The sequence below is a fragment of the Streptomyces sp. MBT65 genome, assembly GCF_016612545.1.
Taxonomy (GTDB): Bacteria; Actinomycetota; Actinomycetes; order Streptomycetales; family Streptomycetaceae; genus Streptomyces.
The window spans coordinates 1-56,230 of the sequence record NZ_JAENRY010000062.1 but is presented as its reverse complement, the minus strand read 5'-3'; the positions used below and the strand labels follow the sequence as shown (position 1 = coordinate 56,230).

The following is a 56,230-nucleotide window of genomic DNA, read 5'->3' as shown; positions in this document are numbered from 1 at the left end:
ACGGCAAGAAGCCCGGCCTGCGGGACTGGGGGCCAAGGACGTGGGGTTCGACGGTGTGCAGATCCACGCCGCGCACGGCCACCTGGTCAGCCAGTTCCTCACCCCGCACACCAACCGCCGCACCGACGAGTACGGCGGCAGCCTGGACAACCGGATGCGCCTGCCGCGCGAGGTGTTCCGCGCGATCTGCACCCGCGTCGGCGACGACTTCCCCGTCCTGCTCAAGCTGAACGGAACGGACATGCTTCCGCGACCGCGGGGCGGTCCCGCCTTCACGCCCTGCCGGAGCGGGACCGGATCATCCTCTAACAGCGGTTCTTCGGCGGCATGACGCAGGCCGCGATCACCGAGCAGCTCGGCGTCTCGCAGAGATGCACGTCTCCCGTCCGATCGGCCTGTGCTGCGAGCGCCTGCGTGATCAGGTGATGCACGACACGGCCCGACCCCACCTCCTCCCCACCGGTTTCCTCGCGCCTTCTCGGGGCACTTCGATGGCCAGGTCATCGCGAGGCGGCCCTGCGCATGGACGACGTAGCGGAATACCAGATCGGACAGGGCGAGTCGGTCTCGCCGGTGGAGGTGCCGTGTGAACCGGCGTGCAGCGCTTCTCGGCACGGGCGAGGTCCTGGTGTGGTGGGCCGCGCTCGCCCTGCCGTGGCTGGTGTTCATCAGGGCCGTGACCACCCGGGAACTCGTCATGGGCGCGTCCGCCGCGCTGGTCGGCGCGTTCGCCGCGTGGGGTGCGCGGTGGGCGGTGCGGGGGTGGTGAACGGCCGGGCCGTCACCGCGACAGCCACGCTCGCGGCAGCGGTCGGAGCCACGGCCACGACACGCCGTCGTACGTCGAACTCGCCCTGTTTCCGGGCCTGTTGGGGCCGGTCGGCACATGGGCGCGCGAGTCACGCGGAGCGCGAGCCTCAGCGTCGGCGCCTCTGGTCCTCGCTGCACCGGCTGCCCGACGCCCCGCCCCCGAAGAGCTGGTGCGGGGTGAGCCGCTCGCTCCCGTCCTTCGCGTACGGCACCTCGGCGGGCTCGCGCATCTCCTGAACCTCGTGGGTCGGCCCGGACTCCGGCAGCCGGGGCTGCTCCTCGGGGCACGGTGGCGCCGACTCCCGGCGACGGGTCCTGATGCCGAGACGTACGGCCCGGATCAGCGCGACGACGACGATCAGGTCGGCGGCCGACGACAAGAGTGCGACGGCCGCTCCGCTCGACGCGGTCACGTCCATGCTCGGTGCGGTCGTCGTCGCCGGGTGCCCCGCTGCCGCCGAGGCGACCTCGCGCACCCCTGCGTGCCCAACCGCCTTTCCGGGTACCCGATGTCGACAAACGCCCGAGATGTGACCATGCCGTTCAGGGTCCTTGCCTGACGCTTCCGACGGTGCCCTCGGCCGGAGAGCATGTGGCGATGGACTGGCAGGGCTTTACGCAACGGACGGCGTCGATGGCCGTCGACCTGCTGGGGCAGGAGTCGGGCGGCGCGGCACTGCGCCGGATCGTGTCGTCGAGCGTGGAGATCGTCTAGGGCTGTGACGCGACAGGCATCCTGATCCAGGACGACGGCAAGGTGCGGACGCCGGCCTCGACCGACAGGCTCGCGGCGGAGTCCGACCGTCTTCAGGAACAGCTCGGCGAGGGCCCCTGCTTCGACATCACGCGGGATGACCTTCCTGTCGTTCGCCGACGACGAGGAGTTCGGCGCGCTGGACATGTACGCGCGCCAGCCGCGAGCCTTCACCGAGGTGAGCGAGACCGCCGGGGTGCTGCTGACCCCGCACGCCGCTGTCGCGCTCTCCGGTGCGCGCACGGACACGGAGTTACACAGCGCGCTCACCACCCGCCACGTCATCGGGGAGGCGATGGGCATCGTCATGGAGCGCTGTCACCGCGACGGGGGCGGGGCGTTCGCGTTGCTCCGCGATCTTTCGCAGGAGCGCAACATCGCGCTCCGGTCGGTCGCTCAGCGGGTGTGCGACAGCGGCGGCCTCGAAGACTGACGCCGTGCGCGTCGGGGGCGGCTCTTCCGGCACACGGTCCGAGCCGGAAGAGCCTGACCATCGCCTTCCCCCGGGGACACGGCGACGGCTCCCGGCCGAGTGCCCCCACATCCGCGACCTGCCTGTCGCCGCGGCCCTCCACGATCAGTCGCCGCCGAGGTGTCTGATCGGATGATTTCGGGGCACTCGCCGGCCAAGGGGTTCCAAAGCCTCATACGGCTGGGTCCCAAAGCCCCACACGACACACAAAGGGCGACGATGAACCAGCACGAGCATCCGCCGCCCACCCCTCCGTCGCAGGCTCCCGGCGAGAGCGGCGACCCGGAGGCCCGGGAGGAGGCGGAGGAGACGGTGCGTCCCCGCACACCGGACGACGAGGCCCGGAAGCCTTCCGCGTCGGGCAGCACCGAGCGGCGTTCCTCCGGGCAGAGCACGCACGCCACCCCGCCGGATCAATCGAACGAATAGCGCACCCGAACATGCATCCGGCCGGAGGGGGCAGGAGAGGCCTATCCTGCTTTCCATCTGAGGCGGCACCGTGACCCTTTCCGTGAATGCCCGCCGAGCGACCGACGCCGCGAGCGCGGAGACCCCCGAAGCGACGGACGACCTGCCGTGGATCGAGGACGCCGGCAAGGTCGCCCCCAAGGACGCGCGCCTGCTGTCCAAGCTGTTCCTGGACCGGCTCCGGGTTCTGGAGGAGGGCACGCGCGAGTACCAGTACGCGCGCAACACGCTCATCGAGATGAACCTGACGCTGGTGCGGTTCGCCGCCCGCCGCTTCCGCAACCGCGGCAACGGCGACATGGAGGACGTCGTCCAGGTCGGCACCATCGGCCTCATCAAGGCCATCGACCGCTTCGACCTGACCCGCGAGGTCGAGTTCACCTCCTTCGCGATCCCGTACATCGTCGGCGAGATCAAGCGGTTCTTCCGCGACACCACCTGGGCCGTGCATGTTCCGCGCCGCCTTCAGGAGCTGCGCGTCGACCTCTCCAAGAGCAAGGAGACGCTCACCGTCGAGCTGGGCCGTACGCCCACGGTGAAGGAACTCGCCGCCCATCTGAACCTGACCGACGCCGAGGTCATCGACGGACTCGTCGCCGCCAACGGCTATACCGCCGGCTCGATCGACACCCCGGGCGGCGAGGCCGAGACCGACGGCGGCGCACCGAAGTACGCGGACACCATGGGCGACACGGACCCCGCCCTGGAACTGTTCGAGGACCTCCACACGCTCGGCCCGCTGCTGCAACAGCTCGACGACCGGGAACGGGCCATCATCGAGATGCGCTTCGGCCAGGAGCTGACCCAGGCCGAGATCGGCCGTGAGCTGCACGTGTCCCAGATGCATGTCTCCCGCCTGCTCTCCCGCACCCTCACCAAGCTCCGCAGCGGACTGCTGACCGGATGAGCCGGCGCATCTCACGGAGCGCCGGGCGGCGCGTCCGTGCGGCGTACCCCGTCGCCCAGGGCGATGCGGGCGGTGACGCTCTTGCCGGTCGGTTCAAGGCGGACCTGGAACGCCTGGACGACGGCCATGACGATCTCCAGGCCGTGCCGACCGACCCGGCGCGGATCCCCCGGGCGGGCGACGAGCTCGACACGGGCGGTGTCCCGTACGGTCACCTCCACCGCGTCGCCCGTGATGCGCAGTTCCATCCCCAGCGGACCGGGGGCGTGTCGGCGGGCGTTGGTGACCAGTTCGCTGACCACCAGTCGCGCGAGGTCCGCGGCCCGGGCGGAGACGGCCACACCGTGGTCCGTCCCGGCACGGCGGAGAAAGTCCGTCACGAGGTCGCGCGCTTCGCCGATGGAGCTGCCGTCGTCGCTCAGCGCGACCGCGGTGGTCATGGGGCGGGTGCCCGGCTCGTCTTCGTCGTCACCGTCGACAGGCTCCACGCAGTGTCACCTTCGTTCCCGTTGTCCGCCGACGCCTACCCGGCACGGCGTACCTCATGTGCTCCCCACTCGAATTGATCATGGCGGTGACAGACATGCACGAGGCCCGTCCCCACCATCTGACGGTCAGTCACCTCACCGTCGACGGCGTACGGATCGTCGGTGTCGACGCCCTCGTTCCCCGCCACCCCACCGTGCGCCGGCGCTGGAGAAATGGCCTCGGCGCATGTGCCGTAGGCTGCGCCGGTCAGTCCTGACACATACATGTGAATATCGAAGGAGTGCCTGAATGGTGAAGCGGGACAACGCTGTGGACCTGGTGGGACTCCTGTCGGTCGACGGACAGGATCTGGCCGCGTCCTGGGTCGGAGAGGTCACCGGATCACTGGGCGGCCGGATCGGCGCGGCGGAACTCAACCGTGAGCTGCGCGAGTTGTACGAAGCCCTGGTGGAGGCGCTGCGCAAGGGCGCCACGGACGTCCACTCGGAGCACATGTCCGAAGTCCGGGCCCATTTGACGGAGTTGTCGAGGAACCGGGCCCGGCAGGGATTCTCGCCGAGTGAGACCGCCGTCAGTGTTTTCGCGCTGAAGCGTGTTCTCGAACCCGTGCTGGAGAAAGGCACCGCCGACGACATCCGCGCCTTTCTGCGCCTCTCCCGGATCCTGGACAGTCTGGGGCTGTTCACGATCGAGACCTATACGCAGACGCGCGACCAGCTCATCACCGCGCAGGCGGAGCAGTTGCTGGAGCTGTCCACTCCGGTGGTGCGGCTGTGGGACGGGGTCATCGCCGTACCGCTGGTCGGCACGCTGGACTCGGCGCGGACCCAGGTGGTGATGGAGAAGCTGCTGCAGGCGCTCGTGGACACCGGTTCGGAGCAGGCGATCATCGACATCACGGGCGTTCCCGCGGTGGACACCCAGGTCGCCCAGCATCTGCTCAAGACCATCGTCGCCGCCCGGCTGATGGGCGCCGAGTGCACGGTGTCCGGCATCAGTCCGCAGATCGCGCAGACCATCGTCGCGCTGGGGATCGAGTTCGACGGCATCGTGACGAAGGCGAGTCTGGCGGACGCCCTCAAGCTGGCCCTGCGCAGGTCGGGCGTGGACCTGGTCGCGCACACCGGCGCGCTGCGGTGAGCGACCGTATCCCGATCCTGCGGATCGGCGACACCCTGGTGGTGTCCGTCCAGTTCGATCTGGAGGATCAGACCGTCCTCAACCTCCAGGAGGATCTGGCCGACCAGATCGTGGCCAAGTCGGCCCAGGGCGTCATCATCGACATCAGCGCTCTGGAGATCGTCGACTCGTTCGTGGGACGCATGCTGGCGACGGTGGCGTCCATCTCGCGCGTGCTCGACGCCGAGACCGTGGTCGTGGGCATGCGTCCGGCGGTGGCGATCACCCTGGTGGAGCTGGGGCTCTCGCTCGGCGGCGTCAGCACCGCTCTCGATCTGGAGAAGGGGCTGGCGAAACTGGGCCGGTCCACCAGTTCGGGCCCCCGATGACCGCGCCCTGGACAGCCGACGAAGAGCCACAGGTCCATGTCATCGAGCGCAGCGGCGATCTCGTCCACATCCGCCAGGCCATCCGGGCGCTGGCCCAGCGCTGCGGTCTCTCCCTGGTCGACCAGACGAAGATGATCACCGCGGCAAGTGAACTGGCCCGCAACACCCTGACCTACGGCGGCGGAGGCACGGCCCGGGCGGGGCTGGTGGGCGCCGACGGCAGACGGGGCGTGGCCGCCGTATTCGAGGACACCGGCCCGGGAATCGCCGACGTGGAACAGGCGATGACGGACGGCTGGACCTCCGGCGGCGGACTGGGGCTCGGGCTGAGCGGAGCCCGACGGCTCGTCGACGACTTCCGGCTGCGCACGGCGCCCGGAGAGGGCACGACCGTGACGATCATCAAGTGGGCACGGTGAATACCACGACGCTTTTGGAGTCCGAGGACCTGGAGTGGTTCCGGGACGGGCCGTCCCTGCCGGTGGCCGCCCGGGGCGCCGCCACCGCGCTGGCCCGGCGCATCGGGCTCAGCGGCCATCGGGCGGCCGAGGTCGCCCTCGCCGTCACCGAGGCCGCGACGAACGTACAGAAGCACGCGGTGGACGGTGCGCTGCTGCTGCGTGTGGTGCGCTCCGGGGGCGAGGCCGGGGTGGAGTTCCTCACCGTCGACTCGGGGCCCGGGATGTCGGACGTCTCCGCCGCCCTCGCCGACGGGGCGTCCAGCGTGGGCACCCTGGGCATCGGTCTGGGCGCGGTCTCCCGCCTCGCCGACCACTTCGACCTGCACTCCGTACCCGGGCGCGGCACGGTCATGGCGGCCCGCTTCTGGCCGCGCACCGGGGACGGCAGAGCCGTCGTGGCCTCCTCGCCCGGTGGCTCCCCCGCCGCCGGTGTGACGAGGCCCATCAGCGGCGAGCTCGTGTGTGGGGACGCGTGGGCCGTCCGCGCGGTGGCCGGTGACGGCGGTCACCCCGCGCTCCTGGTCATGCTGTGCGACGGTCTGGGCCACGGGCCGCTCGCGGAGCGCGCGAGCCAGGCCGCGGTCAGGGCGTTCCGCGGCACGCACGATCTCAGTCCGGAGGGCGTCCTCGGTGCCGTGCACCGCGCGTTGCGGGGAACCCGGGGCGGGGCGGTCGCCGTGGCACGGATCGAGCCCGCCGCGCGGCGGGTGCTGTACTGCGGTATCGGCAACGTCAGCGGTTTCCTCGTCGACGACCGCGGGCGCCGCGCCCTGTTGTCCGCTCCCGGGATCGTCGGGGCGCACATGCGAAGGCTGCGGACGTTCGAGGAGCCGCTGCCCGAGCACGGGGCCCTGGTCATGCACTCCGACGGGCTGACCGAACGCTGGGATCCGGCGACGTTGCCGGGTCTACTGGGTCACTCATCGCTCGTCATGGCGGGACAGTTGCTGCGCGAGGCGGCCGTGCGCCGGGACGACGCCTCTGTCGTCGTGGTCAAAGGCGCCTGGTGAGCGGTGGGGAGAGGAGTGGGCATGCCGACCGACGCGTTCGAGCCGGGTCCGGGTGACGAGGCGCATCGCGACGACCGCTCGCAGGCCGCCGACGGACGGGTGACGTCGATCGGTCTCACCACACCGCAGGACGTGTTCGGTCTCCGGCGCAGCGCCCAACAGGCCGCGACAGCCGTGGCGTTGGAGCGCCAGGACCAGGTCAGGCTGGCCACCGCGCTGAGCGAGATCGGACGCGACCGGCTGGGGTCCCACGGGCTGGAGGTCACCTTCGGCCTGGACGCCACGGCCCAGCCGATGGCCCTGGTCGTCACGTTCGTCTGGACCGGCGGGCCGGCGCCGGCCAAGGAGACCCTCGACCTGGCGGCGAAGCTCGTCCGCGTCGACCACGAGACCGGTGCGACGGTCAGTCGTATCGTCGTCACCCAGCCGATCACGGCACACGGGGTGACGGCGGCCGAGCTGCGCGCGCGGCTGGCGAAGGCGCTCGCGGGCGTCGCCCGGTCCACCGAGGCGGACGATCTGCGGGCGCAGACCCGCGACCTGGTGGCCACGCTGGAGGAGACGCGCGCCCAGCGGGAGGAACTCCGGCATCTGAACGAGGAGTTGGAGGAGACCAACCGCGGAGTGCTCGCGCTCTACTCGGAGTTGACCCAGGAACTGGAGACCACCAACAGCGGAGTGCTGGCCCTGCACTCCGAACTGGAGGACAAACGCCACCAGTTGCTGGAGGCCAGCGAGGCCAAGACCCGGTTCTGGACCAACATCAGTCACGAGCTGCGCACTCCGGTCAACTCCGTGGTCGCGCTCTCCACCCTGCTGCTGGCGCCCAGTTCGCCGCCGCTCACCGAGGAGCAGCGGGAACAGGTCGACCTGATCGCGTCCTCCGGCCACATCCTGCTCTCCCTCGTGAACGACCTGCTCGACGTGGCCAAGGCCGAGGCCGGTCACCTCGACATCCACCCCCAACCCGTGGACCTGCGGCTGCTGTTCGCCCACCTCGGCAGCCTCCTGCTGAACAGCCCCAACCCCGACCGGGTCACCCTCGTCACCCCCGGTCTCGAACAACAGCCGGCCCTGGTGACCGACGAGACGCTGCTGGTCCGCATTCTGCGCAACCTGCTGTCCAACGCCCTGAAGTTCACCGAGCGGGGCGAGGTACGGCTGGACGTCGCCGTCGACCCCCGACCGGCGCCCCACGCCGTCCTGTTCACCGTCACGGACACCGGAGTCGGGATCCCGCCCGACGAACTCGGCCGGGTCTTCGAGGCGTTCTACCAGGTCCGCGGACCGCACCAGAGCGGACGCCCGGGCACCGGCCTGGGCCTGCCCTACGCCCGCACCCTCACCGAGCTGCTGGGCGGCTCCCTCACCCTCACCAGCACCGTGGGCGTCGGCACCCGGGTGCAGGTACGCCTGCCGGACCTCGGCCAGGACCCCCCGAAGGAACCGGACACCGAAGGGTCGGCCCATGACCGATAGAGTCCAGGATCTTTCACCCGCGACCGTCCTCGTCATCGACGACAACGAGACGAACCGCTACGTCCTCACCAGCTGGCTCCGGCGTGCCGGCCACACGGTCATCGGTGCCGGCACCGGTGCGGAGGGGCTCACACGGCTGAACTCCGCCGAGGACGCGCTCCCGGACCTCGCGATCATCGATGTCCGGCTGCCCGACATGAGCGGCTTCGAGGTCAGCGAGCGGCTCAAGAGCGATCCGCGCACGGCCCATGTGCCCGTCATCCAGATCTCCGCCGCCGCCATCAGCCCCGACGACCACGCCGAGGGACTGAGCCGGGGCGCGGACGCCTATCTCGACCAGCCCATCGACCCCGGCGAACTCCTCGCCACGGTCACCGCCACCCTGCGCTACGCCCGTGCCCGCCAGCGCGCCGAACGGCTCGCCCAACGCCTCATCGCCCTCAACACGGCGACGCTGGACGTCTACAGCGCCGTGGGTTTCCACTCCTTCGCCTCGGCGGCCACCGGTGGTGCGGCCGGCGTCCTGGACAGCCCGGCCAGCGCGGTGTTCCTCTCGCCCCAGGCGCAGGCCGTGCACAGCATGATCGACGACCCGCGGGCCGCCGTCCGCACGCATCCCGCCCACCCCGGACTCCTGGACCAGCTGGCGGCCCACGGGCTGCACCACCACGACACCGGAGTCAGGATCGTCCGCGTCCCGCACAGCCAGTGGCAGGCCCTGCTGCCGGCCGACCACCTGTCCGGCGAGATCGCTCTCGCGGTCGCCCGCACCAAACGCGGCCGTCCCCCGGTCTGTCTGGCCGTCCCCGCGACCGCCCTGGACAGCGCCGACGACGAGCAGCTCTTCCAGCAGGTGGCCAACGCGAGTGCCCTGGCCCTCGAAGCCCTGCGGACCTACAACGAGGAACGCGCCCTGGGCCTGGCCCTGCAACGCTCCTTCCTGCCCAAGGAGTTGCCGACGGTCCCCGGCATCGAGCTGGCCTTCCGCTACCTCCCCGCCTCCGAACACGCCGAGATCGGCGGGGACTTCTACGAAGCGGTACGGACCGTCAACGGTCTGCTGCTCGCCATCGGTGACGTCGTAGGGCACTCGGTGGAGGCCGCGACCGTCATGGGCGAGGTACGCCACGCACTGCGCGCCTACGCCATCGAGGGCCACCCTCCCCACCTCATCCTGGAACGCCTGGAGACCCTGCTCGGGCAGTCGCAGCCCGGGGTCACCGTCACCCTCTGCCTGGTCCTCGTCACCCCGCACGACCGTCGTCTGCACATCGCCAACGCCGGTCATATTCCCCCGCTGTTGATCGACCCGGACCACGGGCCGCGCTTCCACCATCCGCACGGCCCGCTCCTCGGCATGGGGCTCCCGCACCCGCCGCCCACCGTCCTGCCGGCCCCGCCCGGCACCCGACTGCTGCTGGTCACGGACGGCCTCGTGGAGGTGCGTACCGCCCATCTCGACACCACGCTCACGGAGTTCAGCGAGGCGGTCGCCGAAGGCCCGCACGACATCGAGGAGTTGTGCGATCTGCTGCTGGCCCGTTTCGGGCAGAACAAGGACGACGACATCGCGCTGATCGCCGCGCTGTTCACGTAACCGGCCGGCCTCGTGCGCCGGGGCACGCGAGAGCCCCGGGACTCCGCGAGGAGTCCCGGGGCGGTGTTGCGCGAAGTGGACCTCGGGTCAGGCCTGCGGGCCGCCGAACGGGGCGCCGCCGGTGCCGTAGTAGGTACCCAGCTCGTCGCGGTAGCCCGGGTCGCCGAGGTGCTTCTCGCGGTCGAACTCCGGGGAGTCCTTGATCTGTTGCTTGGTGAGGCCGAGGAAGACCTTCTTCTCGCTCGGGTCGATGCTCACGACCGTGCTCGCCGGGAGCAGGACCTCCTTGCCGAAGATCCACACACCGGTGTCGACCACCAGGTAGGCGTCACCGACCTCGTCGGAGTGCTTGTCGACCTTGCCGATACTGCCGTCCGTGGCCTCGACCTTGTATCCAGTGAGGTCGGCGTCCGCGAGACGGCCCGCGGTCGACTTGTAGCTCCACACATTCTCAGTCACGCGAAAACAACTCCTCCGGTAAACGGAGGACGGCAGGAAATCACGCCGGTCCTCCTTTTCCCGTACGTCTTACACAGCGGTTTCTTCGGTGATTTCTTCAGCGGTTTCTTCGACCGCCATGGATTCGAGTGCCCGTCATCCAGGGATGCATGTCCTGTGTTCACGAGCCGGTACGGCGGACACGACGGGACCGGCTCCGTGCGGCCGTCGGGTGACACCCGACTGCTGTCGCCCTACGGCCGGAAGCCGTCGATCGCGAGCTCCATCAGGCGGTCGGCCTGGGCGGCGCCCTCGGAGTTGTCGGGCGTACGCCACAGGCAGCTCAGCAGCATGATCACGTCGGTGGGGTCCAGGCCGGGGCGTACCGCACCGGCTTGTTCGCACGCTTCGAGGAGTCGGCCGACGGCCTCGGTGACGATGACCGACGTCGTGCTGACGACCTCCTGCACGGCGGCCGTGTTCAGCGCGTCGCCCAGGCCGTGCTTGAGGCGGACGTAGGCCGCGAGGGTGGTGAACCACTGGCGTAGCGCGTCCAGCGGGGCGTGGGCGGCGAGGACCTCCGGCACGGAGCCGACGAGACGGTCCACGTCGAGGCGGTAGACCTCCAGGATCAGTGCCTCGCGGGTGGGGAAATGGCGGTAGAGCGTGCCGGCGCCCACCCCCGCGCGCTTGGCGATCGAGTTGAGCGAGACGCCCGGGGACTCGGCGAACGCGTCGTGGGCGACCTGGAGGATCGCCTCCCGGTTCTTCAGCGCGTCGGAGCGCTGCGGCGCGGTGTCGGTCATGGGGCCTCCTGGCGGACGGGGGGAGGGGGGACGAGCGGACGGGTGGACGGGTGGACGGGTGGTCCATCGGTCGGTCGTCCGACGGTCGCCCGATTGCTAAACGGAGAGTTCTCCGTTAGCGTCGCAGGAGTCAAGCGGAGAACTCTCCGGTTGCTCTCGTTCCCCATTGTAGGAGCCCCCTCGTGCGTTACATCAAACTCGGCCGCACCGGCCTCGACGTCTCCCCGGTCGCCATCGGCGCCATGACCTACGGCGAACCCGACCGCGGCCACCCCGTCTGGTCTCTCGACGAGGAGACCAGCCGGCCCCTGATCAAGCACGCCCTCGAAGCCGGCATCAACTTCTTCGACACCGCCAACCTGTACTCCAACGGCTCCAGCGAGGAGATCCTCGGCCGCGCCCTCAAGGACTTCGCCGACCGCGACGACGTGGTGATCGCCACGAAACTGCGCCATCCGATGCGCCCCGGCCCCAACGGCCGCGGGCTGTCGCGCAAGGCGGTCATGACCGAGGTCGACCACTCGCTGCGTCGCCTGGGGACCGACTACATCGACCTCTACCAGGTGCACCGCAACGACCACGCGACACCGCTGGAGGAGACCCTCGAAGCCCTCGACGACCTCGTCAGGGCGGGCAAGGTGCGCTATCTCGGGGCCTCGTCCATGCACGCCTGGGAGTTCGCGAAGGCGCTACACCTCCAGGAACGGCACGGCTGGGCACGGTTCGTGTCGATGCAGGACCACTACAACCTGCTCGCCCGTGAGGAGGAGCGGGAGATGATCCCGCTGTGCCTGGACGAGGGCGTCGGGACGATCGTCTGGAGCCCGATGGCCCGCGGCCGGCTGGCCCGCGCCTGGGACGACGCACGGTCCACGAACCGTTCCGCCACCGACGGCGCCTACGCCGACCTGCTCTACTCGCCGGCCGAGGAGGCATCCAACCACGCGATCGTCGACGCCGTCGGGAAGGTCGCCGAGGCCCACGGCGTGAGCCGCGCGCAGATCGCCCTCGCCTGGCTGCGCCGGCAGCCCGTCGTGACCGCGCCCCTGGTCGGGGCCGGTTCGACCGGGCAGATCGACGACGCGGTGGCCTCCCTGGACGTCGAGCTGACCGACGACGAGGTGCGTGAGCTGGAGGCGCCGTACACGCCTCGCCACGACTGGCAGGGCGTGTCCGACGAGGCCGAGCTCGAGGCGATCCGGGCCCGCATCCCCGGTATGGCGCTGTCGTGACACCGAAGGACGAGTCCCGGCCCGAACGGATACCAAGGAGACATCGATGACACAGACACAGACACGGGTACTGGTGACCGGAGGATCCGGCTTCATCGGGAGCTGGTGCGTGCTCGCACTGCTGCGCGCCGGGCACGACGTCCGCACCACCGTGCGCGACCTGGGGAAGGAGCCGGTGCTCCGCGCGCAGTTGCACGCCGCCGCCGAGTTCGACGACGCCAGGCTGACCGTCGTACGGGCCGATCTGCGCGGTGACGACGGATGGGCGGACGCGGTCGCCGGCTGCGCGTACGTGCTGCACGTCGCCTCGCCGACGCTGCGGAACGCGCCGGAGAGCGAGGAGGCGATGGTCGACGCCGCCCGGGAGGGTGTGCTGCGGGTGCTGCGGGCGGCACGTGCCGCCGGCGTCCGCCGCGTGGTGCTGACCAGCGCGTTCGGCGCCGTCGGCTACGGGCACCCGCCGCACTCGACGCCGTTCACGGAGGACGACTGGACGGACGTCGACGCCGACATCGCGCCGTACCAGAGGTCGAAGACGCTCGCCGAGCGCGCGGCCTGGCGGTTCATCCGGGACGAGGGCGACGGACTCGAACTCGCCGCCGTGCACCCGGTCGGCGTGCTGGGCCCCGTCCTCGGGCCCGACGATCCGCCGTCGCTGCGGCTCATCCGCGGCATGCTCGACGGAGAGATGTCCGTCTGCCCGCCCTTCGGATCGAGCTGGGTCGACGTCCGTGACGTGGCGGACCTTCATCTGCGCGCCATGACCGATCCCTCGGCGGCCGGTGAGCGCTGGCTCGCCTCCGCCGGTCGCAGCCTGCGCGGCGTCGAGGTCGCCCGCATCCTGCGCCGGCGGCTCGGCGACCGCGCCGCGCAAGCCCCCACGCGCGAACTCCCCCTGGCCCTCGCCCGCTTCCTGGGCCGGTTCAACCCACAACTGCGCGCGCTGCGCCCGCAACTCGGCCAGGACTTCGACGCCACCGGCGCGAAGGCGCAGCGGCTCCTGGGCTGGACGCCCCGCCCCATCGCCGACACCATCGCCGACACCGCGGAGAGCCTTCTCGCGCACGGTCTGGCGACGGGGAACTGAGGACCGCGGGTCACGTGCGGACCCGGTCGGCGCCGGTACCCGGTCCCCGTCGGAACGCCGACGCCCGGAAAGCCGATCGGCTCGATCGGCCACATCGGGAACAGCCGCTACGGTCACCACGGTTGCCCCGAGTGAGAGAGGGGCGCGGCACGCCCGCCGCGCCACTCGGACCACGACGTATTCCACAGGAGATCTCTTCCATGACTGACCGGCCCTTGACGCTCATGGCAGTGCACGCCCACCCCGACGACGAGGCCACCACGACCGGAGGGGTCCTCGCGCGGTACGCGGCGGAAGGCATCCGCACGGTTCTCGTGACCTGTACCGACGGCGCCTGCGGTGACGGACCAGGAGGCGTCAAGCCGGGCGACCCCGGGCACGATCCGGCGGCCGTCGCCCTGATGCGCCGTCAGGAACTGGAGGCGAGCTGCGAGGTCCTGAAGATCAGCGATCTGGAGATGCTGGACTACGCCGACTCCGGAATGATGGGCTGGCCGAGCAACGACGCCCCCGGTTCCTTCTGGCAGACCCCCGTGCACGAAGGCGCGGCCCGGCTCGCCGACCTCATGCGGCACTACCGGCCCGACGTGGTCGTCACCTACGACGAGAACGGCTTCTACGGCCACCCCGACCACATCCAGGCCCACCGCATCACCATGGCGGCGCTGGAGCTGACCGGCCTGGCACCGAAGGCGTACTGGACCACGATGCCCCGCTCGGGGATGCGGCGCTTCGGGGAGATCATGCGCGAGTTCCACCCGGACATGCCGGAGCCGGATCCCGCCGAGGCCGCCGCGATGGCCGAGATGGGTCTGCCCGACGACGAGATCACCACCTGGGTGGACACCACCGCCTTCAGCGACCAGAAGTTCGACTCGCTGGCCGCGCACGCCAGCCAGGGCGACAACATCTTCTTCCTGAAGCTGGGCAAGGAGAGGTTCGGCGAGCTGATGGGCACGGAGACCTTCCTCCGCGTCCAGGACTCCACCGGCGCGGCCGTACCCGAGAACGACCTCTTCGCCGGCCTGCGCTGACCCGCCCGCACCGCCTCCGCCACGAGGAGTCGGTCGTCCTCCGGGGTGCCCGGTGGCATCAGGCTGTGGGGTGCGGCCTCGACCACGTGCAGGTCTGCGCGTAGCGCGTCCTTCACCGTGCTACGGCACCCCCGTCTCGAACAGCACATACCCGCCGTACGACCCCGACGCGACGGCCGCGATCCCCAGCAGCAGGCACAGCGTGGGCAGGCCGAGGGTGCGGAGTCTGACGGCCAGGGGGATGAAGAGGGGGAAGCACGGGAGGAGATAGCGGGAGACGTTGCCGAAGATCTGCTGGCTGCCCAGGACCAGGGCGATGGTGAGCACCGTGTGGACGAGCAGCACGGCGGGTGGGCGCAGCCGGATCAGGAGGGGGATCAGGAGTGCGGCCAGCAGGACGGTGGCCACGGCGATGACGTCTTCCAAGGGGGAGGCGAAGAGGTAGTCGAAGCGGCCGACCGCCATGCTGCCGAAGACGTCCACGGTCTGCGTGCCGTAGTCGAAGCTGTGGGCCCAGGCGCCGCTCTGGAGCTTGAAGTAGCCGCTCAGGTCGCCCATTTCGTTGCCGACCCAGAGGAGGTAGCCGACCAGGCCGAGCGGTGCGATCGCCATCGCGACCCAGGGGCCCGCGAGGTTCTCCCGGCGGCGGTGGAGCGTCTGGAGCGCGGCGACGGTGAGGGCGGCGATGAGTGCCACGGCGGTGGGGCGGCCCAGGCCGGCGGCGAAGGTGAGGACGCCCGATGTGAGCCAGCGGTCGGTCATGACGGCGTGGCAGGCCCAGACGGCGAGGGCGATGTACAGGGACTCCGAGTAGGCCGACCACTCCATGCCGGAGCCGGGCCAGACGGCCCAGAGTCCGGCCGCCGCGAGGCCGGCCCGTCTGCCCCCGAATCGGGCGGTGACGGTGTAGATGCCGAGCGCGGCCACGAAGGAGGCGACGACCGAGACCAGCATCCCGGAGCCGTACAGGCCCAGGCCCGTGGCGTCGGAGACGAGCCGCATCGTGGCCGGGTAGAGCGGGAAGAAGGCCGCCGAGTTGCCCTCGACGGTGATCAGTCCGGTCGCACCGGGGATGTGGACGAGCGCGGGGTGGTAGCCGTGTGCGGCGATCTGCTGGTACCACCAGCCGTCCCAGGTGGCCAGTACGTCCCAGACGTGGGCGCCGCCGCCGAAGCGCGGGTTCCGCGTCCGGAAGCCGCCGTCGGAGTCCAACAGGTACATGAAGACGGCGAAGCCGATGAGCTTCAGCACGCCGTACAGCGCGAGCACGGGGCCGTAGTACCGGGCCGTGCGGCGCAGGTACCCGCCGACATGTCCGCCGACTTCCCTGCCGGAGAAGGGAGTTCCGGAGAAGGGAGTCGTGGTCGTGGAGGAGACGGGCGGGGTCAGGGTCGTCGTGTCGCTCATGTCGCGGGCGCCTCCGCCTCGCGGCGGGCGGTGCGGAACACCCAGGCCCGGAAGAGCAGGAAGCGTACGAGCGTCGCCGCCAGGTTGGCGGCGACCAGGACCCCGACTTCCGTACCGCGCGCGGGAGTTGAGGCCGCACGGTGCAGCAGTGCCAGTGCGCCGCTGGTGAGGGCCAGGCCGATCGTGAAGACCAGGAGGCCCTGGGCCTGGTGGCGCAGCGCGCCGGTACGGCCGCGCAGGCCGAAGGTGAGGCGGCGGTTCGCGGCCGTGTTGGCGAGCGCGCAGACCAGCAGGGCCAGCGCGTTGGCGGCCTGCCCTCCCGTCTCGGGGCGCAACGCGACGTACAGCAGGACGTATCCGACGGAACTCACCGCTCCCACGGCGGCGAAGCGCAGCAGTTGACCGGCGAGGCCGCCCGAGGGCGAGCGGTCTCCGGTTCGGCGCAGCCCCGCCGTGGGGAGTGTTCCACGCGCCAACTCCCTTCCTATACGGGCGATTCCGCGCAGGTCGGCCAGGGCCGTGGACACGAGGTCGACCCGGCTGTCGGGGTCGTCCACCCAGTCGACCGGCACTTCGTGGATGCGCAGTCCGGCCCGTTCGGCGATCACGAGGAGTTCGGTGTCGAAGAACCACCCCGCGTCCTTCACCAGGGGCAGCAGCCGTTCGGCGACATCACGTCGTACCGCCTTGAAACCGCACTGCGCGTCGGAGAAGCCGACCGCGAGGGTGGAGCGCAACAGGGCGTTGTAGCAACGGGAGATGGCCTCCCGCTTGGGGCCGCGCACCACCTGGGAGCCGCGGGCCAGGCGGGTGCCGATCGCGAGGTCGGAGTGGCCGGAGATCAGCGGGGCGACCAGCGGGAGGAGCGCGGCCAGGTCGGTCGACAGGTCCACGTCGACGTAGGCGAGCACGGGTGCCCGCGACCTGGACCAGGCCGTGTGCAGCGCCCGGCCCCGGCCCTTCTCGGCGAGCCGCAGCCACGTCAACTCGGGCAGTTCGGCGACCAGTTGGGCCGCGATGCACGGGGTCGCGTCCGTACTGGCGTTGTCCGCGACGGTGATGCGGAACGGGTACGGGAAGGTCTCCGAGAGGTGCGCGTGCAGGCGCCGTACGCTCGGTTCGAGGTCCTTCTCCTCGTTGAACACGGGGACGACCACGTCGAGGACGGGCTCGTGGTGGTGCGCCGACACCGGTGTGCGGAACGGCAGTTCACTCATCTGCATGGTCACGTTGTGTCCCGGTCTGTGGGCTGTCGCAGGGCATGCGGGATCGCCTGGGGGCGCGGTATCGCGTCCAGGGCTTGCGGATGGGGGGTGGCGGGGCGGGTTACCCGGAGCCCGCCGTGCCCACGGTCGCGGACGATTCCGTCGTCGGCGGTGACGTGGTCGGGCTCGTGGAGGTGTGCCGCTCCGTGGACCCGCCGGCCGTCCCCGTGCTCGCGGGCGGCGACGGTGTGTCGGTGGCGGTCGCGGGCGGGTCCGAGGACGTGGTGACCGAACTCCCGCTCCCGGTGGGTGTGTTGGAGTACCCGGTGGTTTCGGTGGGGGTCGGGCTGGCCGTCGTGCTCGGAGGCGTGTCCGGAGTGCGGCTCGGGGTGCCGGTCGGGAGCGTGGGGCTCATGGCGGGGCGGGGCAGCGGGGCCTGCGGCCTGTTGTCGACCCGGTCGTGCGGCAGCAGGAAGAAGCCGAGGCCGATCCCGGCGACCGCCAGGGCCGAACCGACCGCCTTCTGTGCCGTACGGACCCGGCGCCTGGCCCGCACTCCGGACCGGAGACGGGTCCGGTGCCTCGGCTCGAAGGGGGTCGTTTCCTGGGCGTCGCGCATCATCCGCGCGAGCTCCCGCTCGAAGTGGTCCATCAACTCCCCCTATCCCACCGGCTCGATGACATCGCCGAGGATCCGGCGCAGCCGCGCCACGCCCCGTGACGCGTGGGACCGGGCGGTGCCGACCGGACACCCCAGCACTTCGGCGACCTGCTTGTCGGGCAGGTCCTGGTAGTAGCGCAGCACCACGGCGGCCCGCTGCGCCGGCGGCAGTTGGGCCAGCGCCGCCTCCAGCCGTGAGCGCTCGGCCACGGCGGCGGACACGTCGTCCACCTGCGCGAGGTCGGGCAGGTGCTCGACCGGCCGCTCACCCCACCAGCGCCGCCGCGCCGAACGGGCCGCCGCCCGCGCCAGGATGGTGCGCACGTACGGCTCCGGTGCCTCCTCCGCGATCCTCGGCCAGGCGAACCAGAGCTTGACCAAGGCCTCCTGGAGCAGGTCCTCGGCGCGGTGCCGATCGCCTCCCGCGAGCAGACAGGCCAGATGGAACAACGCCGACCAGCGCGCTGCCACGAACCCGTCGAACCCGTCGGCCCGACTCTGTTCCATCCGTACCGTCCACCGTCCCCGTTCGGGCAAGCCCCTTACACAGAGAGAAAGGCCGTGGACCCCACCGCGCGCTGCACTTCGGTGCTGTGATCCGGGTTACACCCCGCTGCGGGGCATCGGTGGTCAAGAGTGCGTCATGTGCGAAGCCCGGCTGAGAGGGGCGGGGCCGGCAGCCGTATGGGGAGGGCGAACAGGCAGTACGTACGACTCCCGACGAAGGGCACTTCCTTGATCCCGCGACGCATCGTCCTGAGCCTCGTCGCAGGCCTCGCCTCCACGCTGCTGCTGGGGGCGTGCAACTCCTCGGACAGCGCCGGTTCCGGCAGCGCGGGCGCGGTGACCGCGCCGGCTCCGACGAGCCCCGCGCCGGTCGCCTCGACGCCGGGTGCCACGGCCACGGCGTACACCGTGTCGGCCAAGACGGTCGAGGGGGTGGGCACCGTGGTCACCGATACCAACGGGATGACCCTCTACCGCTACGACAAGGACGAGTCGAACCCCTCCAAGTGGACCTGCTCCGGTGCGTGCGTGAAGACATGGATACCGGTGATCGTGCCGGAGTCCGTACAGACGGAGGGAGTCGGGCGGAGCCTCCTCGGCACGGTCCACCGCGACGGCGAACCGCAACTCACCCTCGCCGGCTGGCCGTTGTACCGCTACGTCGGCGACACGGCGGCCGGCCAGGCGAACGGCCAGGGCAAGGACGGCGTCTGGCACGCCGTGACCCCGACCGGGGAGAAGGCCGCCGCGACGGGCTGACCCCCGGTCCTCACGGTCGGGGCCGGGGACGACGAGCGGGTCTCAGCGGTGGCCGTCCGAGCGCTTGCGGTGGAGGGTGAAGTTCTCGAACACCGACAGGTCGCCGTTCGGCTTGTTCACGTTGTAGTAGGTCACGTGCATACGGGTGGTGTCGCCCGCGTGCCGGCCGGGGTCGACGGTGAACGCGGCGAAGCCGTAGGGGTGTTCGGTGTCGCGGACGCCGATCCAGACCGCCTCCTCCTTGGTGTAGGTGGAGGTGCGCTTGCCGTTGGAGCCGGGGGTGGCCGACACGGATGTGATCACCTTGCCGGTGCCGTCCTTGAAGAAGCTCTGGTTCGTGGTGCCCGAGACTCCCCCGCCACCCAGGATCATGTGCACGGTGCCGAGACCGGTGTCGATGTCGTCGGTGACGGTGGAGACCGGGTTGGGGGTCAGCGTCTCGGTGCCGCTGACGACTCCGCGCACGGCAAGCGACCGCTCGTAGTTGTGCTCGTGGCCGCAGAGCACCAGGTCCACGCCGTACCGGTCGAAGAGGGGGCCGTACTTCTGGCGCAGGCCCAGGTCGGCGCCGTTCGCGTCGGTGGAGCTGACCATGACCTGGTGCATGGCGACGACGATCCAGTCGGTGTCGCGCGAGGCCCGGGCGGCCTTCAACTCCTTCTCCAGGAAGGCGAGTTGGCGGCCACCGGAGTAGCCGCTGATGTAGACGTCACCGCCGTCCTGGAGGCAGTTGTCGTCGTTCTGGAGCACGATGACCCGCACCGAGCCGGCCGTGAACGCGTAGTAGAGGCCCGCGAGTTCGGCGTCGGTCTCGGTGGACGGCAGGTCGAAGTAGGTCTGGTAGGCGCCGAGTCCGATCGGGCCGTTGGCCTTCTCGATCTCGTGGTTGCCGGCCGCCGGCATCCAGGGGCGGAAGCGGGCCGAACGGGTGTTGTTGGTGAAGAAGTTGTTCCAGGTGCGCACCCGGTCGACGTCCAGGTTGGCGTAGCAGAGGTCGCCGTTGAGCAGGTGGAAGAGCGGGGCGACCTGCTCGATGCCGGTGACGATGTCCTTCGTCGCGGGCGTGGAGTTCGCGTCGAGCCCGACCGTGCCGTTGGCCGCCCAGGTGACCTGCGGGGCGGACTGGTCGCCGAAGCTGGTGAAGGTGAGCGGCTTCCGGCCACGCGGGGCGGTGCGGAAGGTACCGCTGTCGGGCGTCGCGCCCTCGTGGGTGGCGAGGTAGAGGTAGTCGGTGTCCGGGGAGAGCTTGTTCAGGGCTGCGTGGTGGACGTAGACGGTGCGGTTGGAGGTGCCGTCTACGTAGGTGACGGTGCGGGCCTTGGCGCTGGAGCCGAAGCCGTGCTCCAGCGTGCCGTAGCGCACGACCGGTTTGGACACCGGTCTGTCGGTGATCCACGAGACGGTCATCTGGGTGCGCGGGTCCGCCCCGAAGGTGAGGTGCAGGCCCTGGACCGGGGACGCTCCGGAGGAGTCGGCGGTGAGGTGGAACGCCGGTGCGTCGAGCGGTGCGGCCTGTGCCGTGCCTGCTCCCAGCAAGGGGGTGACGGCGGCGCCGGCGCCGGCCGTACCGAGGAGACCCAGCGCGTGCCGTCGGCTGACCCCCTCGGACGACTGCGCCGACTCGTCCGGTGTCTCTGTCTGTGCGGTCATGGTGCCCTCCCTGGCGAGCAGTTGAGCTGACAACGTCCGCACCCTGGCGCTTCCCGGCGGCCCCTGAGTGAACAGTGCGTTGCCAGACGGTCGTTGCGAACCGAGGTGCGGGCGCGGGGGCCGAATCTTGCCCCGGGCTTTGCCAGGGGCCGCCCCTTCGTTGACACGGGCGGGCCGCCAGGCGGGGGCCAATGCACCATTTCCGGCCACCCGTCGACACCGCGTCACGGACGCGTCAGGAATCGCCCCTCCGGCGTCAGACACGCGCCAACACGGCGATACGTCCGCGCTCTCGGGCCTTTCGATGGGAGGCCGGAGTCCGGGTACGGCGAGGAGTGAGCGGCGATGGAGAGTGACGGCGGGCGGGCACGTGCCGTGGTCGGAGTGAGCGGTTCGCCGGGCAGCGTGGCGGCGCTGCACCGGGCGGTGCGCGAGGCCCGTCGTACCGACGGCGAACTGCTGGCCGTCCTCGCCTGGGAGCCGCCCGGCGGTGAACTCGCCCATGGCCGCGCCATGTTCACGCCTTCGGTGGCCGACTTGCGCCGCGCCGCCGCCGACCGGCTGCTCGCCGTTCTCGACGCGGCCTTCGGCGAGGCGGGCCCCGGGGTCCCGTTCCAGGGTCTGGTCGTACGGGGTACGGCGGGCCGCGCGGTGGAGACGGCCGACCGCGCCGACGACCAGGAGGTCGTCGGCGCGGTCGGCCGTCTCCACCAGGGCGCGGCCCGCCGTACCCCGTACGACCAGACCCTGGAACGGGACCCCGGGGCCCGCCTCGCCGAAGGCCGCGTCGAGAACGGCGAGCAGCCGGTCGNGACCGCGCGGACCGCTCCGCGCCCTGTTCCCGTCCGTCACCCGCTACTGCGTCACCCACGCCACCTGTCCGGTGCTGACGGTGCCGCCCTCACCCCTGGAGGGCGAGCTGGCCGCCCTGCACCGCCGTATCTCGCTACGGCTGGCGGTGGACGCGCGGGAACTGACGGAGGGCGGCGCCTGACCTGCCCGCCCACCCCCGTCAGCAGCGCGTTATGGGTACGGCCCTCCCCGTCAAGCATCCGTCAGCGGGCCGTCCGTACCCCCGCCCCGCAGGCATAGCTTCGAGGAAGCGCCAGGTCGGACCGACCGGGCCCCGTACATCGCCCCTACGAAGGAGCCGCACGATGTCGTCAGTCGACCGTTCCGAGGACCCCGAACCCTCCGAACCCGTCCCGGCCGGACTTCTGTACGTCCCCGTCCGGTCGGGACCCATGGGCTGCACGGCCCGCTTCTTCCGCACCCCGCTGGGCGGCCGTACAGCCGTCGCCTTCACCTCGGCGGCGAAGCTCACCGCCACCCTCGGCAGCGAGCAGGACGGCATCAAGCTCTCCGAATCCGCCCTGCGTGCCCTGGCCGCACCCCTCGGCGTCACGACCCTCACCGTCGACCCCTCGCTCTCCGCCCCGGCGGCCGACCGCACCGCGGCCACCGCCCGCGAGCGGGAGAACTCCTGGCGCCGCTGGCACCCCCAGCACATCGGTGCCCTGCGCGTGACGGGCGCGGCCGCCGCCGTCGCCTGTCTGAACCTGCTGATCGGCTGAGGAGACCCACCCATGTCCATCCTGGACGCCCCCGTTCTCCAGGTCACCGACACCGGCGACCTGTCCGTCTGGCCCCGCTCCGCCCGCCCCGCCCCCGCCGGTGACGTCACCGTCGGCGGTGTCTCCCTCACCGAGGCCGCCGACCGCTTCGGCACTCCCGTCTACGTCCTCGACGAGCGGGAGATCCGCGAGCGCTGCCGCTCGTACCGCAGGGCGTTCCCGGACGCCGACGTCGTCTACGCGGCCAAGGCGTTCCTGTGCCGGGCGATGGCCCACTGGGTGCGGGAGGAGGGGCTCGGTCTCGACGTCTGCTCGGCCGGCGAACTCGCCCTCGCCGTCACCACCGGCTTCCCGCCGGAGCGGATCGTGCTGCATGGCAACGCCAAGAGCCCCGAGGACCTGAGCACCGCGCTGCGGCTCGGGGTCGGCCGGATCGTCGTGGACAGCACCTCGGAGATCGCCCGGCTGGCCGCGATCACACCCGCCGACAGCCGGCAGCGGGTGATGGTGCGGGTGGTGCCCGGTGTGGCGGCCGGCGCCCACGTCAAGGTGCGCACCGGCACCGACGACCAGAAGTTCGGGCTGTCCATCACCGACGGCTCCGCGCAGCACGCCGTGACCCGGATCCTGGACCAGCAGCACCTCGAACTCGTGGGCCTGCACTGCCACATCGGCTCGCAGATCGCCGGCACGAAGCCGTACGTCGCCGCGGTCCGGCGCATGGTCGGGCTGTTGGCCCGCATCCGCGACCAACACGGCGTCACGCTTCCGCAGTTGGACATCGGCGGCGGCCACGCGATCGCCTACCGCCCGGGCGAGGAACACCTCGACGTCTCCGTGCTCGCGGGCCGGGTCCGCGCCGAGCTGGAGGACGGCTGCGCCCGCGCCGGGCTGCCCGTGCCCCGGCTCACCCTCGAACCGGGCCGGGCGATCGTCGGTCCCGCCGGGGTCGCCGTCTACCGCGTCCTGGCCGTCAAGCGCACCGGAGACCGCACCTTCGTCGCGGTCGACGGCGGCATGAGCGACAACCCGAGGCCCGCGCTGTACGGCGTGCGCTACGCACCCCGGCTCATCGGCCGCCCCTCTGGCGCACCGCCGCGCATGGTGACCGTCGTGGGCCGGCACTGCGAGGCGGGCGACGTGCTCGCCGACGAGGTGGCGCTCCCTGGTGACGTACGCCCCGGCGACCTCCTCGCGGTACCGGCGGCCGGCGCGTACCACCTGTCCATGGCGTCCGGTTACAACCTCGTCGGCCGGCCGCCGGTCGTCGCGGTGGCCGACGGCATCGCGCGGGTCCTGGTCCGCCGCGAGTCCCTGGACGACATGAGCCGCAGGGACATCGGGCTGTAGATCCGCGCCGCGGAGTGGTCTAGACCGCGAAGGGAGGTCAAGGTCACAGCCGCGTCCTCTGCTGCTCACCTGCGCTTTTGCCCTAGCATCCGAGCATGACGGTCCTGCCTGACGACGGGCTCTCGCTGGCCGCCGAGTTCCCTGACGCGACCCATGAGCAGTGGCAACGCCTGGTGGAGGGCGTACTGCGCAAGTCGGGCAAGGAAGTCTCGGGTACGGCAGCGGAAGACGCCCTGTCCACCTCGTTGGAGGACGGGCTGCGCGCCCGTCCCCTGTACACCGCCGACGACTCCGCGCCCGCGCCCGGCCTCCCCGGTTTCGCCCCCTTCGTCCGGGGCGGCCGCGCCGAGGGCAACACCCTCGGCGGCTGGGACGTACGCCAGCGGCACACGACGGCCGACAACTCCGCGGTCCTAGGCGACCTGGAGAACGGCGTCACCTCGCTGTGGCTGGCCGTCGGCGAGCACGGCATCCCGGTCGCGTCGCTCGGCAGCACCCTCGACGGCGTCTTCCTCGACCTGGCACCCGTCGTCCTCGACGCGGGGCCCGAAGTCGCCTCCGCAGCAGCCGAGTTGCTACGGCTGTACGAGGAGCGGGGCATCGCGCCCGAGGCCGCCCGGGGCAACCTGGGCGCCGACCCGCTGGGCTTCGCGGCCCGCACCGGGGACGAGGCCTTCGACTTCGCGCCGGTCGCCGCGCTCGCCCGGCGCTGCGCCGAGGAGTACCCGGGGCTGCGCGCGCTGACCGTGGACGCGCTGCCGTACCACGAGGCGGGCGGCTCGGCGGGGCAGGAGCTGGGCGCCTCGCTGGCGACCGGTGTCGCATATCTGCGCGAGCTGACGGAAGCCGGGCTGAGCGTCGAACAGGCCGTAGGACAGCTGGAGTTCAGGTACGCGGCGACCGCCGACCAGTTCCTGACGATCGCCAAGTTGCGCGCGGCGCGCAGGCTCTGGGCGCGAGTGGCCGAGGTGTGCGGGGCGCCGGGCGGGCAGGTGCAGCACGTGGTGACCTCGCCGGTGATGATGTCCCGCCGTGACCCGTGGGTGAACATGCTGCGCACGACGGTCGCGACGCTGGCCGCCGGGGTGGGCGGCGCCGAGTCCGTCACCGTGCTGCCCTTCGATCACGCGCTGGGCCTGCCGGACGCGTTCGCGCGCCGGATCGCCCGCAACACCTCGACGATCCTGGTCGAGGAGTCGCATCTGTCCCGGGTGATCGACCCGGCGGGCGGCTCCTGGTACGTGGAGCGCCTCACGGACGAACTCGCCCACGCGGGCTGGGAGTTCTTCCAGCACATCGAGCAACAGGGCGGCCAGGCGGCCGTATTGGCCTCCGGCAGCCTCCGCGAGGACCTCGCCACCACCTGGGCGGCCCGCAGCGCGAAGCTCGCCAAGCGCCGCGAACCCATCACCGGCGTCAGCGAGTTCCCGAACCTCGCCGAACGCCTCCCGGAGCGCTCGCCCGCCCCCTCGGAACCCTCAGGTGGACTGCCGCGCGTGCGCCGCGACGAGGCCTACGAGGCACTGCGCGCCCGCTCGGACGCCCACCTCGCGGCGACCGGCTCCCGGCCGCGCATCTTCCTGGCGGCGCTCGGCCCCGCCGCCGCGCACACCGCACGCCTCACCTTCGCCTCGAACCTGTTCCAGGCGGGCGGCATCGAGCCCGTCACCGAGGGCACCTTCGCGGACAGCGGGGCCACCGAGGCCTGCCTCTGCTCCAGCGACGCACTCTACGAGGAGCAAGCGGCGTCGGTCGCCGGGGAGTTGAGGTCGGCCGGTGCCGGGCACGTGTTCCTCGCGGGCCGCCCCGGGCAGTACTCCGGTGTCGACGCGTACGTCTTCGCGGGCTGCGACGCCGTAGCCGTACTGTCCGCCACCCTCGACCGCATGGGAGTGTCCTGATGGCAGCGAGCGGGCGCATCCCCGACTTCTCCGGGATCGAACTGGGGACCCCGGCCGCCCGGACCGACCCGGACGAGTGGCACGACACCGTCAAGAAGGCGGCGGGCGGCGACGACCTCCTCTGGGAGACCCCGGAGGGCATCGCGGTCAAACCCCTGTACACGGGGCAGGACTTGGAGGGCCTGGACTTCCTGGCCACCTACCCGGGCATCGCGCCGTATCTGCGCGGCCCGTACCCGACGATGTACGTCAACCAGCCCTGGACGATCCGTCAGTACGCGGGCTTCTCCACAGCCGAGGAGTCCAACGCCTTCTACCGGCGCAATCTGGCGGCCGGTCAGAAGGGTCTGTCGGTCGCCTTCGACCTGCCCACGCACCGGGGTTACGACAGCGACCACCCGCGCGTGACCGGTGACGTCGGCATGGCGGGCGTGGCGATCGACTCGATCTACGACATGCGCCAACTCTTCGACGGCATCCCGCTGGACAGGATGACCGTGTCGATGACGATGAACGGCGCGGTGCTGCCCGTCCTCGCGCTCTACATCGTCGCCGCCGAGGAACAGGGCGTGCCGCCCGAGAAGTTGGCCGGGACCATCCAGAACGACATCCTCAAGGAGTTCATGGTCCGCAACACCTACATCTATCCGCCGAAGCCGTCGATGCGGATCATCTCCGACATCTTCGCCTTCACCTCGCAGCGGATGCCCCGCTACAACTCGATCTCCATCTCCGGCTACCACATCCAAGAGGCGGGCGCGACGGCCGACTTGGAGCTGGCGTACACCCTCGCGGACGGGGTCGAGTACATCCGGGCCGGGCGGGAGGCGGGGATGGACGTGGACGCGTTCGCGCCCCGGCTGTCCTTCTTCTGGGCGATCGGCATGAACTTCTTCATGGAGATCGCGAAGCTGCGGGCGGCCCGCCTGCTCTGGGCCAAGCTGGTGAAACAGTTCGACCCGCAGAACGCCAAGTCCCTCTCCCTGCGCACCCATTCACAGACCTCGGGCTGGTCACTGACCGCGCAGGACGTCTTCAACAATGTGACGCGTACGGCCGTGGAGGCCATGGCGGCCACTCAGGGCCACACGCAGTCCCTGCACACCAACGCCCTCGACGAGGCCCTCGCTCTGCCCACCGACTTCTCGGCCCGCATCGCCCGCAACACCCAGTTGCTGATCCAGCAGGAGTCCGGCACCACCCGGGTCATCGACCCGTGGGGCGGCAGCGCGTACGTCGAGAAGCTCACCTACGACCTGGCGCGCCGGGCCTGGCAGCACATCGAGGAGGTCGAGGCGGCGGGCGGCATGGCCAAGGCCATCGACGCGGGCATCCCCAAACTGCGCATCGAGGAGGCGGCGGCCCGCACCCAGGCCCGCATCGACTCCGGACGCCAGCCGGTCATCGGCGTCAACAAGTACCGGGTGGAGACCGACGAGCAGATCGACGTCCTCAAGGTCGACAACTCCTCCGTCCGCACCCAACAGATCGAGAAACTACGGCGGTTGCGCGCCGAGCGCGACGAACAGGCCACCCAGGACGCGCTGCACGCCCTGACCCGCGCGGCCGACGAAGGCACCGGCAACCTCCTGGAGCTGGCGGTGAACGCGGCCCGCGCGAAGGCCACGGTCGGGGAGATCTCCGACGCGCTGGAGAAGGTGTACGGGCGGCACGCGAGCCAGATCCGTACGATCTCCGGTGTGTACCGCACCGAAGCCGGCGAGTCCCCGTCCGTGGAACGCACCCGCACCCTCGTGGCCGAGTTCGAGGAGTCCGAGGGCCGCCGCCCCCGCATCCTGGTCGCCAAGATGGGCCAGGACGGCCACGACCGCGGCCAGAAGGTGATCGCCACCGCCTTCGCCGACCTCGGCTTCGACGTCGACGTCGGCCCCCTCTTCCAGACCCCCGGCGAGGTGGCCCGCCAGGCCGTCGAGGCGGACGTGCACATCGTCGGGGTGTCCTCGCTGGCAGCGGGGCATCTCACCCTCGTACCGGCGTTGAAGGAGTCCCTGGCCGAGGAGGGCCGCGAGGACATCATGATCGTGGTCGGCGGGGTGATCCCGCCGCAGGACGTGCCCACGCTCCTGGAGATGGGCGCGGCGGCCGTGTTCCCGCCCGGGACGGTGATCCCGGACGCGGCCCACGACCTGGTGCAGCGGCTGGCCGCCGACCTCGGGCACGCCCTGTGATCGAGCTCGACACCTATGTGAAGGGCGTGCTCGACGGGAAACGGGCGCTGGTGGCCCGGGCCATCACGCTCGTCGAGTCGACCAAGCCCCAACACCGGGTCATGGCCCAGGAGTTGCTGACCGCGCTGCTCCCGCACAGCGGCCGGGCCCGGCGCATCGGCATCAGCGGTGTGCCGGGCGTGGGCAAGTCGACGTTCATCGACGCGTTCGGCACGCTGATGACCTCGCTCGGCTTCCGGGTCGCGGTCCTCGCCGTCGACCCGTCGTCCACGCGGACCGGCGGCTCGATCCTCGGCGACAAGACCCGCATGGAACGCCTGGCCGTAGACCCCGCGGCCTTCGTCCGCCCCTCCCCCACCGCCGGCACACTCGGCGGCGTCGCGAAGGCGACCCGCGAGTCGATCGTGGTGATGGAGGCGGCGGGCTACGACGTCGTCCTCGTCGAGACGGTCGGCGTGGGCCAGTCCGAGACGGCCGTCGCCAACATGGTCGACTCCTTCCTGTTGTTGACCCTGGCCCGCACGGGCGACCAGTTGCAGGGCATCAAGAAGGGCGTCCTGGAACTGGCCGACGTCATCGCCGTCAACAAGGCGGACGGTCCACATGAGCGCGACGCGAAGAGCGCGGCTCGTGAACTGGCGGGCGCGCTACGGCTGATGCATCCCGTCGACGCGGCCTGGACGCCGCCGGTGCTGAGTTGCAGCGCCCGCAAGGGCACCGGCCTGGACACGGTCTGGGAACGCCTGGAACAACACCGGTCCCTCCTGGACTCCACGGGCCGCCTGGCCGCGAAGCGCAGCGAGCAGCAGGTGGACTGGACGTGGACGATGGTGCGCGATGAGCTCCTGGGCCGCCTGAACGCCGACCCGACGGTCCGCGCCCTGGCCCCGGACCTCGAACGCCAGGTCCGGGAGGGCGAGTTGACACCGACCCTGGCGGCAGAGCAAATCCTCCGAGCCTTCGAATCCCGGGGCCCCCAACCCACCTAGGGGCGCGGGGCTGTGTCGATATGCGGCTCCGCCGCGGGGCGCGCTCCAGCCCCCACCGACCCGCACATGGAAATCGACGCACAGGACCCCCACCCCGTACGCTGGCTGTCGCAGCTGGTTCGCCCCGTCAGCCAGACGGACGCGTCGCAAGAGGGAACCCGGTGAGACTCCGGGACTGCCCCGCAGCGGTAAGCAGGAACGACCGCCGTCATACGCACTGGGCCCACGACAGGACCTGGGAAGCGACGGCCAGTAGGTGTCCTCCGGTTCACAAGGGGGACGTGCCCGCGAGTCCGAAGACCTGCCGACTGCCCGCACGCGAAGCATTCGCGCGCGGAATCCCGGTGACCTCGTGGGCGGGTCGGCGTGCATACCGGCGGGCACAACACCCCCCGGTCTGACGTTCCTTCGCGCTCTCGTCCCGTACCGGGATCTCAGGGAGACATCTCGCGAAGGAGAGTTCCGTGACAGCGAAGTCCGCAGCCGCGGCAGCACGGTCCACCGTGTACGGCTACCCCCGCCAGGGCCGGGGCCGTGAACTGAAGAAGGCGATCGAGGGCTACTGGAAGGGCCGCGTCGACGCCGACGTCCTCCGGGCCACCGCCACCGAACTGCGCCGCGCGAACTGGCGGCAACTGACCGCCGCCGGCATCCACGAAGTTCCGACCGGCGACTTCTCGTACTACGACCACGTCCTGGACACCAGCGTCATGGTCGGCGCGATCCCCGCTCGCCACCGCGCCGCCGTCGAACTCGACGCGCTGGACGGGTACTTCGCGATGGCGCGCGGCACCCAGGACGTGGCGCCGCTGGAGATGACGAAGTGGTTCGACACCAACTACCACTATCTGGTGCCGGAGTTGGGCCCGGACACCGTCTTCACCACCGACTCCACCAAGCAGGTTGCGGAGTTGCGGGAGGCCCTCGCCCTGGGTCTGACGGCCCGCCCCGTGCTGGTCGGCCCGGTGACCTACCTCCTGCTCGCCAAGCCCGCCCCCGGCGTCCCCGCGGACTTCGATCCGCTGACCCTGCTGGACCGGCTGCTGCCGGTGTACGCCGAGGTCCTCGCCGATCTTCGGGCGGCGGGCGCGGAGTGGGCGCAGCTCGACGAGCCCGCCCTGGTCCAGGACCGCACACCGGCCGAACTGAACGCCGCCGCCCGCGCCTACCGCGATCTCGGGGGTGCCACCGACCGGCCGAAGCTGCTGGTCGCCTCCTACTTCGACCGGCTCGGCGACGCGCTGCCGGTGCTGGCGAAGGCGCCGGTGGAGGGGCTCGCGCTCGACTTCACCGAGTCCGCCGCCGCCAACCTGGACGCTCTGGCCTCGGTGGGCGGGCTGCCCGGCAAGCGGCTGGTCGCGGGGGTCGTCAACGGCCGTAACGTCTGGGTCAACGACCTCACCAAGTCCCTTGCCGCACTGGGGACGTTGCTCGGGCTGGCCGACCGGGTCGACGTGGCCGCCTCCTGCTCGCTGCTGCACGTCCCGCTCGACGCCGCCGCCGAGCGGGACATCGAACCGCAGATCCTGCGCTGGCTGGCGTTCGCGCGGCAGAAGACGAGCGAGATCGTCACACTCGCCAAGGGCCTGGCCCAGGGCACCGACACGATCGCCGCCGAACTCGCCGCGAACCGCGCCGATTTGGCCTCCCGCGCCGGTTCGTCGCTGACCCGCGACCCTGCCGTACGGGCCCGGGCCGCCGCCGTCACGGACGCCGACGCCCGCCGCGCTCAGCCGTACGCCGAGCGGACCGTGGCGCAGCGCGGGCATCTCGGGCTGCCGTCGCTGCCGACGACGACCATCGGCTCGTTCCCGCAGACCGCCGAACTGCGCACCGCGCGGGCCGACTTGAGGGCGCGGCGGATCGACACGGCCGGGTACGAGGAGCGGATCAGGGCCGAGATCCAGGAGGTGATCGCGTTCCAGGAGAAGACCGGCCTGGACGTCCTGGTGCACGGTGAGCCCGAACGCAACGACATGGTCCAGTACTTCGCCGAGCAGCTCACCGGCTACCTGGCCACCCAGCACGGCTGGGTCCAGTCGTACGGCACCCGTTACGTCCGGCCGCCGATCCTGGCCGGTGACATCTCGCGCCCGGAACCGATGACGGTGCGCTGGACGACGTACGCCCAGTCGCTCACCTCGCGTCCGGTCAAGGGCATGCTCACCGGGCCGGTCACCATGCTCGCCTGGTCCTTCGTCCGGGACGACCAGCCGCTCGGGGACACCGCCCGGCAGGTCGCCCTGGCCTTGCGTGACGAGGTCGACGACCTTGAGGCGGCCGGGACTTCGGTCGTCCAGGTCGACGAGCCCGCACTGCGGGAGACGCTGCCGCTGCGGGCGGCGGACCGGGCGGCGTATCTCGCCTGGGCGACGGAGGCGTTCCGGCTGACCACCGCCGGGGTGCGGCCGGACACGCAGATCCACACGCACATGTGCTACGCCGAGTTCGGGGACATCGTCCAGGCCATCGACGATCTCGACGCGGACGTCATCAGCCTGGAGGCGGCCCGCTCGCACATGCAGGTCGCCCGCGAGCTGGCCGGGCACGGCTATCCGCGCGAGGCGGGACCAGGTGTCTACGACATCCACTCGCCGCGCGTACCGAGCGTGGCCGAGGCGGCTGCCTTGCTGCGCAAGGGACTTGAGGCCATTCCGGCGGAGCGGCTGTGGGTCAACCCGGACTGCGGTCTGAAGACCCGGGGCTGGCCGGAGACCCGAGCGTCCCTGGAGAACCTGGTCGCGGCGGCCCGTACGGTCCGTACGGAGCTGGCCGGTTCCTGATCCGGGGGCGGGGCGGTCGGGAGGAGCATCCTCCCGACCGCCCCGCCGTGGATTGCCCACTCCCCGCCGCCGTGCCGTGGATCGCGTGCTCCCGGCCGCCGTGCGGTGTGTCGTGGTGCGCGCGAGACGATGTTCCGAACAGCCCGGAGAACTGGAGCGACCACGTGACCAGCCGTATCACCCTGATCTCGCCGGCGATGAACCGGTCCCTGCGGGAGACCCGGTTCGACGACGACGGCCCGCTCGACCCGAGCGGAGCGGCCCGGGCCGAGTCCGTCGCCGGTTCGCTCCGGCCGGCCGGCCGGGTGCTGGTCTCGCCCACCGCGCGCTGCCGGGAGACGGCGGCCGCCCTGGGTCTGGCGGCCGTGGTGGAGCCGCGGTTGGCGGGGCTGGACATGGGGCGCTGGCGGGGGCTGCCCCTCGACGAGGTGATGGCACGCGAGCCGGACGCGGCGATGTCCTGGCTGACGGACCCGGACGCGGCGCCCCATGGCGGGGAGTCGGTGCGGGCGTTGTGCGAGCGGGCGGGGCGGTGGCTGGAGACGGCGGCGGAGTTCGAGGGCAGAACCCTCGCCGTGGTCGAGCAGGAGATCGTCAGGGCCCTCGCGGTCACGATCCTCGACGCACCCGGGCCCGCCTTCTGGCGGCTCGACGTACCCCCACTGACGGCGACCGACCTCAGCGGACGGGCCGGGCGATGGAACCTCAGGCTCGGGCGGGAACTGGGGACCACCGCCCCCTAAGGCCCTACAAGTGCCGCCCCCGGGCACCTCCGCCCCACTATGCACCGCGTACATACACGCTGTGTATAGTCCGGACATGCCAACTCTGAGCGCTCTGCACAAGAAGAGGAAAAGAACCCCGGCCGGGTTGCGTGCCGTCGGCATGTTCGTGGCGGCGGCTTCACTGGCCCTGTCGTTGGGCGGCTGCACCCGGCTCGACACCACCGCGCCGGCCGCCGCCCGCGCCGAGGCCGGGTCGACGGGTGCGCAGGCCCGTTTCGGGACGGTGGACTGCCGTGAGGCGAAGTGCATCGCGCTGACGTTCGACGCCGGGCCGAGCGAGAACTCGGCGCGGCTGCTCGACATCCTGAAGGAGAAGCAGGTCCCGGCGACCTTCTTCCTGCTCGGCAAGCGGCACATCGAGAAGTACCCGGAGCTGGTCGAGCGCATGGCCGCCGAGGGGCACGAGGTGGCCAGTCACACCTGGGACCACAAGATCCTGACTCGGATCACCCCCGCGCAGATACGCGACGAACTCGAGCGCACGGACGACGCGATAGCGCGGATCACCGGCAAGCGGCCCACGCTGATGCGCCCGCCGCAGGGCCGTACCGACGACACCGTGCACAAGATCTGCCGGGAGCTGGGCCTCTCGGAGGTGCTGTGGAGCGTGACCGCGAAGGACTACGCGACCACCGACTCCGCGCTGATCACCAAGCGCGTCCTGGCGCAGGCCACCCGGGACGGCATCATCCTGCTGCACGACCTGTACCGGGGCACCGTGCCCGCCGTCCCGGGGATCATCGACGCGCTGAAGGAGCGCGGGTACGTGTTCGTGACCGTGCCGCAGCTCCTCGCGCCCGGGAAGGCCGAGCCCGGGAAGGTGTACCGGCCCTGAGCCGCGCGGTCCAGGGCCGGGTCAGTCGTGTCGGCAGGTCAGTCGGGTCAGCTGTGTCGGCCGGGTCAGAACACCACGGTCCAGCCCTCCCGCGCGGCCTGTTCCGCGGTGTACGAGACGCCGTGGACCTTGAGGCCGTTCGCGTCGAGGAGGGTGATCTCGCCGCCCTGGTTGCCGAGTTGGACGCCGTCCGTGAGCGGGACGAGCAGGGTGGCGCCCGCGGCGAGCGGGCCGGGCGGTACCGCGCAGGAGTGGCCCAGCCGGTCCTGGACGCGCCAGCCGGTCGGGTCGAGCGGATCGGCCGAGGCGTTCAGGAGCGTGACGCTCTCCGCCTCGGGCGCCGGGCCGCGCGGGTTGACCAGGGCCGCGACGATCCGGACGGGCTGCCCGCCGGGCTCGTTGCGGGAACCGTCGGTGCCCTCCAGGGCGTGGCCGGTGGTGTCGTCGGTGTGCCAGGACTGGCTCTGGAAGGCGAGGAAGATGGCCACCCACCGCGACTGCGCCGGGAAGTGGATCAGCAGACCGCCGTCCTGCCAGATCCCGTCGTCGCCGCTGAAGCGGCGGCTGTTGCCCTGGTTCATGTGGATGTCGTGGACGCCGTTGCCCGGCAGGAAGCCGAACACCTTGTCCTTGACGGTCGGTTCGGGCCCGAAGCGCTCGCCGAAGACGTACAGCCGGGCCTCCGGGTCGTCGACCGCGCGTCGTACGTAGTGGTCGAGGAGGTCGGCGAGGTCGTTGTCGGGGCCGCTCGCGTCCGGCGGGAGCGTGCGGAGTTGCGCCGGGTCGAAGAGGTTGCCGCGCACGAAGTCGAGGTTCGGGCCGCCGGGTCCGGGCAGCAGGGTGTTCCAGCCGCTCGGGAGGCCCTCCAGGCGGGCGGTGACCGGGTGTTGGAAGTCCTCGCTGACGAGGTAGAGCAGCTCGGAGGGCCGCTCGGCGGACAGGACGTTGACCGCGGCACGGAAGTGCGTGCCCGAGTCGTCCGTGAGATGGATCTGGTAGTGCGGTGTACCGGCGGCGCCCTCGCGCCGGGTGTCCACCGCGCGTGTGATCAATACGCCATAGGCCTTCAGTGGCATGACGACCGACTCCCCCTGTGGTGTACGTCTGCGTACCTGTGAACCGCTGGGCCAAGGGTGTGAGCCCTCGACGAAAGTACCGCCGACCGAGAAGCGTTCTCTACGATCCCTACATGGTCGACTTCCGTCTCGAACGCACGGCCCCGCTTCCCCTTGAGGAGGCGTGGCGCCGACTGACGGAGTGGCCGCGCCACGGCGATGTGGTGCCGCTGACCCGCGTCACCGTGCTGACTCCTCCACCGACCGGCGAGGGCACGGTGTTCGTGGCCCGCTCCGGGCTCGGCCCGCTCGGTTTCGACGACCGGATGGAGGTCACCGTGTGGCGGCCTCCGTCGGGCGACGAACCCGGTCTGGTCCGGCTGGAGAAGCGGGGGCGGGTGGTGACCGGCTGGGCGGAGATCGAGGTGCGGCCGGGGCCGGGGGGCCGTAGCCGCGTGGTCTGGCAGGAGGAGCTGGCGGTCGTTTTCCTGCCGCGCCTCTTCGACCGGCCGCTCGAGTGGGCGGCGCGGTCGATGTTCGGGCGGGCGGTGAACGGGCTGCTGAGACGGCCGTAGCGCAGTCGTGCCCGTGGGGTCAGTCCTTGCGGCCGGTGACCGCGACCGTCACGCCCAGGCCGATCATCGTGAGGCCGCCGACGCCGCCGACCGCGGAGAGGCGGCGGGGTGAGCGGGCGAACCAGTCGCGGGCGGTGGCGGCGACCAGCCCCCACACGCTGTCCGAGGCCAGGGCGATGAGGTTGAAGACCAGGCCGAGCAGCAGCATCTGGCTGGTGACATGACCCTGTTCGCGGTCCACGAACTGGGGCAGTACGGCGGCGAAGAACACGATCGTCTTGGGGTTGGCCACGCCGACCGCGAACCCCTCCCACAGGGTGCGCAGGCCGCTGTGCGGAGCGGCCTCCTCCCCCGCGAACGCGGCCCGCAGCGAGCCGCGTCGACGCCACGCCTTCACCCCGAGGTACACGAGGTAGGCGGCGCCGGCGAGCTTCAGGGTCGTGAAGACGAGCACCGAGCGTTCCACCAGCGAGCCGACGCCGAGTGCCACGGCGACGACGAGGAGGTAGGCGCCGAGCGTGTTGCCGACCACGGTGGTCAGCGCGGCGCGACGGCCGTGGGCCAGCGCCCGCCCGATCACGAACAGCACGCTGGGGCCGGGCACCACGATCAGCAGGAAGGACAGGGCCGCGAAGGCGAGCAGTCGGTCGGTGGACACCATGGGCCCATGGAAGATGGGGGCGCCCCTGGCCCGCAACCCCATTTCCCGGTCCCACGAGGTCGATGTCCGGTGAGAGGAACAAACGCTCTAGTGTGATGGCCCTGAACGGCCCTTGCAGGCACGGGAATCAGGAAAGGTGACCGGCGAATGTCGCTTCGCCCCGGGGATACGGAGTCCATTGGCGGCTACGCGCTGGTCAACCGGTTGGGCAGCGGTGGGATGGGCGTCGTGTATCTCGCGCGGTCCGCCTCGGGACGACAGGTCGCCGTCAAGGTCGTACACGCGCAGTACGCGCTGGACGAGGAGTTCCGGGCCCGGTTCCGCCAGGAGATCGCGGCTGTCCGCCGGGTGAGCGGAGCGTTCACCGCTCCCGTCGTGGACGCCGACCCCGACGCCGAAGTGCCGTGGATGGCCACGCTCTACGTGCCCGGCCGAACCCTGGCCGAAGTCATCGAGAAGGACGGCCCGTTGGACGGGCAGGCCCTGCGCGCCCTGGCGCTGGGGCTGGTCGAGGCACTGCGGGACATCCACCAAGCGGGTGTCGTGCATCGGGACTTGAAGCCCAGCAACGTGCTGCTCGCCGAGGACGGCCCCCGCGTCATCGACTTCGGCATCTCCCGCGCCGCCGACAACCAGGCCCTCACCGTGACAGGGCGGTTGATCGGCACCCCGCCCTTCATGTCACCGGAACAGTTCACCGCGCCCCGGGACGTCACCGCCGCCTCCGACGTCTTCTCGCTGGGCTCACTGCTCGTATACGCCGCCACCGGCAACCGTCCGTTCGACGGCGCCAGCCCGTACCTGACGGGCTATCAAGTCCTGCACGAACAGCCCCGGTTGGACGGAGTGTCCGAACCGCTGCGGAGCATCGCGGAACGCTGCCTGGACAAGGACGCGGCGGCCCGGCCCCAACTGACCGAACTCCACGGCCTGTTGCGTGCCCTGCCCGATTCCGCCGCCGCTACCACCGCGGTGGATCCCCCGCGAGAGGCGGTCCCCCGCCCCCGCCTGGCGGGTCCTACGGCCGTCCCGGGCACCAAACGCCCGCGCCGAGGCCGGCGGCTCCTCGTCGCTCTCGGCACCGTGATCGCCGTCGCGGGGCTCGGCCTCACGGCCCTGCGCTGGTCGTCGGACGACACGACCCTGGGCCCGTACGACGCGCTCTCGCCCTCGCCGTCCGCCTCCACCGTGGCGCTGCCCGCGGGCTGGAAGCCCTGGCGGACGGGTCTGCTCACCTCCCAGACCGGCGACCCCCTCGACTACACCCAGTCCGGCTGCCTGGCGGACGGCGGCACCGTGTACTGCGCCGGTACGGGCGCCACGGTCACCGCGCTGGACGCCGCCTCGGGCCGGGTCCGCTGGCGGTCGGGCACCAGCCCCGAGACCGCGCTCCCCATCGGCGTCCGGGACGGGCACGTCTACACCTACGTCAAGCCCGACTCGAACGACACCTTCATCACCCGGCGCATGGTCGCCCTGGACGCGAAGACCGGCACCCGGCTGTGGATCCACCCGATCAGGGACGACACGGACCCCGTCCTGTTCGACGGCGGGATCCTGGCGATGGACGTGGACGCGACGAAGTTCGTGGCCTACGACGCGTCGGGCCGTCAGCTGTGGAGCGCGCCCATCTGGTCGAACCTCGGGAACTCCTGCACTCCGACGGCGCTGGGCGGCGCCCCGTACGCCCTCTGCACGGTCGAGGACGATCCCTCCCAGGGCGATTTCGTCCTGGTACGCCTTGACCCCGCCACCGGCGCGCAGCAGAAAATCGCCGAACTCCCCACGGGGGCTTGGCCGTTGGGCGTCGACAAGGGCCGGACGCTGTTCCTGGCGCCGAAGCTGGCGCCGGAGGTCTTCGGCAGCTCCCCGGACCAGCTGTACACCGCCCTGGACCGGGTGAACCCGAGCACCGGCGCGATCGAGCGGATCGCCCTGCCGACCGGCACCCGCGGCACGGCCACCCTGGTCAAGGACGTGATCTACCTCGTCCGACCGAACGGCACGGTCACCGCCGTCCGCGCGGCCGACGGCAAGCGGCTCTGGCAACGGGAGACGGACACCGAGAACCTGTCGACGCCGGTGTTCTCGGCGAAGTTCAACAGGCTCTACTTCTCGAACCAGTTCGGCCGCTTCCTGGCGCTGGACCGGAGGACCGGAGCCGTCGAGTGGCGTACGTCCGCGCTGGCGGACCTCGGCGACTCGACGGACGACACCACGCCGTACGTCCTGCTCGTCAAGGACGCGCTCGTGGCCGTGGCGGGCGACACCGCCTTCTCCGTACGACCGCCCGCAACGCGCTGAGCTACGCCGCTCAGGCCACCGACCCGATCCGCCCCGCCGGCAGCGCCGTGGCGTCATGGTGGATCGGCGTGTGCGCGCCGGTGAGTGACATCCCGCTGCCGCCACGCCTGTTGGCGACGATCTCCGCCGCGATCGACAGGGCCGTCTCCTCGGGCGTCCGCGCGCCGAGGTCGAGGCCGATCGGGGACCTCAGACGCGCCAACTCCAGCTCCGTGACGCCGACTTCGCGCAGCCGTTCGTTGCGGTCGAGGTGGGTGCGGCGGGAGCCCATCGCGCCGACGTACGCCACCGGGAGACGCAGGGCGAGCCGGAGCAGCGGTACGTCGAACTTGGCATCGTGGGTGAGGACGCACAGGACGGTACGGGCGTCGGTGTCCGTGCGCTCCAGGTACTTGTGGGGCCACTCGACGACGATCTCGTCGGCGTCGGGGAAGCGGGCCCGGGTGGCGAAGACGGGGCGTGCGTCGCACACCGTCACCCGGTAGCCGAGGAACCTGCCGATGCGGACCAGTGCGGACGCGAAGTCGATCGCGCCGAAGACGATCATCCGGGGCGGCGGCACCGAGGACTCGACCAGGACGGTGAGCGGGGCCCCGCAGCGGGAGCCCTGCTCGCCGATCTCGACGGTGCCGGTGCGGCCCGCGTCCAGGTAGGCACCGGCCTCGGCGGCGACCGTGCGGTCCAGCTCGGGGTGGGCGCCGAAGCCGCCGTCGTAGGAGCCGTCGGGGTGGACGACAAGTGCGCGGCCCCGCAGGTGAGTCGGGCCCGAGACGATCCGGGCCAGTGCCGCCGCCCCACCGCTCGTCGCGGTCGAGAGGGCGGCGGTGATCACTGAGCGGGCGGGGTCTTGGGACCGTACGGGGGTGACGAGGATGTCGATGACCCCGCCGCAGGTCAGCCCCACGGCGAAGGCGTCCTCGTCGCTGTAGCCGAAGCGCTCCAGGACGGTTTCGCCGTCCTGGAGGGCCTGTTGGCACAGGTCGTAGACCGCGCCTTCCACACAGCCCCCGGAGACCGAGCCGATCGCCGTGCCGTCGGTGTCCACCGCGAGGGCGGCGCCGGGCTGGCGGGGTGCGCTGCCGCCGACGGCCACCACGGTGGCGACGGCGAAGTCGCGGCCCTGCTCGACCCACCGGTGCAGCTCTTCGGCGATGTCCAGCATCTCTCGGTCTCCTAATGGGGTTGCGGGGAAGGGCAGTTGAGGGCGTGGGCTAGTGCACGCCCAGCCAGCTCTCGACGGGGTTGAGGGCGAAGTAGACCAGGAAGATGACGGTCAGGCCCCACATGAACGGGCCGATCTCCCGCGCCTTGCCCTGGGCGGTCTTGATGGCGACGTACGAGATGACTCCCGCGGAGACGCCCGCGGTGATGCTGTACGTGAACGGCATCACAACCACCGTCAGGAACACGGGGATCGCGGTGGCGCGGTCGGCCCAGTCCACGTGCCGGGCGTTCATCAGCATCATCGAGCCGATGACGACCAGGGCGGCGGACGCGACCTCCTGCGGGACGAGCGCGGTGAGCGGGGTGAAGAAGAGACAGGCCGCGAAGAACAGGCCTGTCACCACCGAGGCGAGGCCCGTACGCGCGCCCTCCCCCACCCCCGTCGCCGACTCGATGAAGACGGTCTGGCCGGAGCCGCCCGCCACCCCGCCGATCGCGCCGCCGGCGCCGTCGATGAACAGTGCCTTCGACAGACCCGGCATCCGGCCCTTGGCGTCGGCGAGTTGGGCCTCGGTGCCGACGCCGATGATGGTGGCCATCGCGTCGAAGAAGCCGGCCAGCACGAGTGTGAACACGATCATGCCGACCGTCATCGCGCCGACCTTGCCCCAACCGCCGAACTCCACATGGCCGAAGAGCGAGAAGTCCGGCATCGAGACCGCGCTGCCGTGCAGTTCGGGGGCCGCGCCGCTGGCCCACTGCTTGGGGGCGATGACCCCGGCGGCGTTCAGGACCGCGGCGACGACGGTGCCGGTGATGATGCCGATGAGGATGGCGCCGGGCATGTTCCGGGCCTGGAGCATGAAGATCAGGAGCAGGGTGCCGGCGAACAACAGGACGGGCCAGCCCGTGAGTTCACCCGCCGGGCCGAGGGTCAGCGGGGTCGCCCTGCCCTGGTGCACGAAGCCCGACTTGTAGAAGCCGATGAGCGCGATGAACAGCCCGATGCCCATCGTGATGCCGTGTTTCAGCGCGAGCGGGATCGCGTTCATGATCATCTCGCGCAGGCCGGTGACGACGAGCAGCATGATGACCACGCCGTACATGACGCACATGCCCATCGCCTGCGGCCAGGTCATCTGCGGGGCGACCTGCGAGGAGAGCACCCCGGAGACGGAGAGCCCGGCCGCGAGGGCGAGCGGCACCTTGCCGACGAAGCCCATCAGGAGGGTGGTGAAGGCCGCCGCGAACGCGGTCGCGGTGATCAGGCCCTTCTGTCCGAGCGTGTCCCCCGCGACGTCCTTGCCGGACAGGATCAGGGGGTTGAGCAGCAGGATGTACGCCATCGCCATGAAGGTGGTGACTCCGCCGCGCACCTCGCGCGCGACGGTCGATCCCCGGTGCGTGATGTGGAAACAACGGTCGAGCCAGGACCGGCCGGCCGGGACGCGGGTTCCTTCACCCGCGTCTTCGGCGGCGGTCCTGGGTTCCACTGACTGCTGGGTCATGGGGCCATCTCCCAAGGTTCACAGGGGCACTCGCGGACCGCTTTCGGCGGTGCGCGGGATTTGGGATGGACGACCCGGGGGACGGCCCGAGACGAACAACTGGGGGACCCGGAGGGTCACTTGCCGGTGAGGTGCTCCGGGCGGACCGGTGTCCTGTTCAGTTCCAGCCCCGTCGCGTTCCGGATCGCCGCGAGTACGGCGGGAGTCGACGACAGGGTGGGTGCCTCGCCGATGCCGCGCAGCCCGTACGGGGCGTGCTCGTCGGCGAGTTCGAGCACGTCGACCGGAATGGTCGGGGTGTCGAGGATGGTGGGGATCAGGTAGTCCGTGAAGGACGGGTTCCTGACCTTGGCGGTCTTCGGGTCGACGATGATCTCCTCCATGACCGCGATACCGAGACCCTGGGTCGTGCCGCCCTGGATCTGGCCGATCACGGACAGCGGGTTGAGCGCCTTGCCGACGTCCTGCGCGCAGGCCAGCTCGATCACCTTGACCAGGCCGAGTTCGGTGTCGACCTCGACGACGGCGCGGTGCGCGGCGAAGGTGTACTGGACGTGCCCGAAGCCCTGTCCGGTACGGAGGTCGAAGGCCTCGGTGGGGCGGTGGCGCCACTCGGCCTCGATCTCGACGGCCTCGCCTTCGAGGACGTCGACGAGATCGGCGAGGACCTCACCCGCGTCGGTGACCACCTTGCCGCCCTCCAGCAGGAGTTCGGCGGTGGCCCAGGCCGGATGGTAGGTGCCGAGCTTGCGGCGGCCCATCTCCAGGACCTTCTCGCGGACCAGCTCGCAGGAGTTCTTGACGGCGCCACCGGTGACGTACGTCTGGCGGGAGGCCGAGGTCGATCCCGCCGAACCCACCTGTGTGTCGGCCGGGTTGATCGTCACCTGGGTGACGCCCAACTCGGTGCGGGCGATCTGCGCGTGGACGGTGACCCCGCCCTGGCCGACCTCCGCCATCGCGGTGTGTACGGTCGCCACCGCCTCGCCGCCGACAACCTCCATACGGACCTTGGCCGTCGAGTAGTCGTCGAAGCCCTCGGAGAAGCCGACGTTCTTGATGCCGACCGCGTAGCCGACGCCTCGTACGACGCCTTCGCCGTGCGTGGTGTTGGACAGACCACCCGGCAACTGCCGTACGTCGGCGGCCTCTCCGGCGGCGAGCCACTGCTGCTCCGGCGGCATGGGCATCGCCTTGACGCGGCGCAGGAGTTCGGCGACCGGCGCCGGTGAGTCGACGACCTGCCCGGTCGGCATGACCGTGCCCTGTTCCATCGCGTTGAGCTGACGGAACGCGACCCGGTCCATGCCCACCTTGTCGGCGAGCTTGTCCATCTGGGCCTCGTAGGCGAAGCAGGCCTGCACCGCGCCGAAGCCGCGCATCGCGCCGCAGGGCGGGTTGTTGGTGTAGAGCGCGATGGCCTCGATGTCGACGTTGTCGACGACGTAGGGGCCCGCGCCGAGCGACGATGCGTTTCCTACGACCGCCGGGGAGGCCGACGCGTAGGCGCCGCCGTCCAGCACGATGCGCGCCTTGAGGTGGGTGAGCTTGCCGTCCTTCGTGGCGCCGTGCTCGTAGTGGAGCTTCGCGGGGTGGCGGTGGACGTGCCCGAAGAAGGACTCGAAACGGTTGTAGACGATCTTCACGGGTTTGCCGGTGCGCAGGGCCAGCAGACAGGCGTGGATCTGCATCGACAGGTCCTCGCGACCGCCGAACGCGCCGCCGACTCCGGACAGCGTCATGCGGACCTTGTCCTCGGGCAGGCCGAGCACGGGCGCGATCTGGCGCAGGTCGGAGTGCAGCCACTGGGTGGCGATGTACAGGTCGACTCCGCCGTCCTCGGCGGGTACGGCGAGCCCGGACTCGGGGCCGAGGAACGCCTGGTCCTGCATGCCGAAGGTGTACTCGCCCTCGACGATGAAGTCGGCGCGCTCCCGGGCGGATTCGACGTCTCCCCGGACGATCGGCTGACGGTGCACGATGTTCGGGTGCGAGACGTGGCCGATGTGGTGGTCGTCGCGGCCCTCGTGGATGAGGATCGCGTCCGGCGCGGTCGCGGACAACTCGTCGGTGATGACCGGGAGTTCGCGGTACTCGACCTTGATCTTCGCGGCCGCGCGGCGGGCTGTCTCCGGGTGGTCGGCGGCGACGATCGCGACCGGCTCGCCGTGGTGGCGGACCTTGCCGTGCGCGAGGACCGGGGTGTCCTGGATCTCCAGGCCGTAGTTCTTCACGTCGGTCGGCAGGTCGTCGTAGGTCATGACGGCGTAGACGCCCGGGGTCTTGAGCGCCTCGACCGTGTCGATGGAGACGATCTCGGCGTGCGCGACCGTGGAGCGCAGGATCTGGCCCCAGAGCATGTCCTCGTGCCACATGTCGGAGGAGTACGCGAACTCGCCGGTGACCTTGAGGGTGCCGTCCGGGCGGAGCGTGGACTCGCCGATGCCGCCCTTGGTCTGCGAACCCTGGGTGACTTTGGTGGGAGTGCCGATGGGGGCGCCTTTTGCGGAACTGCCGGGCATGTCAGACCGCCTCTCCCTGCCGGGCGGCCGCCAGGCGCACCGCGTCCATGATCTTCTCGTAGCCGGTGCAGCGGCACAGGTTGCCCGAGAGCGCCTCGCGGATGTCCGCGTCGGTCGGGGTCGGGTTGTGCTCCAGCATCTCGTCGGCGGCGACGAGGAGACCGGGGGTGCAGAAGCCGCACTGGACGGCGCCGGCGTCGATGAACGCCTGCTGGATCGGGGCGAGTTGGGTGCCCTCGCCGGTCTGCGAGTCGAGCTGTGGTTTCGCCGACCAGGCCTTGGCCTCGTCAACGGACGTACCGTGGGCGCCCGTTCCGCAACTCCCGTGCTCCGCGCGCTGCTTGGCGTAGTCCGCGAGGCCCTCGACCGTGACGACCTCGCGGCCCTCGACCTGGCCGGCGGCGACGAGACAGGAACATACCGGGATGCCGTCGAGGCGGACCGTGCAGGAACCGCACTCGCCCTGCTCGCAGGCGTTCTTGGAGCCGGGCAGCCCCATGCGCTCACGCAGGACGTACAAGAGGCTCTCGCCCTCCCACACGTCGTCCGCTTCCTGCGGGCGGCCGTTGACCGTGAAATTGACGCGCATCAGGCGACACTCCCCTTCTCGATGGAGCGGCCGTCAGTGCCGCGGTAGGACTCCCAGGTCCAGGTCAGGGTGCGGCGGGCCATGATGCCGACCGCGTGGCGGCGGTAGCTCGCGGTGCCCCGGACGTCGTCGATCGGGTTGCAGGCGGCGGAGCAGAGGTCCGCGAACTGCTTGGCGACCGACGGGGTGATGATCCGGCCGTTGTCCCAGAAGCCGCCCTCGTCGAGCGCCGCGTTCAGGAATTCCTCGGCCGCCTTCGCCCGTACGGGTGTCGGCGCGGCCGAGCCGATGCCGGTGCGGACCGTGCGGGTGGCCGGGTGCAGGGCGAGTCCGAAGGCGCAGACGGCGATGACCATGGCGTTGCGGGTGCCGACCTTGGAGTACTGCTGCGGGCCGTCCGCCTTCTTGATGTGGACGGCGCGGATCAGCTCGTCGGGGGCGAGCGCGTTGCGCTTCACGCCGGTGTAGAACTCGTCGATCGGGATGAGCCGGGTGCCGCGCACCGACTCGGCCTCGACCTCGGCGCCGGCCGCGAGGAGCGCGGGGTGGGCGTCGCCGGCCGGGGAGGCGGTGCCGAGGTTGCCGCCGACGCCGCCGCGGTTGCGGATCTGCGGGGAGGCGACGGTGTGCGAGGCGAGGGAGAGGCCCGGCAGTTCGCCGCGCAGGTTCTCCATGATCCGGGTGTACGGGACCGAGGCCCCGAGCCGCACGCTGTCGGCGCCGACCTCCCATTCGTAGAGATCGCCGACGCGGTTCAGGTCGAGCAGGTACTCGGGCCGACGGTGGTCGAAGTTGATCTCGACCATCACATCGGTGCCGCCAGCGATCGGTACCGCGGTGGGGTGCTCGGCCTTCGCGGCGAGCGCCTCCTCCCAGCTGGCGGGGCGAAGGAAGTCCATGACCGGCTCTCTTCTTCGTCTCGTGGATCGTACGGATCAAGCCAGTTCGTGTGCGGCGGGCCCGGCTCGTTCATGCGCTGTTAATGCAGCGTGGGGCCAGTACACAGCGCCGTGCGCGGAGTGGGTCAGTCACGGAAACCATGAAGGAGTTGGCTGGCCAGCGCGGGCATCTTGTAGATTCGTATGAACAGAGGCCATCAGTAACCCCTTCGATTCCCTGTGGAAACGTGGGAAACAGCCCCGCACGGCCCCGCACCCACGGCACCTCTTGGTTCATCGTAGTTTTCTAGACAAAGAACGGCGGCGACGGCGATGCGGCTGCGCGCACTTCTGGACACCGATGCGCTGGGGCTGCGGCTGCTCGGCGGCGCGGACGAGCTGGACCGCGCGGTACGCGGGGTGATGACCACCGACCTGCGCGACCCGAGCCGCTATCTGGCGGGCGGCGAGCTGGTCCTGACCGGTCTGGCCTGGCGCCGGAGCGCGGCCGACTCCGAGCCGTTCGTACGGCTCCTGGTGTCCGCCGGAGTGGCCGCGCTGGCGGCCGGCGAGGCGGAGCTCGGCAACATCCCGGACGACCTCATAGCCGCTTGCGCCAAGCACCGGCTGCCGCTGTTCGCGGTCCACGAGTCGGTGGCGTTCGCGACGATCACCGAACATGTCGTACGGCAGGTCTCCGGCGAGCGGGCCGGTGATCTCGCGGCCGTGGTGGACCGGCACCGCCGGATGATGACCTCGGGCCCGGCGGGCGGCGGCCCGGACGTGGTGCTTGACCTGCTCGGCTCCGATCTGGACCTGCGGGCGTGGGTGCTGTCGCCGACCGGGCGGCTCATCGCGGGCTCGAAGGTGTCGGGGCCCGCGCTGCCCGTCGATGTGTGCGCGAAGCTGGCCGCCGAGCATCTGACCGCCGTCCGCACGGGCCGCCGGGGACCGCACCGGCTGGCGCTGGGCTCCTCGACGTACTCGCTCTTCCCGATCCGCGGCGGCGGGCGCTCCGCGCAGGGGTCGCGGGACGTGCGCGAGACGGTGCTGTCGGACTGGCTGCTGGCGGTCGAGGCGGACGCCGGGGACTGGCCGGACGAGCGGCTCGATCTGCTCCAGGGCGTCACGCAGTTGATCGCGGTCGAGCGGGACCGGCGGGACGCGGCGCGCACGGTCCGCAGACGGCTCGCGCAGGAGGTCCTGGAGCTGGTGCAGGCGGGCGCCGCACCGGCCGAGATCGCCGCGCGCCTACGGGTCGCCGCTCCGGTTCTGCTGCCCGGGCTGGGGGCGGCCCCGCACTGGCAGGTGGTCGTGGCCCGGGTCGAGTGGGAGGGCGGCGACATCGAGGCCGGGCCGGTCGCCCAGTCCCTCCTGGAGGAGATCCTGGTCGACCCGCTGGCGACGGGCCCCGAGCCCGCCGACCGGATCGCCGTGGCCCACTCGGGCGACGAGGCGATCGCGCTCGTACCGCTGCCCGCGGTGTCGACGGAGCACGACGGCTCCGAGGCCGGGATCCACGCGGACGTACTGCTGGAGGCCGTACGGGATCCGTTGTCGGCCGGGCTCGACGGCGACGGGCGAGTGACGCTCGGGGTTAGCGCGGCGGTGCACTCGGCGGAGGGGCTGCGCGGGGCGCTGGAGGAGGCGCGGCACGCACGGCGGGTGGCGGCGGCGCGCGCCGGCCGGGTGTGCGCTGCGGGCCACCAGGAGCTGGCCTCGCACGTGCTGCTGCTGCCGTTCGTGCCCGACGACGTACGGCGGGCCTTCACCGCGCGTCTTCTCGATCCGCTGCGGGACTACGACCGCCGGCACCGCGCGGAGCTGATCCCGACGCTGGAGGCGTTCCTGGAGTGCGACGGTTCCTGGACGCGCTGTGCGTCCCGGCTGCACCTGCACGTCAACACGCTGCGCTACCGGGTCGGCAGGATCGAGCAGTTGACGAGTCGGGACCTCTCGCGCCTTGAGGACAAGCTGGATTTCTTCCTGGCGCTGCGGATGAGCTGACCGGAAGATCCCACGACTTTGTGAATTCTTTCACCCACCCTCTTGGCCGGGCCGCCCGATCCGTGCTGAGATGCGGCCACCACTCAACAGCTCAATGGTGTGCTCGGGGAGGGCAACGTGGCGTATTCCGCCATGTCTGGGAACGGAACGACCGAAGGTGACGATCCCCTCCAGACCGCGGTGTGGCGGTTGCGCTCGCGGGCCTGTTGGGTCGACGCGGCGGCGCTGCTGCGGCCCGACGCCGCGGCACCGGCCCTGCAGCGGACCGCGCTGCTCGTGGAGCGGTGTCTGTACACCGAGCAGGGCTGGGAGGACGCCGACGACGCGCTGCGCACGGCCGAGGCGCTGGCCCACAGCGACGACGAGCGGGGTGCGGCGGCCTGTGAGCGCGGGTATCTCGCCTACGCGGCCACGCTGCACGGGGTCCGGGACCGGGCGGACGAGGCGCGGGCCGCGCTCGGGCGGGCGGCGGCGCTGATCCCGCCGGGCGGCGACGGCCGGGCGTTGCTGGACTTCCGGCGGGGGCTGGTCGCGGAGAACCTGGCGCGTTCGCCGCAGGCCGCTCGGGCCGCGTACCGGCGTGCGCACGCGGGGGCCGCCGACCAGGCCGACCCGCTGCTGTTGTCGTTCACCTGGCGTCATCTGGCCGGACTGGCCCTGCGGGACGGGGAGTTGGCGGAGGCCCGGCACGGGTTCGCCGAATCGCTGCGGATCCGGGAGGAGTTGGGCTACCTCGTCGGTACGGCGCCGGCCCTGGTGTCGCTCGCGGACGCGGAGGTCGAACCGGAGGCGTCCCGGTTGCGCGAGGAGGCGCGGCGGCTGTTCCGGCTGCTGGGCGGTGTACCGACGTGGCTGGCACGGCAGTTGGCGGTGCCCGCGCCGGGTGCGGCGACGGCGTAGGTCAGGAGTCGGCGGTCCGGTTCTGCACGACGTTCACGATGTGGTGGACGAACTGCAGGACCGATGCCCGGAGTTCGGGGTCGCGGGCGACCAACACCCCGACGGCGACGAGCAGAAGGAAGGACAGGAGGCCGCCGCCTCGTCCGGAGTGACTGCGGCGCGCTCCCGCCTGCGCGGCCCGCATGCCGTCCTGCGCCGCCTGTCGCGCCGACTGCTCGGCGCCTCGCCGTGCGGACTGCTGTGCGGCCTGTTGGCCCGGATTCGGAAACATCGGCGCTCTCCCCCACGGAACGGTCAGCTCTTTCCGTGAGGCACGTCACCACCGGCCGGGCGGGTTCCCGGTGCGGCCCGCGGTGGCCGGACCCGGACCCGCTCGTGACCGGAGTCACATATTCGGGTTCACGCGGCTTCCCCGAGGTTCACACGGCTCCCGCGAGGTTCACGCGGCTCCCGCGAAGTGCTCCTGCACCAGGGAGCGGACCACGTCCCACTCCCCCGCGGCCAACGCGTCGAGGAGCGCCAGGTGTTCGGCCGCGTCCGCGACCCGGTCGGCCCGCCCGCGTGCGACCGGACCGCCGACCAGCGGCCATTGGGCGCGGCGGTGCAGGTCTTCGGCGATCTGGACGAGCTGTTCGTTGCCGGCGAGGGCGAGCACCGCGCGGTGGAAGGCCCGGTCGGACTCGGCGTACGTCGCCCGGCATCCGGTGGACGCGGCGCGGACGGTCCCCTCGGCCAGCGGGCGCAGGTCGGTCCAGCGGGCGGCGGGCACGGTACGGGCGAGCCGGAGCATCACCGGCACCTCGATCAGGGCGCGGATCTCGGCGAGTTCGGCGAGTTCGCGGGCGCCCCGCTCGACCACCCGGAAGCCCCGGTTCGGTACGACCTCGACGGCGCCCTCGGTGGCGAGCTGCTGCATGGCCTCGCGCACGGGGGTGGCGGAGACGCCGAAGCGGTCGCCGAGCGCGGGCGCGGAGTAGACCTCGCCCGGGGTCAGTTCACCGCCGAGGAGCGCGGTGCGCAGGGCGTCGAGTATCTGGCCGCGCACGGAGGACCGTTGGACGACGGCACGGGGGCGTGATGGGGGTCCCCCCGCTCGAGCGAAGCCGAGAGTGGGGGACGGCGTCTCGCTGTGGGTGTGCTCACCGCGCACCGCACCGGTGCCGTCCGCGAGACCCCGGTCCCGGGCCACCTCGGCGGCGCGCGACTGCGGCGGCACCCGGGAACCCCGGAGACGCGGATCCGGAATGTCGGTACCGGCGGAGCCCTGCGTGCCTTGCCTCACGGGTCCTCCTCCGGACGTGTCGGTACTTGGGGTCATTACGGCTGCTTGTTACTCGTCCGTCAAGCACCTTAGGCGCAGATCGGACTAGTTCAAATCCTGGGAGGGTTGGGTAAGGTAAGCCTTACCTCTAAACCAACGGCGAATCGGTGGTTCCGGCATGCCCCTGCCCTCTTCGGCCGTAGCGGACTCGTACGCCCGCCTCACCGAGGTCATCCCCGGGCTCGCGATCACCGAACTCCCCCTGGAACAACCGCTCCCCAGCGGCGGCGGCTGGACCTCGGCCGCCGAGCTCGCCGAAGGCGGACCCGGCCTGGAGGCGTTCCTCGCCCGGGACGACGCCCAGGTCCTGCGCGACCACGGCCGGCCCGGCCGCCCGGACGTGATAGCCACCTTCGGTCTGCACCGCTACGCCTGGCCGGTCTGCCTGCTGTTCACCGCCCCCTGGTTCCTGCACCGCCGGGTCCCCCGACTCCCCGTGAGCCACGTCACATACGACCGCACGGCCGAGGGTCTCGACATGGGCCACCTGGTCGTGCGTACCGACTCCTTCGCCTGCCTGCCCGGCGACCCGGCGGCGGCGCTGCCCGGTGCCCGGGTGGTCGCTGACGAGGAGGCGCTGCGCGCGGAGGTCCGGGCCGCGGTCGCCGAGCACATGGAACCCCTGCTGGCCGGCTTCGGCCCGCGGATGCGACGGCGGGGCCGCGCCCTGTGGGGCATGGCGACCGACGAGGTCGTGGAGGGGATCTGGTACGTCGCCGATCTCTTCGGCGAACAGCCGCGCGCGGTCCGGGAGTTGGAGCGACTGCTGCCGGGCGCGACCAGGCCGTACGTCGGTTCCGCCGCGTTCCGCGAGGTCACGGGCCCCAACGGCGAGGCGCTGCCCACCCGGGACCGGGCGAGCTGCTGCATGTACTACACGCTGGACGCGTTGGACGCCTGCCCGACCTGCCCGCGCACCTGCGAGGCGGAGCGGGTCACCAAACTGCTGGCCGCCGCCGCGAGTTGAGGGACCCTCAGTGCGGGGACCGAATCCGGGCCCGCTAGGATCGGCCGCGAACGAGACGCCCGCCCGGTTACAGGTGCTTCACAACTTCCTCACTTGTCGCAGGAACTTTCCGTGGAACCACCCGTACGGGTAGTCTTATTCGAACTCAACTCCCGCCCCTCAAGCGGCAGTTCGAGCAGAAAGCCGCCCTGGGCATCCCCTTGCACCTCCTTGGCGGCCTCTTGCCCCGAAAACGCCTGAGGGCCGTTGGGATTGGGCCACTATGGCGGGCGTTACGCCCTATCCCAATGCAAGGGACCCCAGATGAGACTGACCGACATATCGCTTAACTGGCTGCTTCCCGGCGCCGTACTGCTCCTGGGCATGCTGGCGGCGGTTGCGGTGCTCGCGCGGAGCAAGCGGTCCGGCGGGGAGCACGCGAAAGACGACTCGTGGGAGCGCACGGAGGAGCGCCGCAGGCGCAAGGAGGCCATATACGGCATCGCCTCCTACGTCCTTCTGTTCTGCTGTGCGGCGGTCGCCGCGGCACTCTCCTTCCACGGACTGGTCGGCTTCGGCCAGGAGAACCTCGGCCTGACCGACGGCTGGGAGTACCTCGTCCCGTTCGGCCTCGACGGCGCGGCCATGTTCTGTTCCGTCCTCGCGGTGCGTGAGGCCAGCCACGGTGACGCGGCCCTCGGCTCCCGCATACTCGTGTGGACGTTCGCGGCCGCGGCCGCCTGGTTCAACTGGGTGCACGCGCCCAGGGGTGTCGACCACGCGGGCGCTCCGCAGTTCTTCTCCGGCATGTCGCTGTCGGCCGCGGTCCTGTTCGACCGCGCGCTGAAGCAGACCCGTCGGGCCGCGCTCCGCGAGCAGGGTCTGGTGCCGCGTCCGCTCCCGCAGATCCGTATCGTCCGCTGGCTGCGGGCCCCCCGCGAGACCTACAGCGCCTGGTCGCTGATGCTCCTGGAGAACGTGCGCAGCCTGGACGAGGCGGTCGACGAGGTGCGCGAGGACAAGGCGAAGAAGGAGGAGACCCGACTGCGCCGCCGCGACCAGCAGCGGATCGAGCGGGCCCAGCTCAAGGCGATAAGCCGGGGCCAGCGCGGCCTCATCGGACGGGGCGGCGGCCGGTCCTCGGAACCGCAGGCCCTGGAGCGCGGCTCCGGACAAGCATCCGCGGAGCCTGCCCTATCGACGCCGGAACAACTGCCGGTTCGCACGCGTCCCTCACTCCAGCCAGTCCGCGGGGCATCTGACCCGATAACCGTCGACCTCACGGCGGAGGACGACACGATGGCCCTGCCGCGGCTCGACTCCCTGGAGCGCAAGCTCAAGGATCTGGAGCAGCAGTTCGGCTGAGATCCGGGACCACGAGGTCCGGGACCGGGCGACAACGGGACGGGGGCGGCATCCAACTGGACGCCGCCCCCGTCCCGTTGCTCATGCCGCGTCCGAACCCAGCTCGAACCAGACGGACTTGCCGACCCCGTGGGACGACACCCCCCAGGCGTCCGCGAGGGACTGCACCAGCACCAGGCCCCGCCCGTGCGTACCGTTGTCGGCGTCCGGTACGCGCAGTCGGGGCCTGCGGGCCACGAAGTCCCTCACCTCCACCCGGAGTCCGGCCGGTCCGACGGTCGCCGTGAGCACGGCGTCGTGGTCGGTGTGGATCAGCGCGTTGGTGACGAGTTCACTCGTGAGCAGCTCCGCTATCTCCGATCGTCCCGGCCTCCCCCAGTGCCGTAGCAGTTCACGCAACGCTCTGCGCGCCTCGGGCACCGCCCGCAGGTCCGCGCGTCCGAGTCTGCGCCTCAGTTGAGGCGGCTGCGCCGGTTGTGCGGCGCTGTCGGCCTTGTCCTCCATCGCTTTCGACGAGGAGGCCCCGATCGCCATGGGACCGCCCCCTCGTGCTTGCCTCTTCATGACCCCCGCCTGCACGCCGGTTTCCGGTTCCCTCCTGCTCGAACACGTTCACGGGGATCCATGCCCTCGCCGGGAACAGGGCAGTCATGTCGGATTGTCAACGACCGGGTGTTCGGCCACCGTTGCGCCGAGACCGGCGGGACGGAGGAATCGGGGGCGATGCCGTCCGTACGGTCGAGCGGCCACCGTACGGAGGATGCGACGCGGGTGGGGCGGTCGGGGCGTTCCCCTCCGGGGTGTGCCGGTTCCCGGCGCCGGGACCAGACACCCCGTGACGTCCTGACCACCGGCGATCGAACCGACTGCCGATGCGGGGCTGCCGATCCGGCCGTAGTCCGCGAAGGCGTGGGGCGGTTGGTCCCCCCGGACCTCCGTAGGACCCACGCTGCGCGAATCTGGCCGGAATCAGCCGCTCAGGAACCGCGAACGGCTCCGCTACGGGGGCTACTTGCCGCCGATCCCCTTCGTGCCGATGTGGAAGATCTTGTGGGTCGTGCGGGTCATGTCGACGATCAGTTTCGTGGTGTCCCCGCCGCCCCAGGTGAGGGTGATGGCGGCCTCGGTGTAATCGGCGGTGCCGTTGTCGGTGACCTTCCAGCTCAAGGGGGTGTTCTGGGCCTGGAGGACACTGTCCGCGTGGTTCTTGTTCTCCCAGGCCGTCAGCTGCTTCAGGTAGGCCGGGGTGAGGTAGTACGCGCGCAGTTGCCGCGCGAGCTTTCCGCCGCCGCCGTCGAGGTCGCTCTCGGCGTCGACGTAGGCGCCGTAGAAGTCGGCGATGCGGGTGATGTTGTCGTCCGGTGAGCCGCTCACCGAGCGCGGGGCGCCGGCGGAGGCCTGGGCCGCCACACCCAGCCCGAGGGCGAGTGCGAGGCCGGCGGCGAGGGCGGTGCGGCGCGTGGCCTTCTTGCTGTTCACGTGGGGTCCCCGTTTCGGATCGGTGCGGTGCTGTGATCGGTCGCCGCGGTGCGTTTCCGTGGTCGGTCAGAGCTTCGGCGCCCGACCCGGACGACCGCAACGACCGACACCGACCCCGCAACGGTGGAACCGTCCCACCCCCGCTGACCTCCTCTTATGTGGTGTGCCTGGGATGCCGTCCCGGGACGCGACGCGGAGGGGCGACGGTGTCGGGCGAGGGCAACGACAGGGACGTCGAGGAGTTCGCGGCGCTGCTGCGCCGGCTGAAGGACCGCACGGACCGCAGCTACGGCCAGTTGGCCCGCCGCCTGAACATGAACGCCTCGACCCTGCACCGCTACTGCGTGGGCGAGACGGTCCCCCTCGACTTCGCCCCCGTGGAACGGTTCGCGGCGCTGTGCGGGGCGACACCGGAGGAGCGGCTGGAGCTGCACCGGTACTGGATCCTGGCGGTGGCGGCACGGCAGCGGCCCCGGCCCACCGGGAACCCGGTCCCCGAACCGGTGCCGGAGGACGTCCCCGCACCGACGCCCACCCCCTGGTACCGCCGGCGGCTCACGCTCACCGTCGCCGTGATGTGCGCGGTACTCGCGGTGGGAGGCACCCTGTCCACGGTGCGCACCCACGACACGACCAAGCCGAAGGCATCACCGCGTGCTCTCCCCGCTCCCCTCGCCTGGACCGCCGACTCCCAGGTGTGGGACCTCCATTGCGGCCACGACTACGTCGTCGACGCGTCCCCCGCGCAGGTGCCGCGGCCCCCGGCCGAGGAGGGCGCCGGTGCCTGGGCGGCGAAACAGCACGCCGTGCACGGCCGGGAGACGGACGTCGAGATCTCGGTGCAGGGGCGGACGTCCACGGCGGTCGTCCTGGAGGCGCTGCGCGTCCATGTCGTGGGTCGGGCCGCGCCCGTCCACGGCACGGTGTACGCCATGGACCAGGGCTGCGGCGGCGAGGTCGCTCCGCGCTACTTCGGGGTGGACCTGGACGCCCGCAGCCCCCGGGCCCGCGCGGTCGCCGGGAGCAGCCTGGGCACTCCGGTCCCGGCGGCGCACCTGCCGTACCGGGTCTCCGCACAGGACCCCGAGGTGCTGCTGGTCAAGGCCCGCACCGCGGCCTGCGACTGCCGCTGGTACCTCGAACTCGACTGGTCCTCCCAGGGCCGCACCGGCACCCTCCGCATCGACGACCACGGCAAGCCGTTCCGCACGACGAGCATCAAGGGCCTGCCGCGCTACTGGTACGCGGCGAACGGCTGGGCGCCGTACGACGGTTAGAGCCCGCGTACGTTCCTGATGTTGGACCGGGCCATCTGGAGCATGCGCCCGACTCCCCCGTCCAGCACGATCTTTGACGCCGACAGCGCGAAGCCCGTCACCATCTCGGCGCTGATCTTCGGCGGGATGGAGAGGGCGTTGGGGTCGGTGACGACGTCGACGAGGGCCGGGCCCTTGTGCTTGAAGGCGGCCTTCAGCGCGCCCTCCAGATCCTTGGGCTTCTCGACCCGCACGCCGTAGGCACCGCAGGCGCGCGCCACGGCACCGAAGTCGGGGTTCTTGTTGGTGGTGCCGTACGACGGGAGACCCGCGACCAGCATCTCCAACTCGACCATTCCCAAAGAGGAGTTGTTGAACAGGACGACCTTCACCGGCAGGTCGTACTGGACGAGGGTGAGGAAGTCGCCCATCAGCATGGAGAATCCGCCGTCGCCGGACATCGACACGACCTGCCGCTCGGTGTCGGTGAACTGCGCGCCGATCGCCATGGGCAGCGCGTTCGCCATCGATCCGTGCGAGAACGAACCGATCACCCGGCGACGGCCGTTGGGCGTGAGGTAGCGGGCGGCCCACACATTGCACATCCCCGTGTCGACGGTGAACACGGCGTCCTCGTCGGCCAGTTCGTCGAGTACGGAGGCCACGTACTCGGGATGGATCGGGACCTGCTTGTCGACCTTGCGCGTGTACGCCTTGACGACGCCCTCCAGCGCGTCGGCGTGCTTCTTGAGCATCCGGTCGAGGAACCGCCGGTCCTCCTTCGCCCGCACCCGCGGGGTGAGACAGCGCAGCGTCTCCTTCGCGTCGCCCCACACCGCGAGGTCCAACTTCGAGCGCCGGCCGAGGCGTTCGGGCCGTACGTCGATCTGGGCGATCTTCACGTCGTCGGGGAGGAAGGCGTTGTACGGGAAGTCGGTGCCGATGAGGATGAGGAGATCGCACTCGTGGGTGGCTTCGTAGGCGGCGCCGTAACCGAGCAGACCGCTCATGCCTACGTCGTACGGGTTGTCGTACTGAATCCATTCCTTGCCGCGCAGGGCGTGTCCGATCGGGGACTTGATCTTCTCGGCGAACTCCATGACCTCGGCGTGCGCGCCGGCTACGCCGCTGCCGCAGAACAGGGTGACCTTGTCCGCCGCGTCGATCAGCTCGGCGAGTTTGTCGATCTCGGTGTCGCCGGGGCGGACGGAGGGGCGGGAGGTGACGAGGGCGGTCTCGGCGGCCTTGTCCGGGGCGGGCTCGGAGGCGATGTCGCCGGGGAGGGAGACGACGCTGACGCCGCTCTGTCCGACCGCGTGCTGGATGGCGGTCTGGAGGAGGCGGGGCATCTGCTGGGGGTTGGAGATGAGTTCGCTGTAGTGACTGCACTCCTGGAAGAGCCGCTCCGGGTGGGTCTCCTGGAAGTAGCCGAGGCCGATCTCGCTGGACGGGATCTGCGAGGCGAGGGCGAGCACCGGGGCCATGGAACGGTGGGCGTCGTAGAGGCCGTTGATGAGGTGCAGGTTGCCCGGGCCGCAGGAGCCGGCGCAGGCCGCGAGCTTCCCGGTTATCTGCGCCTCCGCGCCGGCGGCGAAGGCGGCGGTCTCCTCGTGCCGTACGTGGATCCAGTCGATGGCGGAGTTTCGGCGGATCGCGTCGACCACCGGGTTGAGGCTGTCGCCGACGACGCCGTAGAGGCGCTTGACTCCGGCGCGGACGAGGATGTCGACGAACTGTTCGGCAACGTTCTGCTTGGCCATGGTTCTCGCGTGCCCTTCGGTTTCCGATGTATTGCGGATCCCTCTGGGTTCCATGAATTCACAGCCCGGGCGCTCACGCCTCCCAAACGGCCGCCGCCGTGCGGTCGTCGGCATAACCCTTGACCCGCACTTGGGTGTCGGCGAGGAACGCGGCGAGACCGGGCGGGGTGGCGCCAGCCCACCGCCCCGCCAGATGGGCGGACAGCTCGGGCTCGCCGCGCAACGGTTCCGCGAGCCCGCCCGTGCACATGAGGAGCGTGTCTCCCGGGCGGGCGACGGAGGCACGGAAGCGGAAGGGTTCGCGGGGCGGTTCGGGGGCGGGTTCGTACGGGCTCGGAGGCGTCGGAATCCCAAGATCCATGGTGAGCCGGTCGCCCTCGGGGGTCTCGGCGGGCTGCGAGCCGAAGCCGACGACGGCCTCGCCGGCCAGGTCTCCGACGGCGGGCTCGATGTCCTGCCACTCGCCGTCCCGCAGCCGGAACAGCCCGCCGGGCCCGACCCCGAAGAAGACTCGCGTACGGCACTCCGGATGCGCGGGCAGCAGCAGACACCGCAGACCGGCCGAGTACTCCTCGGGGTCGATGCCCTGCTCGGCGGCGCTGGCGCGGAGCTTGCCGAGACTCCGGTCGGTGAGCCGGTGCAGCCCGGACTTGAGATCACCGCGCCGGGCGGCGCGAATGTCCTCGGCGAGACGGGCATGGCTCCGCCCCACCGCCCGCCCGATCCAGTGGCAGGCCTCGGCGGCGGCCCGGTGCGCCCCCGGCGTGGCCCGGGCCGCCGCCGAGGCCTGCCA

The 56,230-nt window shown here is 71.2% G+C and carries 55 protein-coding genes and 1 riboswitch; of the genes, 33 read left to right on the top strand and 22 right to left on the bottom strand.

Annotated features, from left to right (window positions below; all coding sequences use genetic code 11):
* The first annotated feature begins 40 nt into the window (after positions 1–40).
* A complete protein-coding gene (locus tag JHN63_RS54285; protein ID WP_307781905.1) occupies positions 41–331 on the top strand; it encodes a hypothetical protein in 291 nt (96 codons plus the stop codon).
* A gap of 255 nt (positions 332–586) precedes the next feature.
* The gene (locus JHN63_RS16515) at positions 587–769 is read left to right on the top strand and encodes a hypothetical protein (RefSeq protein ID WP_200681822.1); all 183 of its coding nucleotides are present in this window, start codon (positions 587–589) and stop codon (positions 767–769) included.
* 148 nt (positions 770–917) lie between these two features.
* On the opposite strand, the gene JHN63_RS16510 is transcribed toward JHN63_RS16515, so the two are convergent.
* Complete coding sequence (locus JHN63_RS16510; protein WP_200681821.1) at positions 918–1,229, bottom strand: DUF6479 family protein; 312 nt, start codon at positions 1,227–1,229, stop codon at positions 918–920.
* A 152-nt stretch (positions 1,230–1,381) separates the two neighbouring features.
* On the opposite strand from JHN63_RS16510, the gene JHN63_RS54280 reads away from it, so the two are divergent.
* The 4 genes from JHN63_RS54280 to JHN63_RS16495 all read left to right on the top strand — a co-directional run bounded on the left by JHN63_RS54280 (position 1,382) and on the right by JHN63_RS16495 (position 3,411).
* Positions 1,382–1,525 carry a hypothetical protein gene (locus JHN63_RS54280; protein WP_307781904.1) on the top strand — a complete coding sequence of 48 codons (144 nt, stop codon included), beginning with the start codon at positions 1,382–1,384 and terminating at the stop codon, positions 1,523–1,525.
* 136 nt (positions 1,526–1,661) lie between these two features.
* The gene (locus JHN63_RS54275; RefSeq protein WP_307781903.1) at positions 1,662–1,997 is read left to right on the top strand and encodes an ANTAR domain-containing protein; all 336 of its coding nucleotides are present in this window, start codon (positions 1,662–1,664) and stop codon (positions 1,995–1,997) included.
* 258 nt (positions 1,998–2,255) lie between these two features.
* Positions 2,256–2,465, top strand: a complete 210-nt coding sequence (locus tag JHN63_RS16500; RefSeq protein ID WP_200681820.1) for a hypothetical protein — start codon at positions 2,256–2,258, stop codon at positions 2,463–2,465.
* 82 nt (positions 2,466–2,547) lie between these two features.
* Positions 2,548–3,411 carry a SigB/SigF/SigG family RNA polymerase sigma factor gene (locus tag JHN63_RS16495; RefSeq protein ID WP_200681835.1) on the top strand — a complete coding sequence of 288 codons (864 nt, stop codon included), beginning with the start codon at positions 2,548–2,550 and terminating at the stop codon, positions 3,409–3,411.
* Between the two features lie 11 nt (positions 3,412–3,422).
* On the opposite strand, the gene JHN63_RS16490 is transcribed toward JHN63_RS16495, so the two are convergent.
* A complete protein-coding gene (locus JHN63_RS16490) occupies positions 3,423–3,899 on the bottom strand; it encodes an ATP-binding protein (RefSeq protein WP_307781902.1) in 477 nt (158 codons plus the stop codon).
* Positions 3,900–3,979: 80 nt separating this feature from the next.
* Here JHN63_RS16490 and JHN63_RS16485 point away from each other — a divergent pair, with 80 nt between their 5' ends.
* The 7 genes from JHN63_RS16485 to JHN63_RS16455 are packed head-to-tail and all read left to right on the top strand — an operon-like array spanning position 3,980 to position 9,955.
* Complete coding sequence (locus JHN63_RS16485) at positions 3,980–4,156, top strand: hypothetical protein (RefSeq protein WP_200681819.1); 177 nt, start codon at positions 3,980–3,982, stop codon at positions 4,154–4,156.
* A 32-nt stretch (positions 4,157–4,188) separates the two neighbouring features.
* A complete protein-coding gene (locus JHN63_RS16480; protein WP_200681818.1) occupies positions 4,189–5,040 on the top strand; it encodes an STAS domain-containing protein in 852 nt (283 codons plus the stop codon).
* A complete protein-coding gene (locus tag JHN63_RS16475; protein ID WP_200681817.1) occupies positions 5,037–5,408 on the top strand; it encodes an STAS domain-containing protein in 372 nt (123 codons plus the stop codon). Before JHN63_RS16480 ends, JHN63_RS16475 begins: the two co-directional genes overlap by 4 nt.
* The gene (locus JHN63_RS16470; RefSeq protein WP_200681816.1) at positions 5,405–5,827 is read left to right on the top strand and encodes an anti-sigma regulatory factor; all 423 of its coding nucleotides are present in this window, start codon (positions 5,405–5,407) and stop codon (positions 5,825–5,827) included. Before JHN63_RS16475 ends, JHN63_RS16470 begins: the two co-directional genes overlap by 4 nt.
* Positions 5,815–6,879, top strand: a complete 1,065-nt coding sequence (locus JHN63_RS16465) for an ATP-binding SpoIIE family protein phosphatase (RefSeq protein ID WP_200681815.1) — start codon at positions 5,815–5,817, stop codon at positions 6,877–6,879. The genes JHN63_RS16470 and JHN63_RS16465 overlap by 13 nt, the downstream gene beginning before the upstream one ends.
* A 21-nt stretch (positions 6,880–6,900) precedes the next feature.
* Positions 6,901–8,358, top strand: a complete 1,458-nt coding sequence (locus JHN63_RS16460) for a HAMP domain-containing sensor histidine kinase (RefSeq protein WP_200681814.1) — start codon at positions 6,901–6,903, stop codon at positions 8,356–8,358.
* On the top strand, positions 8,348–9,955 hold the full coding sequence (locus JHN63_RS16455) for a fused response regulator/phosphatase (protein WP_200681813.1): 1,608 nt from the start codon (positions 8,348–8,350) through the stop codon (positions 9,953–9,955). The genes JHN63_RS16460 and JHN63_RS16455 overlap by 11 nt, the downstream gene beginning before the upstream one ends.
* A gap of 87 nt (positions 9,956–10,042) precedes the next feature.
* Here the strand turns inward: JHN63_RS16455 and JHN63_RS16450 are convergent, their stop codons facing one another.
* Positions 10,043–10,414, bottom strand: coding sequence for a PRC-barrel domain containing protein (locus tag JHN63_RS16450; RefSeq protein WP_200681812.1), 372 nt, complete (start codon positions 10,412–10,414; stop codon positions 10,043–10,045).
* A gap of 233 nt (positions 10,415–10,647) precedes the next feature.
* Positions 10,648–11,199, bottom strand: coding sequence for a TetR/AcrR family transcriptional regulator (locus JHN63_RS16445; RefSeq protein WP_200681811.1), 552 nt, complete (start codon positions 11,197–11,199; stop codon positions 10,648–10,650).
* A gap of 182 nt (positions 11,200–11,381) precedes the next feature.
* Between JHN63_RS16445 and JHN63_RS16440 the strand changes: the two genes are divergently transcribed.
* From JHN63_RS16440 to JHN63_RS16430, 3 genes are all read left to right on the top strand, one after another.
* Positions 11,382–12,431: an aldo/keto reductase gene (locus JHN63_RS16440; RefSeq protein ID WP_200681810.1), complete on the top strand. Its 1,050-nt coding sequence runs from the start codon at positions 11,382–11,384 to the stop codon at positions 12,429–12,431.
* Between the two features lie 46 nt (positions 12,432–12,477).
* Positions 12,478–13,518 carry an NAD-dependent epimerase/dehydratase family protein gene (locus tag JHN63_RS16435; protein ID WP_200681809.1) on the top strand — a complete coding sequence of 347 codons (1,041 nt, stop codon included), beginning with the start codon at positions 12,478–12,480 and terminating at the stop codon, positions 13,516–13,518.
* Between the two features lie 200 nt (positions 13,519–13,718).
* The gene (locus tag JHN63_RS16430; protein ID WP_200681808.1) at positions 13,719–14,552 is read left to right on the top strand and encodes a PIG-L family deacetylase; all 834 of its coding nucleotides are present in this window, start codon (positions 13,719–13,721) and stop codon (positions 14,550–14,552) included.
* Positions 14,553–14,672: 120 nt separating this feature from the next.
* On the opposite strand, the gene JHN63_RS16425 is transcribed toward JHN63_RS16430, so the two are convergent.
* From JHN63_RS16425 to JHN63_RS16410, 4 genes are all read right to left on the bottom strand, one after another.
* On the bottom strand, positions 14,673–15,959 hold the full coding sequence (locus JHN63_RS16425) for a hypothetical protein (RefSeq protein ID WP_234477078.1): 1,287 nt from the start codon (positions 15,957–15,959) through the stop codon (positions 14,673–14,675).
* Positions 15,956–17,176: a glycosyltransferase gene (locus JHN63_RS16420; protein WP_200681832.1), complete on the bottom strand. Its 1,221-nt coding sequence runs from the start codon at positions 17,174–17,176 to the stop codon at positions 15,956–15,958. Before JHN63_RS16420 ends, JHN63_RS16425 begins: the two co-directional genes overlap by 4 nt.
* A gap of 109 nt (positions 17,177–17,285) precedes the next feature.
* Positions 17,286–17,816, bottom strand: coding sequence for a hypothetical protein (locus JHN63_RS16415; protein ID WP_200681807.1), 531 nt, complete (start codon positions 17,814–17,816; stop codon positions 17,286–17,288).
* A 9-nt stretch (positions 17,817–17,825) separates the two neighbouring features.
* A complete protein-coding gene (locus JHN63_RS16410; protein ID WP_200681806.1) occupies positions 17,826–18,332 on the bottom strand; it encodes a SigE family RNA polymerase sigma factor in 507 nt (168 codons plus the stop codon).
* Between the two features lie 228 nt (positions 18,333–18,560).
* Between JHN63_RS16410 and JHN63_RS16405 the strand changes: the two genes are divergently transcribed.
* Positions 18,561–19,091 (top strand): hypothetical protein, encoded by a 531-nt coding sequence (locus tag JHN63_RS16405; protein WP_200681805.1) that lies wholly within the window; start codon positions 18,561–18,563, stop codon positions 19,089–19,091.
* A 42-nt stretch (positions 19,092–19,133) separates the two neighbouring features.
* On the opposite strand, the gene JHN63_RS16400 is transcribed toward JHN63_RS16405, so the two are convergent.
* On the bottom strand, positions 19,134–20,741 hold the full coding sequence (locus tag JHN63_RS16400; RefSeq protein WP_200681804.1) for a metallophosphoesterase family protein: 1,608 nt from the start codon (positions 20,739–20,741) through the stop codon (positions 19,134–19,136).
* Between the two features lie 345 nt (positions 20,742–21,086).
* Here JHN63_RS16400 and JHN63_RS16395 point away from each other — a divergent pair, with 345 nt between their 5' ends.
* The 9 genes from JHN63_RS16395 to JHN63_RS16355 all read left to right on the top strand — a co-directional run bounded on the left by JHN63_RS16395 (position 21,087) and on the right by JHN63_RS16355 (position 33,147).
* Positions 21,087–21,833 (top strand): universal stress protein, encoded by a 747-nt coding sequence (locus JHN63_RS16395; RefSeq protein ID WP_307781901.1) that lies wholly within the window; start codon positions 21,087–21,089, stop codon positions 21,831–21,833.
* 65 nt (positions 21,834–21,898) lie between these two features.
* Positions 21,899–22,315: an SAV_915 family protein gene (locus JHN63_RS16390; protein ID WP_200681803.1), complete on the top strand. Its 417-nt coding sequence runs from the start codon at positions 21,899–21,901 to the stop codon at positions 22,313–22,315.
* 12 nt (positions 22,316–22,327) lie between these two features.
* The gene (gene lysA, locus JHN63_RS16385; RefSeq protein WP_200681802.1) at positions 22,328–23,665 is read left to right on the top strand and encodes a diaminopimelate decarboxylase; all 1,338 of its coding nucleotides are present in this window, start codon (positions 22,328–22,330) and stop codon (positions 23,663–23,665) included.
* Between the two features lie 95 nt (positions 23,666–23,760).
* On the top strand, positions 23,761–25,566 hold the full coding sequence (locus tag JHN63_RS16380) for a methylmalonyl-CoA mutase subunit beta (RefSeq protein ID WP_200681801.1): 1,806 nt from the start codon (positions 23,761–23,763) through the stop codon (positions 25,564–25,566).
* Positions 25,566–27,755: a methylmalonyl-CoA mutase gene (gene scpA, locus JHN63_RS16375; protein WP_200681800.1), complete on the top strand. Its 2,190-nt coding sequence runs from the start codon at positions 25,566–25,568 to the stop codon at positions 27,753–27,755. Before JHN63_RS16380 ends, scpA begins: the two co-directional genes overlap by 1 nt.
* Positions 27,752–28,744 carry a methylmalonyl Co-A mutase-associated GTPase MeaB gene (meaB, locus tag JHN63_RS16370; RefSeq protein WP_200681799.1) on the top strand — a complete coding sequence of 331 codons (993 nt, stop codon included), beginning with the start codon at positions 27,752–27,754 and terminating at the stop codon, positions 28,742–28,744. The genes scpA and meaB overlap by 4 nt, the downstream gene beginning before the upstream one ends.
* A 98-nt stretch (positions 28,745–28,842) precedes the next feature.
* Positions 28,843–29,068: riboswitch (cobalamin riboswitch) on the top strand.
* A gap of 140 nt (positions 29,069–29,208) precedes the next feature.
* Positions 29,209–31,527 (top strand): 5-methyltetrahydropteroyltriglutamate--homocysteine S-methyltransferase, encoded by a 2,319-nt coding sequence (metE, locus tag JHN63_RS16365; protein ID WP_200681798.1) that lies wholly within the window; start codon positions 29,209–29,211, stop codon positions 31,525–31,527.
* Positions 31,528–31,691: 164 nt separating this feature from the next.
* On the top strand, positions 31,692–32,270 hold the full coding sequence (locus JHN63_RS16360) for a histidine phosphatase family protein (protein ID WP_200681797.1): 579 nt from the start codon (positions 31,692–31,694) through the stop codon (positions 32,268–32,270).
* Positions 32,271–32,412: 142 nt separating this feature from the next.
* A complete protein-coding gene (locus JHN63_RS16355) occupies positions 32,413–33,147 on the top strand; it encodes a polysaccharide deacetylase family protein (RefSeq protein ID WP_200681831.1) in 735 nt (244 codons plus the stop codon).
* Between the two features lie 65 nt (positions 33,148–33,212).
* On the opposite strand, the gene JHN63_RS16350 is transcribed toward JHN63_RS16355, so the two are convergent.
* Positions 33,213–34,223 (bottom strand): DUF2278 family protein, encoded by a 1,011-nt coding sequence (locus JHN63_RS16350; protein WP_200681796.1) that lies wholly within the window; start codon positions 34,221–34,223, stop codon positions 33,213–33,215.
* A 113-nt stretch (positions 34,224–34,336) separates the two neighbouring features.
* On the opposite strand from JHN63_RS16350, the gene JHN63_RS16345 reads away from it, so the two are divergent.
* Positions 34,337–34,777 carry an SRPBCC family protein gene (locus JHN63_RS16345; protein WP_200681795.1) on the top strand — a complete coding sequence of 147 codons (441 nt, stop codon included), beginning with the start codon at positions 34,337–34,339 and terminating at the stop codon, positions 34,775–34,777.
* A gap of 19 nt (positions 34,778–34,796) precedes the next feature.
* Here JHN63_RS16345 and JHN63_RS16340 read toward each other — a convergent pair whose 3' ends face one another.
* Positions 34,797–35,438, bottom strand: coding sequence for a LysE family translocator (locus tag JHN63_RS16340; protein WP_200681794.1), 642 nt, complete (start codon positions 35,436–35,438; stop codon positions 34,797–34,799).
* Between the two features lie 147 nt (positions 35,439–35,585).
* Here JHN63_RS16340 and JHN63_RS16335 point away from each other — a divergent pair, with 147 nt between their 5' ends.
* Positions 35,586–37,742 (top strand): PQQ-binding-like beta-propeller repeat protein, encoded by a 2,157-nt coding sequence (locus tag JHN63_RS16335; RefSeq protein ID WP_200681793.1) that lies wholly within the window; start codon positions 35,586–35,588, stop codon positions 37,740–37,742.
* A 10-nt stretch (positions 37,743–37,752) separates the two neighbouring features.
* Here JHN63_RS16335 and JHN63_RS16330 read toward each other — a convergent pair whose 3' ends face one another.
* From JHN63_RS16330 to JHN63_RS16310, 5 genes are all read right to left on the bottom strand, one after another.
* The gene (locus tag JHN63_RS16330) at positions 37,753–38,904 is read right to left on the bottom strand and encodes an XdhC family protein (RefSeq protein WP_200681792.1); all 1,152 of its coding nucleotides are present in this window, start codon (positions 38,902–38,904) and stop codon (positions 37,753–37,755) included.
* 49 nt (positions 38,905–38,953) lie between these two features.
* Positions 38,954–40,414, bottom strand: coding sequence for an NCS2 family permease (locus JHN63_RS16325; RefSeq protein ID WP_200681791.1), 1,461 nt, complete (start codon positions 40,412–40,414; stop codon positions 38,954–38,956).
* 116 nt (positions 40,415–40,530) lie between these two features.
* On the bottom strand, positions 40,531–42,936 hold the full coding sequence (locus JHN63_RS16320) for a xanthine dehydrogenase family protein molybdopterin-binding subunit (protein ID WP_200681790.1): 2,406 nt from the start codon (positions 42,934–42,936) through the stop codon (positions 40,531–40,533).
* Between the two features lies 1 nt (position 42,937).
* Positions 42,938–43,525 carry a (2Fe-2S)-binding protein gene (locus JHN63_RS16315; protein ID WP_200681789.1) on the bottom strand — a complete coding sequence of 196 codons (588 nt, stop codon included), beginning with the start codon at positions 43,523–43,525 and terminating at the stop codon, positions 42,938–42,940.
* Positions 43,525–44,424, bottom strand: coding sequence for a xanthine dehydrogenase family protein subunit M (locus tag JHN63_RS16310; protein WP_200681788.1), 900 nt, complete (start codon positions 44,422–44,424; stop codon positions 43,525–43,527). The genes JHN63_RS16315 and JHN63_RS16310 overlap by 1 nt, the downstream gene beginning before the upstream one ends.
* A 312-nt stretch (positions 44,425–44,736) precedes the next feature.
* Between JHN63_RS16310 and JHN63_RS16305 the strand changes: the two genes are divergently transcribed.
* Together JHN63_RS16305 and JHN63_RS16300 are read left to right on the top strand one after the other, a co-directional pair.
* A complete protein-coding gene (locus JHN63_RS16305; protein ID WP_200681787.1) occupies positions 44,737–46,410 on the top strand; it encodes a PucR family transcriptional regulator ligand-binding domain-containing protein in 1,674 nt (557 codons plus the stop codon).
* 132 nt (positions 46,411–46,542) lie between these two features.
* Positions 46,543–47,310, top strand: a complete 768-nt coding sequence (locus tag JHN63_RS16300; protein WP_200681786.1) for a hypothetical protein — start codon at positions 46,543–46,545, stop codon at positions 47,308–47,310.
* Between the two features lies 1 nt (position 47,311).
* Here JHN63_RS16300 and JHN63_RS16295 read toward each other — a convergent pair whose 3' ends face one another.
* Entirely contained in the window at positions 47,312–47,581 is a 270-nt protein-coding gene (locus tag JHN63_RS16295; protein WP_200681785.1) for a hypothetical protein, read from the bottom strand.
* A 168-nt stretch (positions 47,582–47,749) separates the two neighbouring features.
* Positions 47,750–48,592: a GntR family transcriptional regulator gene (locus JHN63_RS16290; protein WP_200681784.1), complete on the bottom strand. Its 843-nt coding sequence runs from the start codon at positions 48,590–48,592 to the stop codon at positions 47,750–47,752.
* A 157-nt stretch (positions 48,593–48,749) separates the two neighbouring features.
* On the opposite strand from JHN63_RS16290, the gene JHN63_RS16285 reads away from it, so the two are divergent.
* Entirely contained in the window at positions 48,750–49,598 is an 849-nt protein-coding gene (locus JHN63_RS16285) for a (2Fe-2S)-binding protein (RefSeq protein WP_200681783.1), read from the top strand.
* Between the two features lie 303 nt (positions 49,599–49,901).
* Entirely contained in the window at positions 49,902–50,942 is a 1,041-nt protein-coding gene (locus JHN63_RS16280) for a DUF2637 domain-containing protein (protein ID WP_033279537.1), read from the top strand.
* An 81-nt stretch (positions 50,943–51,023) separates the two neighbouring features.
* On the opposite strand, the gene JHN63_RS16275 is transcribed toward JHN63_RS16280, so the two are convergent.
* A complete protein-coding gene (locus JHN63_RS16275) occupies positions 51,024–51,446 on the bottom strand; it encodes an ATP-binding protein (protein WP_200681830.1) in 423 nt (140 codons plus the stop codon).
* A 504-nt stretch (positions 51,447–51,950) separates the two neighbouring features.
* Positions 51,951–52,421: a hypothetical protein gene (locus JHN63_RS16270; RefSeq protein WP_200681782.1), complete on the bottom strand. Its 471-nt coding sequence runs from the start codon at positions 52,419–52,421 to the stop codon at positions 51,951–51,953.
* Between the two features lie 206 nt (positions 52,422–52,627).
* Here JHN63_RS16270 and JHN63_RS16265 point away from each other — a divergent pair, with 206 nt between their 5' ends.
* Positions 52,628–53,698 carry a helix-turn-helix transcriptional regulator gene (locus JHN63_RS16265; protein ID WP_200681781.1) on the top strand — a complete coding sequence of 357 codons (1,071 nt, stop codon included), beginning with the start codon at positions 52,628–52,630 and terminating at the stop codon, positions 53,696–53,698.
* Here the strand turns inward: JHN63_RS16265 and JHN63_RS16260 are convergent.
* Complete coding sequence (locus tag JHN63_RS16260; RefSeq protein WP_200681780.1) at positions 53,695–55,437, bottom strand: pyruvate dehydrogenase; 1,743 nt, start codon at positions 55,435–55,437, stop codon at positions 53,695–53,697. The genes JHN63_RS16265 and JHN63_RS16260 overlap by 4 nt on opposite strands.
* A 73-nt stretch (positions 55,438–55,510) precedes the next feature.
* Positions 55,511–56,230: protein phosphatase 2C domain-containing protein (locus tag JHN63_RS16255; RefSeq protein ID WP_200681779.1), on the bottom strand; the 720-nt coding region annotated here is incomplete at its 5' end.

What these genes read in the sequence shown, in the direction of transcription:
- JHN63_RS16510 (WP_200681821.1), bottom strand. Translation starts at nt 1,229, where the DNA reads ATGGACGTGACCGCGTCGAGCGGAGCGGCCGTCGCACTCTTGTCGTCG.
- JHN63_RS54275 (WP_307781903.1), top strand. Translation starts at nt 1,662, where the DNA reads ATGACCTTCCTGTCGTTCGCCGACGACGAGGAGTTCGGCGCGCTGGAC.
- JHN63_RS16500 (WP_200681820.1), top strand. Translation starts at nt 2,256, where the DNA reads ATGAACCAGCACGAGCATCCGCCGCCCACCCCTCCGTCGCAGGCTCCC.
- JHN63_RS16485 (WP_200681819.1), top strand. Translation starts at nt 3,980, where the DNA reads ATGGCGGTGACAGACATGCACGAGGCCCGTCCCCACCATCTGACGGTC.
- JHN63_RS16480 (WP_200681818.1), top strand. Translation starts at nt 4,189, where the DNA reads ATGGTGAAGCGGGACAACGCTGTGGACCTGGTGGGACTCCTGTCGGTC.
- JHN63_RS16470 (WP_200681816.1), top strand. Translation starts at nt 5,405, where the DNA reads ATGACCGCGCCCTGGACAGCCGACGAAGAGCCACAGGTCCATGTCATC.
- JHN63_RS16460 (WP_200681814.1), top strand. Translation starts at nt 6,901, where the DNA reads ATGCCGACCGACGCGTTCGAGCCGGGTCCGGGTGACGAGGCGCATCGC.
- JHN63_RS16455 (WP_200681813.1), top strand. Translation starts at nt 8,348, where the DNA reads ATGACCGATAGAGTCCAGGATCTTTCACCCGCGACCGTCCTCGTCATC.
- JHN63_RS16445 (WP_200681811.1), bottom strand. Translation starts at nt 11,199, where the DNA reads ATGACCGACACCGCGCCGCAGCGCTCCGACGCGCTGAAGAACCGGGAG.
- JHN63_RS16435 (WP_200681809.1), top strand. Translation starts at nt 12,478, where the DNA reads ATGACACAGACACAGACACGGGTACTGGTGACCGGAGGATCCGGCTTC.
- JHN63_RS16430 (WP_200681808.1), top strand. Translation starts at nt 13,719, where the DNA reads ATGACTGACCGGCCCTTGACGCTCATGGCAGTGCACGCCCACCCCGAC.
- JHN63_RS16425 (WP_234477078.1), bottom strand. Translation starts at nt 15,959, where the DNA reads ATGAGCGACACGACGACCCTGACCCCGCCCGTCTCCTCCACGACCACG.
- JHN63_RS16420 (WP_200681832.1), bottom strand. Translation starts at nt 17,176, where the DNA reads ATGAGTGAACTGCCGTTCCGCACACCGGTGTCGGCGCACCACCACGAG.
- JHN63_RS16415 (WP_200681807.1), bottom strand. Translation starts at nt 17,816, where the DNA reads ATGGACCACTTCGAGCGGGAGCTCGCGCGGATGATGCGCGACGCCCAG.
- JHN63_RS16410 (WP_200681806.1), bottom strand. Translation starts at nt 18,332, where the DNA reads ATGGAACAGAGTCGGGCCGACGGGTTCGACGGGTTCGTGGCAGCGCGC.
- JHN63_RS16400 (WP_200681804.1), bottom strand. Translation starts at nt 20,741, where the DNA reads ATGACCGCACAGACAGAGACACCGGACGAGTCGGCGCAGTCGTCCGAG.
- JHN63_RS16390 (WP_200681803.1), top strand. Translation starts at nt 21,899, where the DNA reads ATGTCGTCAGTCGACCGTTCCGAGGACCCCGAACCCTCCGAACCCGTC.
- lysA (WP_200681802.1), top strand. Translation starts at nt 22,328, where the DNA reads ATGTCCATCCTGGACGCCCCCGTTCTCCAGGTCACCGACACCGGCGAC.
- JHN63_RS16380 (WP_200681801.1), top strand. Translation starts at nt 23,761, where the DNA reads ATGACGGTCCTGCCTGACGACGGGCTCTCGCTGGCCGCCGAGTTCCCT.
- scpA (WP_200681800.1), top strand. Translation starts at nt 25,566, where the DNA reads ATGGCAGCGAGCGGGCGCATCCCCGACTTCTCCGGGATCGAACTGGGG.
- JHN63_RS16355 (WP_200681831.1), top strand. Translation starts at nt 32,413, where the DNA reads ATGTTCGTGGCGGCGGCTTCACTGGCCCTGTCGTTGGGCGGCTGCACC.
- JHN63_RS16350 (WP_200681796.1), bottom strand. Translation starts at nt 34,223, where the DNA reads ATGCCACTGAAGGCCTATGGCGTATTGATCACACGCGCGGTGGACACC.
- JHN63_RS16345 (WP_200681795.1), top strand. Translation starts at nt 34,337, where the DNA reads ATGGTCGACTTCCGTCTCGAACGCACGGCCCCGCTTCCCCTTGAGGAG.
- JHN63_RS16340 (WP_200681794.1), bottom strand. Translation starts at nt 35,438, where the DNA reads ATGGTGTCCACCGACCGACTGCTCGCCTTCGCGGCCCTGTCCTTCCTG.
- JHN63_RS16335 (WP_200681793.1), top strand. Translation starts at nt 35,586, where the DNA reads ATGTCGCTTCGCCCCGGGGATACGGAGTCCATTGGCGGCTACGCGCTG.
- JHN63_RS16330 (WP_200681792.1), bottom strand. Translation starts at nt 38,904, where the DNA reads ATGCTGGACATCGCCGAAGAGCTGCACCGGTGGGTCGAGCAGGGCCGC.
- JHN63_RS16325 (WP_200681791.1), bottom strand. Translation starts at nt 40,414, where the DNA reads ATGACCCAGCAGTCAGTGGAACCCAGGACCGCCGCCGAAGACGCGGGT.
- JHN63_RS16320 (WP_200681790.1), bottom strand. Translation starts at nt 42,936, where the DNA reads ATGCCCGGCAGTTCCGCAAAAGGCGCCCCCATCGGCACTCCCACCAAA.
- JHN63_RS16315 (WP_200681789.1), bottom strand. Translation starts at nt 43,525, where the DNA reads ATGCGCGTCAATTTCACGGTCAACGGCCGCCCGCAGGAAGCGGACGAC.
- JHN63_RS16310 (WP_200681788.1), bottom strand. Translation starts at nt 44,424, where the DNA reads ATGGACTTCCTTCGCCCCGCCAGCTGGGAGGAGGCGCTCGCCGCGAAG.
- JHN63_RS16305 (WP_200681787.1), top strand. Translation starts at nt 44,737, where the DNA reads ATGCGGCTGCGCGCACTTCTGGACACCGATGCGCTGGGGCTGCGGCTG.
- JHN63_RS16300 (WP_200681786.1), top strand. Translation starts at nt 46,543, where the DNA reads ATGTCTGGGAACGGAACGACCGAAGGTGACGATCCCCTCCAGACCGCG.
- JHN63_RS16295 (WP_200681785.1), bottom strand. Translation starts at nt 47,581, where the DNA reads ATGTTTCCGAATCCGGGCCAACAGGCCGCACAGCAGTCCGCACGGCGA.
- JHN63_RS16285 (WP_200681783.1), top strand. Translation starts at nt 48,750, where the DNA reads ATGCCCCTGCCCTCTTCGGCCGTAGCGGACTCGTACGCCCGCCTCACC.
- JHN63_RS16280 (WP_033279537.1), top strand. Translation starts at nt 49,902, where the DNA reads ATGAGACTGACCGACATATCGCTTAACTGGCTGCTTCCCGGCGCCGTA.
- JHN63_RS16275 (WP_200681830.1), bottom strand. Translation starts at nt 51,446, where the DNA reads ATGGAGGACAAGGCCGACAGCGCCGCACAACCGGCGCAGCCGCCTCAA.
- JHN63_RS16260 (WP_200681780.1), bottom strand. Translation starts at nt 55,437, where the DNA reads ATGGCCAAGCAGAACGTTGCCGAACAGTTCGTCGACATCCTCGTCCGC.